Source organism: Candidatus Amarolinea dominans (genome assembly GCF_016704685.1).
Taxonomy (GTDB): domain Bacteria; phylum Chloroflexota; class Anaerolineae; order SSC4; family Amarolineaceae; genus Amarolinea; species Amarolinea dominans.
Map to the genome: position 1 here is coordinate 57,672 of NZ_JADIZS010000020.1, position 57,523 is coordinate 115,194.

Consider the following 57,523-nt stretch of genomic DNA (forward strand, 5'->3'; position numbering starts at 1 on the left):
TCGACCAGCACATCGGTCAAGTCAACCGCACCATCACATAGCACAGGCCCAGCAGTCCAGGAGTGCTTTTGTGTTCTCTGTGCTCTTTGTGGTTGAATGTGTGCTACATTTGGAACTGCTGCACAGGCCCACGCTTGATTGCGCAACGGCAAAGCTTGTGCTACAATGAGAAAGGCTGCATACAACGAGTTAGTTTACACGCCCAAGATGACAAAACAGATAAATAAGGGTTCGCAAAAGAATTAGTTCCTGTATTTTGCCGAGAAAACGCTGAGAAACACGGGAAGTCATATTTTTACGAACCCTAAGCGCGCAGTGTACGACCTGGATTTCTCCAGGTAGTGATGGCAACACCCGCGACCACCTCATGCGGAGGGTTGGATGAACCGCCTAGAACAATTACTCAGACGAACAGATCACCTGGTGCAGCGCGGACAGTTGCGCCGCGCCTCCGATATGCTGGAGGAGATGCTGGCCACCCATCCCCTCGGTGAAAAGGGGTGTGAGATCATCAGCGCCTACCTGGGCGACATCTACCTTTCCTTGTATGAATTAGATCGCGCTGAAGCTAACCTCAAACATGCCATCGAGCACAACAGCGCTGCGGCCGAGTATCACTACCTGCTCGGCATCATCTTCTCGGCCGGTATGCGCTGGCCGGAAGCCATTGACATGCTGTGGCATGCGCTGGAACTGTCACCGCAGGATGACGAATATCTACGGGCAGTGGGCTGGGCCGTTTTCAATTCGGGCGATGAGACACAGGGTCGCGTCCTCCTGCAAGAAGCTCACCAGGCCAATCGCTCCAACATGGTCACGCTGACCGATCTCGCCCTCGTTTACACGCGTGCCTTTCAGTTCCACGACGCGCTCCACTGCGCGCGGCGCGCGCTGGAGCTGGACCCGCAAAGTTCCCTCGCACAGGACGTGCTGCGCGTGGTACAGCGCTTCAAACTTGAGTACGAACGCCTGACGCGCCAGGGCAAGATCAAGGGTCAAGTCATCGAGGCCTGAGCGAAAGTCGTCAGCATACGATCAAGAAAATAAAAAATCGCCGCCAGCACATTGATTGCTGGCGGCGATTTTTGGTTCATAGCCCGATCTGTTTACTTGCCGTCGGCCGCGCGCCGGCGAATGAACGCCGGCACCTCCTCCAGCTTGTCGCGGCTGAAGGAGCGCGAGGGGAACGGAATGGCCTGGGTGGTGCTGCTGGGCGCCAACGGTTGCGCCTGGCGGGCATCAGCGCGCAGAGCCTGGGCCGTTGTGGCCGGCCGGCGCTGAGCGTGAGCCGCCTCGAAGCCGGTGGCGATGACGGTGATCCGAATCTCATCGGTCATCGTCGGGTCAATCACCGCGCCAAAGATGATGTTGGCCTCCGGATGCACCCCGGCACGCATGATCTCGGCCGCCTCATTGACCTCGAACAGGGTCAGGTCGGCCCCGCCCGTCACGTTGAACAGGATGCCCTGGGCGCCGTCAATGGAAACATCGAGCAACGCACTGTGAATGGCCTGCTCCGCCGCTTCCCTGGCCCGATTCTCGCCCTTAGCCCGGCCGATCGCCATCAACGCGGACCCGCCCTCGGACATGATCGCGCGCACATCGGCAAAATCCAGGTTGATCAGCCCTGGCACCGTGATCAACTCAGAAATGCCCTGGATACCCTGGCGTAGCACATCATCCGCGGTGCGGAACGCGGTTTCGATGGAGGCCTTCTTGTCCACAACCTGCAGCAGCCGGTCGTTGGGGATCACAATCAGGGTGTCCACGTGCTCCTTGAGTCGGGCGATGCCCTCATCGGCTGCGCGCATCCGGCGCGAGCCTTCGAACGAGAAGGGTTTGGTCACCACGCCGATCGTCAGCGAGCCCATCTCACGGGCCACGCGGGCGATGACCGGCGCGGCGCCGGTGCCGGTACCACCGCCGATGCCGGCCGTGATAAACACCATGTCCGCGCCCTTGACGAGGGCCTGAATTTCTTCGGACGACTCCTCGGCGGCCTTCATGCCGATTTCAGGGCTTCCGCCCGAACCGAGGCCCTTGGTGAGCTTGTCACCGATCCGCAGGCGCTGCGGCGCCTGCGACAACATGAGCGCCTGGGCATCTGTGTTGACAGCAATGAACTCAACCCCTTGAATCCCGGCGTCTATCATCCGATTGACGGCGTTGGAACCGCCACCACCAATGCCCAGAACTTTGATCTGGGCCATGTTCTCGACATACCCCTGTTGCTGCGTCTTACGTGCGACTGAAGCGGACATCGAATTGCCTCCTTGCTACGACCTGTAACTGCCTGATAGGCTGTTCTTGTCACGAATTTCACGAATTTTCACGAATTGAGCTCCTGCCTTCGTGTTCATTCGTGCAATTCGCAGCAGGAGAGCCCTTACTTTTTACGAAAACCGACAAGATTTTCGCCCGATTTGCCGGGAAAACCGTTAGGGTCTGCGTAGTTACGAAAAACGTAACTAAGAAGCCTAACCTGGTATCAAATTGCGCAACCAATGCATCACTCGTTCCAGCCAGGGCATCGCCGCGGTGCGCGGACGGCTGCCGCCATGCTGACCCGCGCCCCATAAGAGCAGCCCCACACTGGTGGCATACATCGGGTTGCGCAGTTCCTCGTTCAGGCCACTGATATTACTGCGCGGCGCGCCGATGCGCACCGGCAACTGCAAATACTGACGGCTGATCTCCGCCCAGCCGGGCAAGAGCGCCGTGCCTCCGGTCAGCACAATGCCGGCCGGCAACAACCCATCATAACCGCTGCGCTTCACCTCGCGCAGCAGTGACTCCAGAATCTCTTCGGCTCTCGCCTCCAGCACTTCGGCCAAAAAAGCGCGTGGCACGCTGGTTTGACCCTGGTCGCCGAAAGGACTGACCTGCACAATGTCGTCGGGCGCCAGCGAAGCCGGCAGAAGATGACCATAGCGCACCTTCAGTGCCTCGGCGATCTTGAACGGTGCATGCAGCATCACCGCCACATCCTGCGTCAGGTTGTTCCCGCCCACATCCACGACCACGGCATGATAGAGCGCATTCTCCAGAAAGAGCGCCACATCGGTTGTGCCACCGCCCATGTCGGCCACCACCACGCCCATGTCACGTTCAGCGGCCGTCAGCACCGCTTCACCGGCCGCCAGCGGCCCCAGCACCAGCTCGTCCACCTCGATATCGTGAGCGGTGACGCAGCTCACCAGGTTGGCAATGGCCGAGGCCGCGCCCGTGATCAGGTGCGCATCAACCTCCAGCCGAAAACCATGCATGCCGATCGGGTCACGGATGCCCTGTTGCTCATCCACCGTCCACGAGCGAGGCAGGGTGTGAATGATCTCCCGGTTGTGCGGAATAGGCACGGCGCGTGCTGCCTCCAGCGCCCGGCTAATGTCGTCCTGGCTAATGCCACGCTGCCCCCGGCTGACCGGCGCCACACCCCGACTGCTGAGCGACGCGATATGACTGCCGGCCACGCTGACGTACGCGCTGCCGATGGATTGCCCGGCGGCCGCCTCGGCCTGCTCCACCGCCTGACCGATGGCTGCCGTGGCTTCAGCGATGTTGACCACCACACCGCGCCGCAATCCGCGTGACGGCGCCTGACCCACAGCGATGATGTGGATCGTATCATCGCTGGTCAGTTCGCCGACCAACACATAGATTTTGGTGGTGCCGACATCAATGCCGGCAATCAGGTTGCTCAACACAACTCCTCAGCCGCCGCGCAGGCGGGCGATCTTCCGTTTGCGATGAGAATTTTTCAACTGTCCAGTTCCGAGCAAATTCTGAGCATACAGACAGCACCAAAGCAGACACCTATTTAATTCTCATTCCTTAGCGCACATAGGGTCGCTCAGCGACGCGCAGGTCAATTTGCGCCGGCGTGCGTCCCATCTTTTTCCATTCGGCCTGAATGGCCTGCAGCACAGCCACTTTACGATTCAGATCCCCCTTCGTGCCGAAGATGACGCTGGCGCCGTCCGCTGTCCGCAAATTCAGGCCGTTCTGCGCATCGAAATAAAAGGTTTGCGTACCCGGCAGCAGGGTAGCCAGCGTCAGCAGCGCCTGGACCACCTCCGTCTGCATGTGTACCACCGGTAGCCCGCCAGGGCCGATCACGGGGGGCTGCCCCGCCGGCTGCGGCACGATCGTCGCCTGCTGCAAGTCCACCAGTCGCAGCAGCGGCCGCGCCGGCGCCGTCGGCAACGGCGGCAGGGCAACTCCCTGCTCATCCACCCAGGCCTGTCCCTGGTTTGTCTCCCAGGCGATACGCGGACGGCGCTCCGTGATGACCAAATGCACCTGGTTGGGCAGTTGCAGCTGGGCATCAACGCCGATCACATAGGGCAGTTGACGCAGGATCCGGGTCGCCAGCGTCTGCTCATCGAGCCAAAAGACATTGTAGCCCTCGATCCCGGCCGCCTGGTAGATCTCGTCGGCGCTGAGCAGGCTCGTACCCCGGATGTCGGCGCGGTAAACATAGAAATTGTCAAAGGTCACCATCACATAGAGCAGGCCCGCCAAAGCGCCGATGAGCAGAAACGTCGGCCATTTGGTGATCTGCCAACCGCTGCCGCGCCACATCTCCCGCCGCAACTGCACAGCGCCCCCCACGACGCTGGAGCGAAAGCGCCGGCGCCGGCGAAAACGGCCCGCCGTTGCCACCGGCGTACGCTGCCGGGCGATCTTGTTGCCAGGCATAATCCCTCACCGCGTTGTGACGTTGCGCTGCCGATCGGCATGCCGCGCCAGGGCCAGCTCAAGCAAGCGCTCGATCAGCGCACCGTACGCCAGGCCGCTGGCTTCCCACAGCTTTGGGTACATGCTGATGCTGGTAAAACCGGGCATGGTGTTGATTTCGTTAATGAACAGGCGCTCACTGCCGCGATCGAGCAGCAGATCCACGCGGGCCAGGCCGGCCCCATCCAGCGCCAGGTACGCGGCGCGAGCCAGGGCCTGCGCCTCCTGGGTCAAGGCCGGGGTCAGCGGCGCGGGGATGAGCAGTTGTGAGTTGTCCAGCAGATACTTGGCGGCATAGTCATAGAATTCGTTGCCCGGCACCACCTCGCCCGGCAGGCTGACAAGCACATCGTCATCGTTGCCAAGCACGCTCAACTCGATCTCGCGGCCATCCACACCCTGCTCCACCACCAGTTTGCGGTCGTAACGCGCAGCCTCGTGCAAACCGGCCGCCAACTCAAGGCGGTTGTGAGCCTTGCTGATGCCCACACTGGAACCCATGTTGGCCGGCTTGACGAACATCGGGTAGGGCAACTGCGCCTCCAGTTCAGCGAGTACGGCGTCTGGCTCCGCTTCCCAGCGCCGGCGCAGCAGGCCCACATAAGGCACTTGTGGCAGCCGCTGCGCTGCGAAGGCCGCCTTGCATACCAGCTTGTCCATACCCAACGCGGAAGCCAGCACCCCGCAGCCCACATAGGGGATGTTGACCAGATCGAGCAGGCCCTGCACCGTGCCATCCTCGCCCATGGGGCCGTGCAGCACCGGAAAGATGATGTCAACCTGCGGCGCCATCGGTGACGACGCGCCGTTCACCAGTTGCACGGCCGTCTCCCCCGCGAGGAAGGCGAAATCAACGCGCGGGGGCGCCGCGTCCTGGGCCAACTGCGCAGCCGGCAGAGGGCTGGCATACTCGCCCGCAGTCAACTGCGCCATCGGGTCGCCGCCTCGCAGCCAATGCCCGTCGCGTTCGATGCCGACCGGCACCACCTCGTAGCGGGTCTTGTCAATGGCAGCCATCACCGAACGCGCTGAAACGAGCGAGACATCATGCTCGCTCGATTTGCCACCAAACAATACCCCGACACGTAGTTTGCGCCTACTCATGGCGACTCCTCATCTCCCCTTCACACACGTTGTCTGTCAATGGTTCGCGGCCTGGGGGTATCTTCTCAATTTGTAGGGGCGCACCCTTGCGGTCGCCCACGCGGGCAGGCGCAAGGCCATGCCCCTACCCCCCAACCAGCAAAATCTCCGGCTGCAGGCTGATGCCAAACTGCGCCTGCACACGGCTGCGGGCCAGGTCCATCGCGGCCACGACATCGCTCGCCCGTCCCGTCCCCAGGTTGACGATGAAATTGGCATGCAGCGGGCTGAACTGCACCCCGCCCACCTGCACCCCTTTCAGGCCGGCCGCTTCGATCAGGCGCCCGGCATAATCCCCCGGCGGGTTCTGAAACATAGAACCGGCGCTGGCCTCCACCGGCTGCGTCGCACGGCGGTGAGCCAGAAAACGCGCCGCTTGCTCAGCCAGGGCCGCGCGGTCCGCCTCCTGCAGATGAAAGGTGGCCGTCAGCACCACCGCGCCGCGGGTCTGTGCGTCCGCCGGGCGCTTGAGCCGGCTGAACCGATAGGCATAGGCAAAATCGGCCAACGCCCACAGCGTCAGGTTGCCCTGCCCATCCAGCACCTCGGCCGAGACCAGGTTGTCGGCCATGCAAGCGCCGTGTGCGCCGGCGTTACCAATCACCGCGCCGCCCACGGTTCCCGGCACACTGACCGCCCATTGCAGGCCGCTCAACCCCTGGCGAATGGTGCGGCGAGCCAGTCCGGCTAACGGCGCGCCGCTCTCAGCGGTCACCGTCGTGCCAGTCACGGCAATCTGGCGGCAGTGATTCACAATGACCAGGCCACGCACGCCTGCATCGCTGACAAGAATGTTGCTGCCGCCCCCCAGGACAAAGAAAGGGAGACCGGCGCCACGCGCCAGGTTGACCAATCGGATCAAATCGGTGATGCGTTCGGCAATCACCAGCAAATCGGCAGGTCCGCCGAGCTTGAATGTCGTATAGTCCGCAAGTGGGACATCAGGGGTCACCGTGAAACCAGTCTCCTGCGCCCGCGTGACGAATGCGTCACGTGATCCGGTTTCGTTTTTTGCGTGTAGCTCAAAAATCATTATACACCAAGTCCGCAAAAGGTCAATTTACCCATTTGTGGATAAGTCCTGAGAGCGGCGAACGTTCGTGCCGTTATGCTCTTTGACTATGCGCAATACCATCTCTCCCACCAGGTAGCCGTCCCCCGCGCCCAGGGTCAGGAGCAGATCACCGGGCTGCATCTCCTGCGCCAGGTAGTTGGCAGCCTCCTCCAGGTGAGCGATGTAGCGCACGGCCGGATGAACGATGGCCGCGGCCAGTGCGGCGCCGCTCACGCCCAGGTGATCGGTTTCACGCGCCGCGAAGATGTCGGTGACGAGCACCTGGTCGGCATCACCGAAGGCCCGGCAGAAGTCGCCCCACAGGGCCAGGGTGCGGCTGTAGGTATGCGGCTGAAAGAAGGCCCACACACGGCCCGCGCCCGCCAGGTGACGCGCCGCGGCCAGCGTCGCGCGAATCTCAGTGGGGTGATGGGCATAGTCATCGAACACCCGGATGCCATTGACCTCACCTTTGGTCTCGAAACGGCGGCCCGCGCCCCGATAGGCTGCTAACTGAGCCAACGCCACGGCCGGCGCCACCCCCAGACATTGACAGGCGGCCAACGCGGCCAGGGCGTTGCGCACATTGTGCATGCCAGGCACCTGGAGGCGCAGCGTGCCCATCAGCTCCGCTCCCTGCCACACCACGGCCCGACTACCGCCATCAGCCAGCAGATCAACCTCTGTTGCGTGTAGTAAAGACCCTGACGTGAGACCGTAATGCACCACCTGCCCGCCGTCAGTTGCGTACGCGGCCGCCAACTGCTGCGCGCCAGGGTCATCCGCGCAGGCCACCAGCCACCCGCCCGGCCGCACCTGGCGCACGAAGCGGTCGAACGCCTGGGCGAACAGAGCCGCCGTCGGGTAGCAATCAGGATGGTCCCATTCGGCATTGGTGATGATCGCCACCGTGGGATGCAAGCCCCAAAACATGTGGTCATACTCATCGGCCTCGATGGCAAAGACCTGCCCGGCGCCGGCGGCCGCATTGACGCCCAGGTTGCGCACCAGCCCGCCCACGATGAAGCCTGGCTGACGCCCCGCGCCGATCAGGATGGTCGCCACCATGCCGGTCGTTGTGGTCTTGCCATGCGTACCGGCCACGGCGATCAGCGTCTGCTCGTGGAGCAATGGCCCCAAGAAGTCCTGGCGCTTGACGACCGGGACGCCGGCCGCCTGCGCCGCGGTCACCTCAGGGTTATCCGGCGGCACCGCCGAGGAGATCAAGACCAGGTCAGCGCCCGCCACCTGCGCCGCGGCGTGCCCCACGAAAGCCGTGGCGCCCAGGCTGCGCAATTCGGCCAGGGTCGCGCTCTCTTGCCGATCCGAGCCGGACACACGAAACCCCCGTTGTAAAAGAACCCGGGCAATGGCCGCCAGGCCGCTGCCGCCAATGCCGATCAGATGGAGCCGGGGCGGGGTTTTGCCCGGCGGCTGTCCCAGCCAGGTGCGCCAGGCGCTGCGTTCGTTCGTTGGCATGGCCGCCCTACTTCCGCACCCGCAGGATGATCAGAAAAAGAAGCAGCGCCACCAGGGCCGTTACCGGCAACGTCGGGGGCAGATGTGCGGGCGCGGCCTTGGCAAAATCCGATAGCTTCGTGGCATCGAGTATGCTCTTGGGCAGTGGATACTTGTAGAGAGCCATGTAATGCCACAAGGTCCCGGCCACCAGGATGCCGTTGACAAGTCCGAACACGATATTGAAAAACAGTCCTGAGCTGCCGCGCCGCGGCTGGCCTCTGAAGATCAGGGTTTCGCCGGAGTAACCGGCGAAGACGATCAAAATGAAAACCGCCTGAAAAGTGACCATCAGGGCCAGGTTCTGGCTGTCGCCGCGAAAAACGGCCTTGACCGCGGTCGTCAGCGGGCCATCCAGCAGCTTCAGGGCCACCAGCGCCACCAGGATCAACACAGTCGAGCCAAGCTCCTTGTTGTAGCCGCGCACGATGCTGATCATCACGAAGAAGATCACCACGATGCCCCAGAGCGCTTCAATCGGTCCCATGAGTTATCACCCTCAACGCAGCTCGCCGACCGCCCAGTACATCAAAACCGCCACCAACAGGATGATCCCGAACAGAATGTTGTCGGCCGAGAATGTGACGCCAATGCTCGTCGCCACCTGCGCGAAGGTTTCAGTGGCCTGCCGCGTCAATTCCTTACCGTTCATGATGACCTGGGGAGCCGGCACGGCCCGCGGCAGGTCGGGCAACAGGACCAGTCCCAGGATGTACGCGTTGAACAACCCCATCAACGCGCCGCCCATTGACGGCGGGCTTCTTTTCGACGTCAAAACAATGTTGCCTGCCCGATAGGCAAGAAAGATGCCTGCCAGGAAAACAATGAAGATGAACGCTTCCTGCTGCTGGAGGGGAATCAGACGCCAGTCTTTCAGTGTATTCACCGCGGCCTTTGCATCGGGCATGCCAGGAATGAGCACCTGTAGTTGAAATCCAACCGCCTTGACCTGGCGCGCAATGGAATTCAAGGAATCTACAAGACTAACGCCCAGCGGGGTCGAAGGCAGCGAAGCAAAAAAGGCGAGAAGCACGGTAGTCGCCGCTTCCCGCAACGTGCCCCGACGATAACCGGAGGCCATGGCAATGGCGATCAAGAAAATGGTGACAAGGGCAATGCGTATGCCCTGGACATCGGTCTCAGCCATGCGATGCTCCCAATCTCAACAGTTCATCCACGATGGCCTCTGCAGCCTGCGGTCGCGCCAGGCTGGCGGCCTGCTGCGCCATCTGCCCCAAACGGGTGCGATCCTGCACCAGGTCGAGCAGCAGCGGCGCCAGGCGGGAGGCCAGTTCCTCATCGCGCAGCTTGACGGCCGCGCCGCGCTGCACCAGGTAATCGGCGTTGGCGTCCTGATGCTGCCCGGCATACGGGTAAGGCGCCAGGATGGCCGGCAGCCCCAACAGGGGAAATTCCCCCAGGGTGGAGGCGCCGGCGCGGGCCACCACCAGGTCGGCCGCGGCCAGGGCCAGGGCCATGTCATCGTGCAGGTAGGCGAAGCCGTGGTAGTGCGCCCGCACCGACTCTGGCAAGGCCGCTGCCTGCGCCTCGACCTGCGGCCAGTCGAGCGTGCCGCTGATGTGAACGACCTGCATCTGCCCGACCAACGCGGGCAGGGCGGCCAGCAACGCCTGATTGATGCTGCGGGCGCCGCGACTGCCCCCAAACACCAGCAAGACCGGCAAATCCGGCGCCAGGTTGAAATGAGCGCGGGCGCCGGGCCGGTCGGCGGCTGCCGCGTGCAGTTCTGGCCGCAACGGATAGCCGGTGACAACCGCCTTGCCGGGGAACCACGGCGCCACTTCAGGAAACGAGACCGCCACCCGCGCGGCCAGCAGGCTCAAGGCTCGAATCGCCAGGCCCGGCGTCAGGTCGGGCAAATAGATCAGAACAGGCACGCCCATGCGCTTGGCGGCCCACGCGACCGGGGTGCAGACGTAGCCGCCGGTCACAAAACAGACCTGCGGCTGAAACTCACGCAGGAGCGCGGCGCTCTGCCGCGCCCCGTGCGCCATGCGCAGCAGGTTGGCCGCGGCGGTCCAGGGCGCCCGTCCCCGCAGTTGACCGGTGGCAATGGCCCGGTAGGACAGCCCGGCACGCATCGCCAGGTCGCGCTCCACGCCGTCCTCACTGCCGACGTAAAGGGCGACGGCGGCCGAAGAGACGGGCGGCGGCGGCCAACTGGCGACGCGGCGCGGCGCGGCGTGGGGCGGCGCGTCCGCCGCTGACGGCGGCACTGCGCGGCGCGGCGCGGCCGCTGCTGATGACTGCGCCGCGCGGGGCTGGTCGCGGGATGTGGCGTCCGCCGGTGCGGCGTCGAGTCGTGCTTGCAGTGCCTGGAAGACGGCGAGGGCCGGATAGACGTGGCCGCCCGTACCCCCGCCAGAAATCAAAACGCGCATTGACCGCTGCCCCTTTCCAATTTTTGCCCTGCCCTGTGCCCTGGGCGATACTCATCAAAATGCCGATGGCTGACATGTTGATCACCAGCGACGACCCGCCATAGCTGACGAAGGGCAGCGTCACGCCGGTGAGCGGCCCCAACCCAGTGGCCGCGGCCACATGCACGATGGCCTGATAGACCAGCCAGATGGTAATGCCAAACGCCAACAGGAAACCAAAGCCGTCCCCGGCCTGCGAAGCGATGCGCAGCCCGCGAAAGGTCAATCCCAGGTAAAGCGCCACCACGAACAGAGTGCCCGGCAAGCCGAACTCCTCACCGATGACCGACACGATGCCGTCAGTCCAGGGTAGCGGCATGTTCGTCTTGAGATCGCCATTGCCCAGGCCGCGGCCCAACAGACCGCCGTTCTTGAAGGCGTCGCCAAACTGCTGCGCCTGCTCGTTCGTGCCCTGGCTGGGATCACCGCCCGCGCTGATCATCTGCGTAATGCGCTCGCGCGCATGGGGATAGCGCGTAAAGAGCAGGCCGCAGGTGAGTAAGAAGATCGCCACACACACGATCACCTGACGCAGCGTGGCGCCGGCGATGAAGAACATCGTCATCGCAGTGATGGTAATCAGCAGCGCGGTGCTGAGGTTCGGCTCCAGAATAATCAACCCGGCCACGATGCCCAAAACGACGCTAAAGGGCAGCAAGCCATAGGAGATCAGTTTGATCTTCTCCCCCTTACTGGTGAGCCAGGCCGAGGCGTAAATGATCATGATGAGCTTCGCGGCCTCGCCGGGCTGCACCGACCCACCGGCCAGGGTGCGCCTGGCGCCGTAGATATCCTCGCCAAAGAGCAGCACGGCCACGAGCAGGAGCAGGATCGTGCCCAACAGGGGAGTCGCGTAGCGTTCGAGCAGATGATAATTCACCAGAGCACAGGCCAACATCGCCACCGTACCGACCACAATCCATTGCAGTTGGCGCTGCGCAAAATAGGTGGGCGACAACTCGAAACGCATCACCGACTGCTGGTAGCTGGAGCTAAAAATCATGATGAAGCCAATACCAATCAGAGTTGCTGTCAGAACCAGCAACCCGTAATCGAGCAGAGCAACGTTTTTGGCTGTCTTCATGTTATAAAATCCCTCACAACCCGTCAACCAACGCCCGGAAGTGCTCGCCACGCGCGGCAAAATCGCGATAGGCATCGTAACTGGTGCCGCCCGGCGACAGGAGCACCACATCCGAGGGTTGGGCAAGGGTCGCGGCCAGGGCCACGGCCTGCGCCAGGCTGTCCGTATGCTGAACCGACGGCGCGGCGCCCGGCGCAGCAGGATGCGCGGCGGCAAAATCGGCCAGGGCACGTTCGATCAGGCCGGCCGCCTCGCCAAAGGTAATGACATGGCGCACCCGGCCGCGACCAGCCAGCGCCAGCAAATCCCACGGCAGATGCTTATCGCGCCCCCCGGCCAGCAGAATGATCGGCTCGTCGAAGGACTGCAGCGCGGCGATGGTCCGTTCGGGCGCAGTGGCAATCGAGTCGTTGTACCATGCCACCCCGGCATGCACCCGTACCAGTTCCAGCCGATGGGCCACGCCGCTGAATGTCGTTGCCACCGCGGTCATGGCCTCGACGCTGGCGCCGGCCGCCCCGCTCAGGCAGAAGGCCGCCAGCAGATTGGCGATGTTGTGCCTGCCGCGCAGGCGCACATCCGCGACGCGACACACCCGCTGCTCGGCCTGCCCTGGCAGGCGCAGGCGCAGCTCGTCGCCGCGCAGGGAGGCGCCGACTGGCGGCTCGGTCAGCAGACTGAAGCCCAACACCTGCACGCCAGCGCCTGGCAGGCCGCGCCCTGCAGCCGTCGCGTAAGCCGCATACCAGGCCGCGGTGATCTCGTTGTCCAGTCCAAGCACCGCGACATCGCCGGCGCGCTGATGCAGCAGCAGGTTACGCTTGGCCGCCGCGTACGCGTCCATCGAAGGGTGGCGGTCCAAATGATTGGGCGTCACATTGAGCATGCCGGCCACACGGGTGCTGACCGGCTCGCCCAGGCATAGGGCGGGATCGAACAGCTCCAGTTGAAAACTCGACAACTCCAGCACGATGCGGTCATTCGCGGCGATGGCGTCCAGTTGATCAATCAACGGGGTGCCGATATTGCCGCCGACCCAGGTCGTCAGTCCGCTGGCCTTGAGCATCGCGCCGGTCAAGGTCGTCGTCGTGGTCTTGCCGCTGGAGCCGGTGATGCCCACGCTGAAGGCCGCGGTCTGCTGCAAGGTCAACAGCGAGTCGTTGCTGAGCGGGATGCCGGCCGCCCGCGCCGCCTGCACGATCGGCAGATCAGGCGAGACGCCGCCGCTGAGGCACAGCAGGTCGGTATCGTCCAACAGCGCCAGCGGATGGCCGCCCAGGGCCAGCGTCAGCGGCAGGTCAGCCACCGCGGCCTGGGCTGCGGCCAGAGACGCGGCGCCGGCCGGCTGCAGGTCACTGATGGTGACATGCGCGCCCCGGCCAACCAGGAAGCGCGCCAGGGCCGTGCCTTGCCGGGCCAGGCCCAAAATGACGATGCGCTTGCCTCTGAACCAGGACGAATTCATCATCTCACCCATATGTCAACGGCGCCCAGACGCTGGCCTGCCAATAACCGTTGGGGGCCACGCGCTGGCTCCAAGTCGCGTCCGTGCCGGTGCTCAGGCGCTGAGCGACGCGATCGGCCAGGCGGCGCCCTTCCAACGGGCTGACGCGCCAGGCGCGATGTTCGATCCAGACCTCCAGCGCTTCTTGCAGCGTGCCATCGGCCAGGCAGGTCAACGGGCTGGCGGCAATCTCGATGGCCAGCAGGTGCAGGCACGCGTCCAAAGGCCCGGCAGCGGGCGTCGTCAACTGCGCGCTTGCGGCCGCCAGCGTGACCGTGGCCAGGCTCAAGGCTCGCTCAGTCTGCGCCTGTTCCAGGGCCAGGTGGATTTCCTGGCTGACCGGGCGCAGCGCGAGGGCAATGGCTTGACCGGCCGTGGCCGGCAGCGACTGCGGGCTGTTGATATGAAGTGCAATGTGTGCCATAGCCACCTACTCAGAGTAACGCCAGGGCAATGCCCAGCATGCCGCACAGAATGCCCACCAGCCAAAACCGCTGCGTGACCTGCGTCTCTGACCAGCCCGTCAGTTCAAAATGATGATGCAGCGGGGCCATTTTGAACAGGCGCCGCGGCTGGCCGTAGAGGCGCCGCGAGAGCTTGAACCAGAGCACCTGCAACGTCACGGAAACCGTTTCTGCGGTGTAGACGGCGGCCACCACCGGCAGCAGCAGCCATTGGCCGGTCATCAAGGCCACCACGGCCAGGGTCGCGCCCAGCGCCAGGGAGCCGGTGTCCCCCATGAACAGCTCAGCGGGGTGCGCATTGAACCACAGAAAGGCCATGATGGCGCCCACCAGCGTGAAACAGAAGGCCACCAGCCACACCTGCTGCTGCAAGAATGCGATGACGCCATAGCAGGTGAAGGCGCTGGCCGCCAGGCTGCCGGCCAGCGCGTCCAGCCCGTCGGTCAGGTTGACGGCGTTGGAAAAGGCCACCACGATGAACACCGCCGCCGGAATGTACCACAGGCCAATCTCAATCTTCTCCCGAATGCCTGGCACGGCCACGCTGCGCAGGTCCAGGACAAAATGCAAAAAAAGCACGACCAGGGTCGCCAGGATGATCTGCGCCAGCGCCTTCCAACGGCCCAGGATGCCCTCGCCTTTGCTGCGACGGCCGCGCACCCCTTCCAGATCGTCAACCGCGCCCAGCAGGCCAAACAGCAAGAGGACCGTCATGGGCACCAATACGGAACGGCCGATGATGTTCCAGCCGAGCAGATTGGCGATGTTGAGGGCACTGGTAATGACGATAACCGGGATCAGGATCATCAGGCCGCCCATGGTGGGTGTGCCGGTCTTGACCTGGTGTGTCGTTGGTCCCTCGATGCGAATCTGCTTGCCGATGCGGTTGCGGACCAGCAGGTTGATCAGCGGCCGGCCCCAAATGACGGCCAGAAAAAAGGCGATGGCGCCCAGCGTCAACGAATAGGCCATTTTCCTACACGTCCTCGCTTTCCGGCCGGCTGAGAGCGGCCACAATTTCCTCTAAATGCAGGGCACGCGAGCCTTTGACCAGGATCAAGTCGCCGCTTTGCACCATGCTGCGCAAGACGGCCACGGCGCCGGCGTTGTCATTCACCTGGGCCACATTGCCCGGCGCCATGCCGGCGCTGAGCGCCTCAGCCGCAATCAGGCGAGCCAGCGGCCCCACGGCGACCAGTTTCCCCGCGACATCGGCCGCACGCTGGCCCACCTTGCGATGCCCAATCTCCGTCTGATCGCCCAGTTCGCGCATGTCACCCAGAACGGCGATGCGGCGAGCGCCAGATGGCACCGCCAGGTCGGCCAACAGGTTGAGCGCGGCCAGGGTGGCGGCCGGGCTGGCGCTGTAGGTGTCATCAATCACCATGCTGCCACGCAGGCCGGGCGCCACCACCAGGCGTAGCTGCGCCTGCACATCCTGCAAGCCTTCGATGATTTCCTGCCAGTTCAGTCCCTCCACCAGGCCCACGGCCGCGGCACGCAGCGCCGTGTGTACGCTGTGGCGCCCCAGCATGGGCACCTTGACATGCAGATGGTCGCCCTCGTAGTGCAGGGCAAAACGGATGCCCTCTTGCCCTTCGCTGCTGATCTCATCAGCCCAGAGATCGGCGCGGCTGTCGAGGCCGTAGGTGAAGACCCGCGCCGCGCTGCGCGGTGCCAGGGCCATCACCAGGGGGTCATCCTGGTTGAGAATGGCCACGCCAGAGGCCGGCAGGGCTTCGATCAGTTCGCCTTTGGCTTGGGCAATGCGCTCCAGGCTGCCAGCGCGCTCCAAATGCACTGGCCCCACATTGGTAATGACGCCCACCTGGGGCTGAGCCAGGCGCGCCAGCAGGGCAATGTCGCCCAAGTAGTACATGCCCATCTCCAGCACCGCGCGCCGGTCGGCCGGCGTCAGGCGCAGCAGGGTCAGGGGCACGCCAATTTCATTGTTCTGGTTGCCCACACTCTTGAGCGTGGGAAAGCGCCGCGCCAGCACGGAGGCTACCGATTCTTTGGTGCTCGTCTTGCCCACGCTGCCGGTGATGCCGATCACCCGCAGGCCGCTGACCGCGCCTACGTCCGCGCGCCAGGCCGCGGCCCAGGCTTGCAGCGCCTGCAGCGAGTTTTCCACGCGCAGCAGCAGCGGCCGGCCCGTCGGGGGTGGGCTGAAAGATGAGGCTGAGTGCTGGAGCACGAATGCTCGGGTATCCACGATCCAACACTCAGCATCTGGAACCACGTCCTGCTCCACGATAGCCGCCACGGCCCCCCGGTGCAAGGCGTCGGTCACAAAGGAATGGCCATTGGTGCGTTCCCCAGCCAGGGCCACGAATACCGCGCCCGGCTGCACCTGCCGCGAATCAACTACGACGGTCGAGATCGGAGACCGGAGATCGGAGACCGGAGACCGGAGACCGGAGACCGGAGACCGGAGATCGGAGATCGGAGACCGGAGATCGGAGACCGTCGCGGGGGAAGGGGTGTTCAGGCTGATTGCTGCCGGGTTGGCCAACACGGCGAGCAGGTGTGACAAGGTCAGTTGCATGAGCGATTCATCCGTCACTGGGCGGAATGTTGAGAAGGGCAAACAGGCGTCGCGCCAGCCGTTGGAAGGTGGGAGCACTGGTGTGCCCTGCCCAAACCGACAGCCGCGTCTTGTCCAGCTTGACCAGCACCACGAAACGAGGGTCGGCGGCCGGTGCATAGCCGACATAGGTCGAAATCGTCAGGTCAGAGTCGTAGGCTGTACGCCCCGGAATCTCAGCCGTGCCGGTCTTGCCGGCGATATGATAGCCAGGCACGGCGGCTTGATTGGTGCCGCCGTTCTCCACCACGCTGACCAGGATATCGGTCATCAGGCGGGCGGTCTGGGGTGAGATGGCAATGCGCACCGGCGACGGTTCGATCTCGAACCAGCGCCCGTGATCCACGATGGCCTTGACCACATGGGGGCGCATCATGACGCCGTTATTGGCGACCGCCGACACCGCGCAAATCATCTGCATGGGTGTCACGCTGATGCCCTGGCCGAAGGCATTGGTAGCCAGATCGGACGGGCTCCACTGCGCGCTGGACTTGGGCCTCTTGACGATGCCGCGCACCTCACCGGACAGATCAACGCCGGTGACATTACCGAAACCAAAGCGCTCGACATAGGAATAGAATGTGTCGGCGCCCATGGCCAGGGCCACCTGCGCCGAACCGATGTTCAAGGAACGCTGCAGGATCGTGGGAATGGCGACCTCGCCATGCGCCTGGCGGTCCGAGTTGCGAATCTCGCGTTCGCCTACTTCCAGGACGCCCACATCCTTGAACTTCTGATCGAGTGTCACCTTGCCCGAATCCAGGCCCGCGGCCATGGTGACGATCTTGAACACTGACCCTGGCTCATACAGCAGCCCGGTGGCGGGATCGCTGAATGGGTCATGCTGGTCGGGCGCGGCCTGCACCTCATAAAACGTATTGGGCGAGTAGCCGGGTGCAGACGCCATGGCCAAAATCTCGCCCGTCTTTGGATCCATCACAATGATGGTGCCGCCGGTTGCGCCGTAGTAATCAACGGCGAACTTCAGTTCATCCTCCACGATGGCCTGAATGCGGCGGTCAATGGTCAGCACGAGATCGCGGCCCACGGGCGACGGAATATCCAGGCTAAAATCAGGAGATAAAGCACGCAGGTGATTCTCCAGATTGGTGACGGCCATGTCGCCATTCTCGCGCAGGAAGGCGTCGTACTTGGCTTCGACGCCGTAGCGGCCAATCTGGTCGGCGGTGGCCAGGCCGAGCACGAAGGCGGCGTCGGTATTCTCTGGGTAGAAGCGGCGTGCGAGTCGCTCCACGCGCAGGTAATCCGTGTTCCAACGCTCGATCTCTGCGGCAGCCGCCTGACGGGCATAGAACTTGAGCACCGTCACGCCCTGGCCATGGTTGCGCAGGCGCCTTTCCAACTCGGCCGGGGGCATTTCCAGCCAGGGCGCCAAACGTTGCGTCAGCGACATGATGGTCGTTTCAGTAATGGCGCCGGCGATCGCCACCTGGTAGCGCACGCCATCGGTGGCCAACAGGTTGCCGGCACGATCCACCATGTTGCCGCGGTGGGGCGGCAGCAGGCTGCCGTATTGGTTGTGACCTTCTGCCACCGGTGCAGCCGCCGCCTTGATCACCTGCAGGCGCACGAGCTGCAGACCAATCACCGTGAGCACCACAACGATGATGGCAAAAACGGCTCTCACCCGTGGCAGGGAGCGTTGCATCAGGGAATCCATGATAATTGGCCCCTTCTACTACTGGCCTGTTGGGCCAAATGCCGTTGGCAGGCCGGACACAACAACATAGATGCGACGGTCAGCCGGGACAAAGCCAGCCGCCCGCGCCCGCGCCTCCAGCGCGTCCATATTGGCATACTGACTGATCTCGACGCGCAGCTCGGCGTTGGTGATGAGCAATTGCTGGTAGCGCGCTTGGGCCGTATAAATCTCATGCTGAGCCGCCGCCATCTCACCGTTGGGCAAGAGCAGGGCGAAGAAAGCCAGGCATACCACGAAGAGCACGGCCAGATAGAGCGCCGTTTGCTCGCCGGTCGTCAGACGGCGACGGCGGTTGAAGATGGTCTGCGGTCGCCACAACGTTCTTGGCGTCGGATATAACATAGGGGTCTCCTCTTGTTTTTCTACTCTGATCTCAGGCGATTTTTTCTGCCACTCGCAGATGCGCGCTGCGGCTGCGCGGGTTGCGGCTCACCTCAGCCTCCGTGGCCGCAATCGGTTTCTTCACGCTCAAGCGCAGACGGGCACGATGCCCACACACACAGACCGGCAAACGGGGCGGGCAAATACAGTCGCTGGCTTCGCGCTGCATGAACTGCTTGACAAGGCGATCTTCCAACGAATGAAAGCTAATGACAACCAGGCGCCCAGCGATTTGCAGCAGGTCAAGGGCCTGGGGCAATACCCTCTCCAACGCGCCCAACTCATCGTTGACCGCGATGCGCAGCGCCTGAAACGTGCGCGTCGCGGGATGAATGCGTTCATGACGACCACCCGTCGCCCGGGCAATCACCGCGGCCACCACCCTGGCCTCAGACAGCGGGCGAGCCGTCACCAGGGCACGCGCAATCCGACGCGAGAAGCGCTCCTCGCCATAGCGGAAGATCAGGTCGGCCAGTTCAACTTCGTCCAACGTATTGACCAGGTCGGCTGCCGAACGGCCCGCGGCCGGGTTGAAGCGCATGTCAAGAGGGCCTGCGCTCAAGAAACTAAAGCCGCGGTCGTCACCGGCCAATTGATACGATGACAGTCCCAAGTCGAGCAGGATCGCCGCCGGCGCCAGCCGGTACGCGCCGGCCACGATGCGCATCTGATCGAAATTGGCCTGCGCCAGAATGGCACGCTCGCCAAAGGGCGCCAGGCGCATACGCGCACGGGCCACTGCGGCCGGGTCGGCATCCAAACCCAGGAGGCGACCGTTGGGGGCTATCGCCTGCAAGATCGCTTCGGCGTGACCGGCGCCGCCTAATGTCCCATCAATCACATCGGCGCCCGGGGTCAGGGCCAGCGCAGCCAGGGTTTCGTTGAGCAGGACCGGGACATGACCCTCGTCAGCCGGCGGGTACGCGGCCACCCCTAAATGCTCAGCGCCCGAAAGAGCGACGTCATCTCGTTGTCCTGCATCAGGTGCGCACGGCGATCCTGCCACAAGGTAGGCGCCCACAGTTCCAGGTGCGTACCGACACCGGCCACCGTCACACTATCGGTGATGCTGGCAAACGCGCGCAGGTCGGGTGGAAGAATGAAACGGCCCTGGGTATCCAGTTCCACATCGGCCGCCTCCGCATACAACCAGCGGCGCAGCTCCCCAATAGCCAGATCGGTCAGCATGGGCTTATCCTGCAGGCGCTCGGCCAGGCCCTGCCATTCGCTCAACGGCAGGACGATCAGATAGTCACCCATGCCGCGGGTCACCATCCCGCCAGGCGCCAACGCGGTGCGGTATCGGGACGGAATGGTCAGGCGACCTTTGCTATCGAGCACATGTTCGGTGCGACCGACGAACACTTGTTCTTATTCCCCACTTTAGTCGATTTTTGGCCTAATTTTTAGGGATTTTTCCCCACTCTTCCCCACTTAGCCTTATTATACAGGGAATTTTCAATTTGTCTAGTCCCCTGAGGGGTGACTTTGGTCATGTTCGTGAAATTGGGCAACAGCGGGCATGGCCTTGCGCCTGCCCGCGTGGGCGACCGCAGGGGTGCGCTACGACGCCGGGACACAAAGATACGGAAGTGGCGGTTTACGTCCCGGTATGAGCCATGGAGATGGGAAAAAGAAGGGGCCTTCATGCTGATGCATGAAGGCCCCGCCTGGTAGCGCATAGGGGATTCGAACCCCTGTCACCGCCTTGAGAGGGCGGCGTCCTAGGCCCCTAGACGAATGCGCCGTGGACAGTGACATTATAACGAGGACGGGAATGCTGTCAAGTTTTAGTTTCAGGCCAGAAAATTGCATCTATCCCCTGGCAATGGTACACTAAGGGCTTGTCAAAGAATAGGCTCCCGCATCTTCCTGACCGAAATGCGGACAAGAATAGGTGGTCTTCTATGCCATACAGTCCAAACAACCCGCTCATCGTCCAGAGCGACCGCAGCGTGCTGCTGGAGGTGCAAAATGATCGCTATGAGGCGGCGCGCGATGCGCTGGCACGCTTTGCCGAGCTGCAAAAAAGCCCGGAGTTCATCCACACCTACAGAATCACCCCACTGAGCCTGTGGAACGCGGCCGCAGCCGGCCTCAGCGCCGATCAAATCCTGGCAGATCTGAGCGAGTATGCCAAATTCGACGTACCGGAAAACGTCATCTTTGATATTCGCGAGTCCATCGGACGTTATGGCCGCGTGCGCCTGGAGAAAAACGAGGACGGCCTGCTCATCCTCACCTCCGCCGACGTGGCCCTGCTCACCGAGCTGACGCGGCGCAAGGAACTGAAGCCCTATCTGCTGGGCCAACTCGATGCCAACACGCTGCTGGTGGATCCCGCGCGGCGCGGGCACATCAAGCAAGCCCTGGTGCATGTCGGCTATCCGGCCGAGGACGTGGCCGGCTACGTGGAAGGCGCACCGCTGGAGATCAGCCTGCTGCCGGCCAGCCGCGCCAGCGGGGACGCCTTCGCCCTGCGCCATTATCAGCAGGATGCGGTAGATACCTTCTATGCCGGCGGCTCGGCGCGGGGCGGCAGCGGTGTCATCGTGCTGCCCTGCGGCGCCGGCAAGACCCTCGTCGGCATGGCCGCCATCCAGAAATTGCAGTGCAACACCCTGATCCTCACCCCGAGCACCGTGGCGGCGCGCCAGTGGATTCGCGAGTTGCTGGACAAAACCACCATCACCGAGGACATGGTGGGCGAATATACCGGACTCACCAAGGAGATCAAGCCGATCACCGTGACCACCTATCAGATCATGACCTGGCGGCCGCGGCGCAAGCATGGCGAAGAGTTCGTCCCTGAAAACGAATACCCGCACTTCGGCCTGTTCGACCAGCGCGACTGGGGCCTGATCATCTATGACGAGGTACACCTGCTGCCGGCGCCGGTCTTTCGCATCACCGCGGAGATCCAGGCACGCCGCCGCCTGGGGTTGACGGCGACCCTGGTGCGTGAGGACAATCGCGAAGAGGATGTCTTCTCCCTGGTTGGCCCCAAGAAGTATGACGTGCCCTGGAAGGACCTGGAGGCACAGGGCTGGATCGCCACGGCCGAATGTCATGAGATTCGCATTTCCCTGCCGGACGATGAGCGCATGGCGTACGCGCTGGCCGAAGATCGGGACAAGTACCGCATGGCCGCCACGTCTATGTCTAAGATCGCCCCGCTGGTGCAATTGCTCTCTAAGCATCGCAATGATCAGGTGCTCGTCATCGGCCAGTACATCGAGCAGTTGGAGCGTGTGGCCGAAGTGGTCGAAGCGCCGCTCATCACCGGCAGCACACCGGTGCGCGAGCGTGAGCGCCTCTTCCAACTGATGCGTGACGGCGAGCTCAGCCGGCTGGTGGTGTCGAAGGTCGCCAACTTCGCCGTTGACCTGCCGGAAGTCAATGTGGCGATCCAACTCAGCGGCAGCTACGGCAGCCGCCAGGAGGAAGCACAGCGCCTGGGGCGCATCCTGCGCCCCAAGAAGAATGGCATGTTGGCGCACTTCTACACGCTGGTCACCAAAGACACCAACGACCAGGAGTTTGCGGCCAACCGTCAGTTGTTCCTGACCGAGCAGGGCTATCGCTACGAAATTCTATACGCCCATGAAGTCCCGGACTACCAGCCCAACCTTGTAGCCACGCCCGGCGATCACGCGGGCAGCCGGCGTTATGAGCGACCCCATGCCTGACGCCGGCGGCACTGTGGCTGGCAACCCGTTCAGCGCCGCGCTGCTGGCCCGCTTTTCAGAATCGGCCCTGGCGCAGGCGAAAAACTATCTGATCATCGGGGGAGTGTTCGATGGCGAGTTGACCGTGACGCCCGACGCGCAGTTCTTGCAGGCGAACGTGCGGCGCAGCACCGCGCGTCACTATCACGTGACCATTCAGGCCACCGCGGGGGGCGAGGTCAACTGGCTGTGTACGTGCCCGTTTGCTGCGCAGAACTGCGAACACACGGCGGCGGTCTTGCGGGTATGGCTGCAAGAGCCGCAGCGCTTCACGATCTCGCACGATGACGCGCCCATCTACCTGCCGGCTGCCGCGCCAATGGCTGTCACGGTGACGCCGCCAGCCGCGCCGGTTGCCGCGCCGGCGTCCGTGCCTGCGGGCGCGGCGCTGCGTGTCACGCCAGACTTGCTGCTCTATGTGCGCCGCGACAAAGCTGCACCTGCGCTCAGCAAACTGGTGGAAACGCTGGCAGAACTGCGCAGCACGAACGGTGAGCACAGCATCTACCAAATCACCGGCCAGGGCTTGCAGGCGGCGTTGCAGGACGGGCGTACGATCGCGGAGATTCTAGCCAGCCTGACTGACGCCAGTGATGAGGCGCTGCCTGAGGCTGCCCGGTCACGTCTGCAAGGTTGGGCGGATGCGCAGGATACCTTTCACCTGTATGACAATCTGCCCGTGGTCGAGTTTGCCGACGATTTCGCCTTGCAGGAACTCCTGCGGGCAGGCGGTATTCGGCGGTATCTGCTGCACATCTTTTCCCCGCGCCTGGTGGCCATCCATCCCCGTCATGTCAATGACCTGGTGGCTGAGATGGAACGGCGCGGCCTGATGCCCAAAGTCGAGTCGTAGAGAACGCGCCGCGAGAGTGTAAGAATTACCATGCTTCTCAGCCTGACCGAAGCCTTGAGCAACTACAAACTGCACGTCTTGACGCGCATGGCGCGCACGGCCGAGATCGAAGTGCCCGACCGGCGCAAAGAGACCCTGGTGAACGCCCTGGTGCAGCGTCTGTACACGCCGACCGCGATCAACCGTGCTATGGCGCACATGAACAGCCGCGAGATTGCCTGCCTGCAACGGCTGCAAGCTGTGGATGGAGAGGTGCGCAGCACGGGGTTGAAACTCGCCATGGTGCGTGCCCGATTGGTGGAAGAATCTCCCAACCACGCGGCGTACAGCCGCTACAATCCACCGCCGGCCGATTCCTTCGAAACCGTCATCACCACCCTGCTGGAACGCGGCCTGGTCCTCACCCGCGGGCCGCTCGGAGGCGGCACCCTGTTGGATCTGGAGCCGGGCGCCGTACTGTGGATTCCTATCGAGGCACGACGCCATCTACCGCCCTTGCCTGAGAGCAAAGCGCACACGGTGGAGATACACAGCACGCGCGAAGGCTCGGCGCGCACGTTTCAGCGCGACCTCTACCTTTACTGGAGCCATCTGCGGGAGAAACCGCTGACGCCAACCCAGGCCCTGTGGCTGCGCAAGTCCGATCTGCGCGCCGTCAATGAGAAGTTGCTGGTCAAGAGCAGCCTGGGAACCGGCAGCGGCGAAAAAGACGCCCGTCGCCTGTTCTTCCTGCGACGCCTCTTACAGGAACTGGACATGCTGAGCCACAAGCGCAACCAGGTGGTGGCCAATGAAAAAGCCCCCTTCCTGGCCCTGGAGCCTGCCGAGCGGGTCAAACGTTGCTTCGAGTTGTGGAGCAAGGGCCGTTTTTGGAATGAGATTTTTGGCGTGACCGATGTGAACTTGCGCACGAACGACACCGCGATTGCTTTGGCGCACAGTGGCATCGTTACGGCCCGCGAAACAGTGCTGCGACAGCTCGCACGGCTACCGCACGAGGGGTGGGTGTTGACCGACACCCTCGTGAATCGCCTGCGTGACCAGGAATACGAATTCCTGATCCCCCGTAACCGCAACCGCAACCGTCTGGCGCCGCTCCAGAACTACAGCTTTGGCGTTCCCAGCAATCCCTACACCAATAACCCGTATGGCTGGCTGTTCGACCGCATCTACGGCGAGGAGTCCGGCTGGTACCGCATCGAAGCGGAGTTCGCGCGCAGCGTGGTGCGTGAAGGACTCTACTGGCTCGGCCTGGTGGACCTGGGCTATGAGCCGGAGACGCTCAGCAATGACAAGTTGGGCGAACCACCCCCCGCCTTTACCGCCTATCGCTTGACCGACATGGGGCGCTGGCTGCTCGGCAGCGGGCCGATGCCACAGGTCAACACCGACAGCGGTCGGGTCATTGTGCAGCCCAACTTCGACGTTTTTGCCCTCGACCCCGTGACGGACATGGTGCTGGCCGATCTCGATCAATTTTGCGATCGCCTGAGCGCCGAACGCGCCGTGCATTACCAGATCACACGCCAGTCGGTCTATCGCGGCAGCCGTCGTGGTTGGGATGTGCCGCGCATCATCGAATTCCTGAATAGTGTCAGCAAGTCGCAATTGCCACAAAACGTGGAACGCGACCTGCGTGAATGGGCCATCGCGATGCAGCGCGTGGTGGTGCATGCGCACGTTTCTCTGCTGCAAACAACCAGCCCTGCCTTGTTGGATGGGGTTCTGCACGATCACCGCGTGGCCGGCGCGCTGCAAAGTCGGCCCAGTCCGGATGTCGCCTTGCTCGTGTGCAGCCCTACCCATGTTGACCAGGTTTTCAACGCGCTGCTGGCGGCCGGGCACTTGCCGGCCCGCACCCGCACCGATCTGGCAACGCCTGTCCCATCGCTAACCGTGACACCCGCTGGCACGGTCAGTTTTCAACGCCGCCTGCCCAGTATCTATCTCATCGCGCAGGTCGAACCGTTTTGTGAGCAGACTGACAGTGAAACCTGGCAGATCACCGCCCCGGCGGTGCATAACGCCATTGACAACGGCTGGACCGCCGCCTCGATCCTGGATACCCTGCGGACGCTGAACATCGGCCCGTTGCCCCCGCGTTTCGATCTCAAGATCAAAGCCTGGGCAGGGCACTTTGGCGAGGCCCGCCTGCAAACGCTGACCCTTCTCCAGCTCGGCGCCAACAAAATCCTGGACGAACTACTGACCGATGCGGACGTTGGCCCGTTGTTGACGCGTTTTGTCACCGCCGATCCCTCGCGCGCGCTGGCGGTGGTTGATGCGGATAACGTCGAGCGCCTGTGCGAGCTGTTGACAGAGCGCGGCGTGGTCTTCAAAGGAAAAATCGTCTGACCGCAACTCCTGCCCCCCTCGTGCGTACTGTATACTGTGCTTGATCTGCATTGGTGACATGCAGCGGGTCAAACACACAACGCCTGAGCCGGATGGCTTCAAGAAGGAGTGTAACCTATGGGTTGCGGACGTGCATTGCTGTGTATTCTCTTACCGCCCCTCGCGGTCCTCGATAAAGGGTGCGGTACGGTTCTGTTGGTGACGCTGCTGACGATCGTGGGCTGGGTTCCCGGTGTGATCGGCGCCCTGGTGGTCAATTCGCAGTCGTAAGCAAGTAGAGTTGGCAACTCTGGCAGAGTTGGCGGCTCTGGCACAAGCTGAGTGAGTAGAGTTGCCAGCTCTGGCAGAGCTGGCAACTCTCTTATTTTCCGGAGATTATATTTATGTCAACCTCACAGCAACTTCATTTCGATGCCATTGTCTGCGACGGTCATTGTGACACGCTCGGCGATGTGCTGGCCGGCACGCGGCGCCTGCACGACCATGCCAACAGCGGGCATGTGGATCTGCCGCGCCTGCGGGCGGGCGGCGTGACCGCACAGGTGTTTGCCTGTTTCGTGCCGGTCAGTGAATATCACACCGGCGCCACCCGCCATGCGCTGCAGCGCCTGGATGCCTTTCACGAAACGCTGGCCGCGGACGATCGCGATCTGCTGTTGGCAACGGGCGCGGCCGACATTCGCCAGGCCAAAACCAGCGGCAAAATTGCCGGCCTGCTCGGTCTGGAGGGCGCCGAAGCCCTGGCCGGCAGCCTGGAGGTGCTGCGCTGCTTTCATCGGCTGGGCGTGCGGGTCCTGGGGCTGACCTGGAACTTTCGCAACGAGGTGGCAGACGGCGTGCATGATTCGGGCACGACCGGGCTGACCCCTTTCGGGGTGCGCGTCATCGAAGAGAGCAACCGCATCGGCATGGTGATTGATGTCTCGCATCTGTCGCCGGCCGGCCTGACCCACGTCCTGGCGGTCAGCCAACAGCCGGTCATCGCCTCGCACAGCAATGCGCGCGCCCTGTGCGATCACATCCGCAACCTGACCGATGCGCAGATCGAGGCTATCGCGGCCAAAGGCGGCTTGATCGGCGCGACCTTTGTGCCCATTTTTCTAACCTCACCGGAGGAGAACGCCACCCTGGGCCATGTTCTCGATCATCTCGATTACCTGATCCGGGTAGCCGGCCCTGACCATGTCATGATCGGCTCCGATTTCGACGGCATTCGCTTTGCGCCGCCGGGCATCGAGGACGCCAGTCACTACCCCGCCCTCACCGCCGGCATGTTGGCACGCGGACATGACGAAGCCACCGTCCGCAAGGTGCTGGGCCTGAACTTCCTGCGCGTGCTGGAAACCGTGAGCGGGCGCTAAGCGCGAGGAACCATGAATGATCTGCCACAAACCGTGCCGATGCCCAGGGTGTTCGTCGTCTTCAACCCGGTCGCCGGCCATCACCACGCAGCCACAACGCAGCGAGCGATCGAAGACCATTTCAGGGCGTTGGCCTGGCCGCTGGAAATCTACCAGACCACCGGCCAGGAGGTAGTGGCCGCGAGGGTGCGCGAGGCGTTGCAGCGCGGCTGCAACCTGGTTGCGGCGGCCGGCGGCGACGGCACCGTGTCGGCCGTGGCCGATGGCCTGATTGGGACCGGGGTGCCGCTGGCTATCCTGCCCTTGGGCACCGGCAATGTGCTGGCGCGGGAGCTGGGCGTGCCGCTCAACCTCGCCAGCGCACTGCAACTCCTCGACGGGCCGCAGCGCCTGCGCCAACTGGACGCCATGCGCGCCTGGGATCGGCTCCACCTGCTCAATATCAGCACCGGCATCAGTGCCCTGGCCATGGGGGATATGCACGCGGGGGAGAAACGCCGCTTTGGCCGGCTGGCTTATGTCTGGAGGGGTCTGCGACGCATCCTCGGCGCCCAGCCGTATCGGTTCACCCTCAGCATTGACGATCATACCTTCCACGTGCGCGCCTCGGAAGTGGCTATCCCCAACGCCAGCACCATCGGCCTGGCCCAACTGAGTTGGGGCGACCACATCAAAGTGGACGACGGCCATGTAGATGTCTGCATCCTGCGCACCCGCCATCCCGTGGACTATGCACGGCTGGCCTGGCACGCCCTGCTCCGGCAGCAGCGGCGCGACCCGGCCTTTCGTTCGATTCCCGCGCGGCGCAGCATTGTGATCGAAGCCAATCGTCCACTGCCGGTGCAGGGCGACGGCGAAGTGATCGGTCAGACCCCAGTGCGCATCGAGGTTCTGCCGTCGGCCATTCCCGTGATCGTGCCAGCAGCGGTGCGCGGCGGTTGGGGCATTCCGCTGTGGCCGCGGCTCTGAACGCAGGGCCTGTCCACGCGCAGATTGCCGTTTCTGGCCTATCTGTGAAATCTATTGCAAAGAGGATTGTCAACGCGGGCAATCAGGAGTATAATGGAGACAGGCAGGAGAGCAGCGCAGATGCATATCCTGCCCCTACCCCGTCTGATAAAAGAGGAACCGTACCATGCGAAACATAATTTGTCTACTCCTGGGCCATCGCTGGCACCTGGAACGGCGCGAACAACATTACGGCATTGTAGAAACGATCACCGTGTGCGATCGCTGCGGTGATCACTGTCTCGGCACCTTCGACGCGGAAACCGGGCAGCGCAACCTACACTTCGGCACACCTCCGGCCCGCCCTTAACCCTATCGGCACAACAACCAGCTTTACGAGCGGCAGCAGGCAACCAGCAATGGTTACCCACTGCCGCTCGACGCGTGTGGGGGGCAATTCGATCCCGCCTCTCTCAGGCAGGCGCCGCCCCCGACAACGCCATCACCGGCGTCGCGGGGGGAATCTGTTCTATCTGTTCCATCTGGTCCTCGCGGCGGAACTGGCTCATATAGAGATCGTAATAGACGCCCCCCTGCGCCAGTAGTTCATCATGCTTGCCCCGTTCGACGATTTCGCCCGCGTTGAGCACGAGCACCTGGTCGGCATTACGAATCGTGCTTAGGCGATGGGCGATGACGAAACTGGTGCGTCCGGCCAGCAGCTTGTTCAGAGCCAGTTGAATCTGGCGCTCGGTACGCGTGTCCACGCTGGAGGTGGCCTCATCCAGAACCAGGATGCGCGGATCGCTCAGCGCGGCGCGCGCAATGGCGAGAAGCTGGCGCTGGCCCTGGCTGAGACCGCTGCCGCGCTCGCCCAACAGCGTCTGATAGCCATCGGGCAGGCGCTCGATGAACTGATCCGCCTGCACGAGGCTGGCCGCAGCCATCACTTCCTCATCGCTGGCGTCCGGTTTGCCATAGCGAATGTTGTTCATGACGGTGTCGCTGAACAGGAACGTGTCCTGCAGCACGATGCCGATCTGTTGGCGCAGGCTGGCGGCCGTCACATCACGCACATCCACGCCATCGATGCGCACCGCGCCGGCGGTGACATCGTAGAAGCGCGGCAGCAGGTTGATGATGGTGGTCTTACCCGCACCAGTGGGGCCGACAATGGCGATGGTCTGGCCCGGTTCGGCCAGCAGGCTCACCTCTCGCAGCACGGGGACGCCCTTCTTGTAGGCTGCATGCACCCGATCGAACTCCACGCGGCCCTGAATGACCGCCAGCGGCTGGGCGTCGGGCTTGTCAACAACCTCCAGCGCCTGGTCGAGCAGGCCAAAGATGCGCTCGCCGCCGGCGATGGCGCTCTGAATGTTGGTCCACAGCACCGACACCTGCTGAATGGGCTGGTTGAAGCGCTGCACATAGTTGAGGAAGGTGATGATCAGGCCCAGGGTCACGGTGGTGCCCAGCAGATCGTTGCCGCGCAGCAGAGCAAGACCGCCCACGCCGGTGACGATGGCAATGGCAACATAGCCCAGCGCTTCCAACGTCGGCGCCAGTGCGCTGGTGAAAGCCACCGCGCGAATGTTGGCGTCCCGGTTGGCCGCGTTGGTCACCCGGAACTGGTCAATGTTCTCCTGTTCGCGGTTGAAGGCTTGCACCTCGCGCACGTTGGCAATCGTCTCTTGCAGATCGGCGTTGACGTTGCCGATCTCCTTACGGCTGCGACGAAAAGCCTTGCGCGCCTGGCCGGAGAACCAGAGCGTAGCCACGATCATGAAGGGCAGTACGGCCAATGAGAGCAGTGCATAGGCCCAGCTCAGGCTCAACATCTTATACATGATCCAGAAGATCAGGAGGATACCGCTGGTGACATTGACCAGGGCAAAGCTCATCACCTGTTGGATCGTGTCGGTATCGTTGGTGAGGCGGCTCATGATCGCGCCGGCCTCATGCTCGGCATAGTAGTTGAGCGACAGGCGGTGAATCTGGCGAAAGAGGTCATCGCGCAGTTTGCGCAGCACATGATTGCCGACCCACGACATGGCGTAGAACTGCAGGCCGCCGGTGATCGAACCGCCGATGTACAGGCCCACCACCAACAGGATCACGCGCCCCAAACCGGCCACCGTGTCTGCGCTGCTGCGCGTGGCGGCCGGGGTCGTGTCGAACCAGCAGGTGCTCTCAGCGGCCGTGACCTGCTGGGCCGGAAAGCCGCCGGCCCCCTGTGCGGCGCCGGTCAGGCGTGCGCTGGCGGCCGGAGTCAGATAGCAATCCACGGCCTGACCGATCAACTCTGGCGCAGTCACCTGCGCCCAGGTGCCGGCCACAACCAAAACGACCACCAGCAGCAGAACAGGCCAGAAGGCCTTGAAATAAACGCCGAAGCGACGCAGTGTCGCACCGACGCGTTGTGGTTTGAGCGTCTCTTGCTCCAGGATGGCACGCGGCCCCCCAGGTCCTCCCATCATGATAATGTCTCCTTATTCCTCGGTCAGGGCTACGTCGCTGACGAGTTGCGAATGATAGATGTCGGCGTAGATGGGGCTGTTATCCATCAGGTCTTCGTGCTTGCCACGGGCCACGATGCGCCCCTTTTCCATGACCAAAATTTGATCGGCGTTGACCACGGTGCTGATGCGCTGGGCGATGACAAAGCTGGTGCGGCCGTGCATCAACCGGGTGAGCGCCTGTTGAATCTGGAACTCGGTCTGCAGGTCAACCGAACTGGTGGAGTCATCCAGGATCAAGATCCGTGGATTGAGCAGAAGGGCGCGGGCGATGGCGATGCGCTGCTTCTGACCGCCGCTCAAGGTGGAGCCACGTTCGCCCACCGGCGTTTCATAGTCCGCGGAGAAGCTCATGATGAAGTCATGCGCCGAAGCCGCTTTGGCCGCCGCCGTCACCTCGGCCAGGGAAGCCTCCGGGCGACCAAACGCGATATTTTCGCGGATCGTGCCGCTGAAGAGATTGGTCTCCTGCAGCACAATACCGATCTGCGAGCGCAATGAGTCGAGCGTTACCTCGCGCACGTCGTGCCCATCAATGCGCACATGCCCGCTGCTAATGTCGTAAAAGCGCGGCAGCAGGTTGATGATCGTTGTTTTGCCGCTGCCGGTGGCGCCAAGCAGCGCGATCGTCTCGCCGGGTTTGGCGTCGAAGCTGACCTGGGAGAGAACCGGCTCGCCGCTATCGAAGTAGCGGAAGGTCACATCTTCGAACGTGACATGGCCCTGCACCGGGGGCAGCGCCGTCGCACCCGGCTTGTCAGCCACATCGTTCCTGGCGTCGAAAATCTCGAAGATGCGGCTGGAGGAAGCGCTGGCCTGCGACATCTGGCTGATGATGAAACCCAATTGACCGATGGGGAAGAAGACGTAGACCAGGTAAAGGCTGAACTTCTGCCATTCGCCGAAGGTGAGGGTGCCATCAATGATCTGTTTGCCGCCATAGTAAAGCACCGCGGCCTGGCCCAGGTTGGCAATCAAAAAGACGACCGGGAAGAGAAACGCGAAGGTACGGGAAACCTTGATATTCTGTTCCATCAGGCTGGCAGCCGCGACGTCGAACTTGCGCTCCTCATGCGGCTCGCGGGCAAAGGCCTTGACCACCTTGATACCGGTCAGGTTCTCTTGCAGAATGGTGTTGAGGCGCGAGAGGCGCTTCTGCACCTCGCTAAACAACGGCTGACTGATGGCGCCGAACACCATGAAGAGGAGGAGCGCCACCGGCAGCACCGGCAGGATGATCAACGTCAGCTTCAGGTTGGTGACCACCAGAATCGTGAGGGTGGCGGTCAGCAGCACGAACGCCTGCATCGCCAGCAGCAGACCTTGCCCGATGAAGAGGCGCACTTTCTCCACGTCGTCGGTGGCGCGAATCATCAACTGACCGGTCTGGTTACGGTCGTGATAGCTGAACGACAGGCGCTGAATCTTGGCGTAGAGGTCGTTGCGGAAATCAAAGGCAATGCTCTGCGACACCCGTTCTGACGTGTAGGCCTGCGCAAAGGCGAACATGCCGCGCATGATAGCAAAGGCGACAATGAGCACGATGGCGTTGACGAGCACCTGTTCGCCGCTGTTGCGGTAGGTATCCAACTGCTCAGGCGTCCAGCCCAGGCGCTGCAGGGCGGTGCTCAGAAAAGCCGCGGGCGTCTGCGCCAGTTGCTTGGCGATGACGCCATTGGTCACAGCATCAATGATATTCTGCACTAACTGCGGCACAGCCAATTGCGCCGCAGTCGAAATGAACAGGAACAGGTACGCCGCCGCGGTCAGGCGCTTGTAATGCCCCAGGTATTTGATGGCGCGGCCCAATCCTCCTTTGGCCGGCATATCCACCCGTTGTTTGTGCCGTTTGGCAAGTCGTGTTTGCACTCGAAACTCCTTTTTATTCTTCTTTGCGCTCAGGCGCCGCGCCCGGCCCGTTCGTGGCAAAATCCGGGGCCAGCCTGGCTAAGCAGCGATTGGCGCAGACGCGCCAGCAGTTCCAGGAGCGTGGTGGTATCGGCCGCGCTCAGGTCGCCGCACAATTGATTGAGAAACGCCACGTGGCTGGGCGCCTGCTCACGAATGCGGCTGCGTCCCAGGTCGGTCAGGCGAATGGTGAACGAGCGCCGGTCGTGCGCGTCCAGGCGGCGCTCGATCAGGCCCTGGTCTTCCAGCCCGCGCAGGAGCGAGCTGACGGTGTTCTTGCTCACGGCCTGATGATAGCTCAAAACCGAGGGGGAAAGGCCTTCCTGGTTGCCGCGCATTTCCTCCGCGTACAGGCGCATCAGCAGCCCCCAGCGCGGCCCGGAAAGCTGGCTGTCGCGCAGCCGCTCCGAAAAAATGGCATCGTACAGGTTGTTGACAATGCGCACCGAGCGCAACAGCTCCACACCGCTGATCGTCTCGATGCCGTGCTGCTGCATCAACTCCCGAAAGTCGCGATCATGAAAATGAATGTCCGCTGGTTGATTCATGGCTCCTTCTCGTGTCGTGTTCCAATCGAACAGCATTTAGTAACAGATAGAACTATTCGACGGCGAACTATTTTCTTCCCGAACGAGCACAAACGATGTGACGCTTCTTCCAATCTGTGGTATCATTTTCGCGTCCCGCTGAGGGGTTTTCACACAGGGACACAGGGGGTTCAGAGAGGACTTTTTGGTGTCCCTGTGTCCCTGTGTCCCTGTGTCCCTGTGTGAGTCGTTTTGTGTGAAGCAGGAAAGGAAATGGGATGGTAACAGCAATCATTCTGATCAATGTCGAGCATGGCCGCGTCAATGATGTGGCGGCGCAGGTGTTGGCGCTGCCGGGTGTCACCGAGGTCTACTCAGTGGGCGGCCGCTTCGACCTGGTGGCGGTGGCGCGGGTCAAGGACAACGATGCCATCGCCGGTCTGGTGACGGAGCATATGATCAAGCTGACCGGCATCCACAGCACGGAGACGCTGATTGCGTTCCGCGCCTACTCGCAGTATGACCTGGAGCGGATGTTTGCCATTGGCCTGTGAAGCCGCCGGCGCGCTTGCTCAGGCCAGTTCGATCAGTCTCACGAAGCCGGTGCTGACGCTCTCGAATGTGCCGCGCACATAGGCTTGACTGCCCCAGGCCAGGATGATCTCGCCGGCGCTCGCCAACGCGGCGGCGCGGCGTGCTCGTTCCCGCGTGGGGTTCGCATGGCCGGCCGTCGCCAGCGGGCCGACCGCCAACCCCACCGCGGCGCCCTGCCGGCTGGCGATTTGTGCGCCGCGGACAGCGCGCTCCACACAGGCGGAGAGGTGTTCACCGGTCTGTGACGCGACCGCGCACACCGTATCCGCGCCCACCGGCCAGCAGGTTGCGCCGGTCAGCGTTTGCGCCAGGGCCGCGGCGACCTCTGGCGCCGGCCCGCCCAGCCAGAGCATCACGCCATCGTTCATTTTCCGTATTTTCTCAATTCAATTTTGAACTCTTTGCTCTGGTTGGAGGTGTTTTGGCGGATGCCGTCGCCGAGGGAGACGCGGCTGTTCTTCAGCTCGATGACACCCACGGCGATGCCGTTGACGTAGAGCACCAGGTCGGGCCGCCGCGCGTAGTTGCCCCGCAGCGTGACTTCTTCCGCAATGGCGAATTCGTTCTGCTCCGGCTGCTCCCAGTTGATCAGCTTGACCGTCTCTGTGACCTGGCCGGCCTCGATCTTGGCCGGCACGCCGTAGCGCAGCAGGCTGTAGATCGCCTTGTTGTTGTCGTAGAGGCTGCGGTTGGGGTTGTCCGCCTCGGTGCGCAGCTTGTAGAGCGCCACGTTGATCTGCGCCGGCGCGTAGCCGCGCCTGCGCAGGTGAGCGGTGAGCAGCCCTTCCTCGATGTTGCTGTTATCGTCGCGGTCGGTCCAGTCGCCGAGGTAGCGGTAGCCGAGCTCGTCGCGGAACAAGGCGATCACCCGGTTCTGGGTGGCGCGTTCGGGTTGGCCGATGGTGCTCATTTCAAGACCTCCCAATGACCTGCTTTGGTTGGCCCAACATGACGAATGATCCCAGCGGACTTCATTCTTTTCAGGCGTCCTTGATGCCGTCTACGCTGACACCAAGCCCGGCAGCCAACTCTCTGACTTGAGATCAGGTTGGGCTTTCAGAACCTGAGGATTTTTCTTGGGTAGTTTCTTGGGTAGTTTCTTGGGTAGTTTCTTGGGTAGTTTTCTGGGTAGTTTTCTGGGTAGTCTCTACCCCGACCTTTTCTCCCAATATCCGCCTCGCCAGCTCTTCGCCGAGGGCCGCAATGAGGTGTTGTGGATTGGCATAGAAGGTTAGCATCAGCCCCGACATGTGATAGTCGAAGATAGGCAACGCGATGCCATGTTCTCGGCACTCACGGTTGATCTTGGCAATGCCGCGTCCCCAGGCTTCGATGTAGCCGGCGCGAAAAAACGCGTTGGCGATGAGCGGATTGTAAGGATTAGAGGGATGTTTCTCCTGCAAATGATCAAGCGTCCAGTTCTCCGGCAGTTGTCCGTAATTCCAAAAGACGATCCGATCCTCATAGACGCTGATCTGGATGGGTGCGCCGCCGCTGTAGTCCTTGTGGACGATGGCATTGAGCAACGCCTCGCGCAAAGCCTGCGGGGGAAACAAGAACGTCTCTACCCGATAGATGCCCTCATAGCTGATATAGGCTTTCAGGTATTTGGCAAAGAGGAGTTCCAGCGTCCTCTCGACCTGCTCGAACAGGTTGCCGTGGATCTCATCCTGATAGCGTAAATCATCATCCGTGACGAAAAAACCGATTTTGACATAGGCGCCGGTGGCAAATTTCTCGGGGTTGTCGTAGAAGAGCAGCGTCGCCGCCCGCTTGAGGTAGTGATCTTCGGTAAGCTGCAAATTCTCCAGCAGTAAATCAGCACTATCCTCCAGCACGGCTTCGGTCATGCGCTCGCTCTTGGCTGCTTTTTTCCTGAAAAGCTGGAGGGCGGCCTGGCTGCATTCACCGGCATGGAACCCTGGCACCGGCACACCATCCCAGCGTTTGCCCTGTTTGCGCAGCAGAAACTTGTCCAGCGCCGCGCCCTTTAGTTCCTGCTTGGTGCTGCCGCTGCGGTAATGGTATTCGCCCTTGTAGCTCACGGGATAGGGGTAGGGTTCGACCACGATCTCCAGATATTCCCGCTGATTTTCCGCGTGCAAATTCACATCCACGATGATGCCCAGGATGTCGCGCACCTTGTTGGGAATATCAACGAGCAATTTCTGCGCATCGGGAACCCCCACGGTCTCGCCGCGGTCGTTCTTGCCGATCACCAGCGTGCCCCCGTCGGCATTGGCAAAACCGCAGAGCCATTTCAGATACTCATCGCGCCAGATCTGCTTCCATTCGACGTTTTGCTCTTCTTTCATACCAGTCGCACCCTCCCGGTGAGCAATTCCTGCATCATGCCCTGCTTGACCTGCCGCGCCTTGACCAGCTTTCCCTCCAGCGCGGCGATCTCCGCGTCCATGTCGGAGAGGATGGTGGCGATGGCAGTTTGTTCGAGGACTGGTGGCAATAGCAACTCGTAGTTTTTCACTACGTTCCAGTCGGAGCGCGGCATGTGCGTCCCGTATGAGGAGCTTGCGACTTCAATAAACTTGTCGGTTTGAACCATCTGAAACAGGTAAGCGGTGGAAATAAGATTCTCATTTGGCGCGAATACCCAGATCTCAGTCGAGCAGACGCCGGCACAATCAGCCCACCAGTATTTCCTCAAATAGGCGCGGAGTTTTCCAAACAAAACATCGCCTGCACGAAAAACTGACTTCAGCGAAGACTGTCCTCCAGTACTCGAACTGCCCAAAAGTGCACCAGTTGCAGAACCGATATGTTCCAACTCGACGCAGAACTCCTGAACCCCAGTTCTTTTTGGATCAATCCGGTCGTGTCGAGGAGCGACAACATCCCCAAACCGCTTCACCTCCCACTCCCCACTGAACCCCGGCAGCCGCCTCTTGCCGGTGAGCAATTCCTGCATCGCGCCTTGTTTGATGCCGCGCTTCTTGGTGATGAGTTGCTCCAGCGATTCGATGAGGGCATCCGCATCGCTCAACGCCTCGGCGATGGCGCGTTGTTCGGCGAGGTAGGGGGGACGGGGACAACGAGATTCAGCAGTTTTGAGACAGATAATCCCGGCTGTGCAGATGACTCAGAGTACTGGTTGAGTCGCATTTCCCCCATAACAAAGGTAAGCCAGTGAATATCTGTTCGAGCGGAAGCCGTCACAACGATTGCATGCTCTGACGCAAAGAACCTTCCCTTTACCCCTAGAACATTTCCACACAGCGCCCCCTGACGCCCAATCAGTGAATAGCAGCCATCGTGGGTAAACCGCGTTGTAAAACCCCGCAGCCCATTGCCGCCATAGCAGGGGTATTCGGAGAACTGGTCGATACCCGCGCTCGTTATTCCCTCACCGCTCTTCATGGAACAGACCGCATCGAGTCCTTCAACCGTCCAATCCTCCGGAATCACCCCGACCTCGGTCTGCTTGTAGCCTGGCTTCAGTTCCCCGCTCATGGCTGCGCCTCGGTTGCGGAATCCCATAGGTCGCGATAGGCATAGACGTAGTCAACCGTTGCGATCGGATCAATGTCGAAGTAGTAGCGGCAGAGTCGCTTGTAGAGCAAAAGGGCGGGTTCGTAACTGCAAAAATCAAGAAGGCCGCTCAATGCCTGCTCGATCGGCCGGACATCGCGGCTGCCCGACCGTAGGATAGATTCGACGACCGGCGTGTATTGTCGCACCGCAAGCGCTTGGAGCTCGAGGATAAATTCCGCCAATTGCTGAAGAGAGCCAAGCAGTGCAGCGTAATCGTTCACAGGACTTTCGGCTTGGGAAGGCTCTGCCATCAACGCGATCAGCCTCCTAGTTCACGCTCATAGTCGTCATGATCGCCAATGAAGTACCAGTAAATCACATTGCCATCCAGTAGACCCAGGGCACGATGGGAAAGTCCAATGCGGATGGAATAAATTGGCTCTTGTTCACTCACCCGCTTGAAGCGTAGACTACCGGCGAAAGGATTCATCCGCCAAAGATGGTAGGCTCGATAAGCACGCCGTTGAACGTCTGGGGAAAGCCTGGCGAACTGTTGCCAAAAACTTGGCATAGCATGGGACTTCATTCGGGGAGGATTCTCCCATCTTTGGTGAAGACCATGGGTTTCGCCTGGCCGGCACGGATCTGCCCGCGCACGCGCTTCGCCATCTTGGTCAACTGCACCTGCGTCGCCGCAAATTGCGCCTCCCATACCGCTTCATCCGCAGCCACGCTTGCCGGGTCCGCTTCTTCGAGCAGCGCAAATTCATCCAGCGTTTGGGTCTGCACAAAGCGCGCATAGTCCACAATCTGGCGGATACGCTCGGCGGGCAACGTGTGAATAATACTCACCAATGCCTGTTCATACGTTGCCGTCTCTAATATAGTTTGTAGCGTCATGGTTTAACCTCCCAATTGTCCGTCGCCATATGCCAACATTGTACCATATCCAACCAGGCGCCGCGTTTATCGCGGGTGCGGTTCAGGTCTTTGCGTGCGACGCACCTTCCAAGCGTTCTGAGCCTGGCAACGTGTGTGGCCGGCGCGGCGCACGCATCCTCTGCTCTTCAAATTCGCCATCGTGTTTTTGCAGGCACGCGGCGCTGTTTCAGCGCGCAAATCCCATCTTCGCCAGATGCGCGTTCACCCTGGCTTCCAACTCGGCCACGCGATTGACTTGCTGGGGCATGGGGGTCTCGTAGCGTTCGGCCAACTCCCGCACGCGCTGCGTCAGCGCCTGGCTGATGCGATCCATCTCGCCGTGGATGGCGGCGGCCAGCGCGGCCAGCCATTTGTCGTCCACCACCAGGGTCTTGATCTCGGCCCCGGTCAGTTTGGGGTAGCGGGCGTAGGCTTTGGCGTCCAGCTCGGCCTCGGCGTCCCGCAACTGCTTCTTCAGCTCGGCCTCGCGGTTGCTCAAGGCCAGCCACTTGTCCAGCACATCGGCTTCCGCGCCGGCCTCGTCATTCGTGTTGTAGATCGCCCGGGCCTCGCGCAGCCGCGCGCTGACGTTAGCCCGGTTCACCTTCTCCAGCTCGGCGAAGATGCCCTCCTCGCCGCCCTCCTCCTCTTCCAGCTCGGCCAATTCCGCGGCGGCGCTTTCCAGTTCAGCCGCCAGCCGGTCCAGGGCCGCCTGCCCGTAGAGCGTGACCCTGGCGCTGGCGGCGTCGCCCACCTTCAGCAGCAGCGAACCAGAGCCGCAAGTGGGGTCATAGACGGTCGTCGCGTTGCTCGTGCTGGCGTCGCGGATGCCGATGATCTGCGCCATGATGCGGCTGACTTCGGCGGGGGTGTAGAACTGGCCTTTGCTCTTGCCGCTCTCGGTGGCGAAGTGGCGCATCAGGTATTCGTAGGCATCGCCCAGAATGTCGTCGCCATCCGCGCGGTTCTTCGAGAAGTCGAGCGCCGGGTTCTCGAAGATGGCGATGAGGTTGGTCAGCCGGTCCACCATCTCCTTGCCGCTGCCGAGCTTGGTCGCGTCATTGAAGTCCGGCATATCGGACAATCTAAACCTGATTTCTCAGCCTGGTGAGGGGCAGTGTGTGCGGGTCAGGATGATGTTAAGTCATTTTTGGTAACTGCTCACCCTGCAGGTTGATTTGGACAGGATGAACAGGATGAACAGGATTCTTGCTCTGTGGTGTGCAAAACTACCGCCACGAGAGTTCGAATATCCTGTCAATCCTGTGAATCCTGTCTGAATTCCAGGCAGGCTGAGCAGTTACCATTTCTGTCTGAAACTACTGCCCGCTGAGGTCCCCACCCGTGGTGGGGAGACCGAGTGACGGTAAGATCTTGATACGCGCAGGCAGCGATTCGCCCAGCAGGTTGCCGCTGGCATCATTGACAACCGCCCGGAAGTCGTAGTCGCCCGGTGGCAGGTCCGCCGGCACGCTGAACTGCCAGGCGCCATCCGGGCCGGCCGTCGCGGCGCCCAGCGCCTTGTCGCCGGCGTAGAGGGTCACGGTGCTGTTGGGCGGTGCGGTCCCCGTCAGGCGTTCGCCGGCCGGAAGCTGACCGCCCGGCGGCAGGTTGATCGTGGGGGGCGCCAGCGGTTGGGCGTCGGCCGCAATCGTGAACGGCAACGGATCGGCGAAGACCTCGCTGCCGTCGGTGTCCACGGCCGCCAGACGCAGGACATGATCACCGGCTGCCAGCGCGACCGGCGGCACGAAGCTCCAGTTGCCCGCCGCGTCAGCCGTCACTTCAGCGAGCAATGTCGCGCCATCGTAGATGCGCACCCTGGCGCCAGGTTCGGTCGTGCCACGGAAAAGGGGCCGACTGGTGTGCAGCGGTGAGACCAGCGCACTGGTCAAGACCGGCGCCTTGACGCGACCAGCGATCGGTGTCGGTGTTACCGCCGGCGTTGTCGTCGTTCCTGGTGTCGCGCCTGGCGTACCGCCGCTGCCTGGTGTGACGCCTGGACGCCCGGCGTGCTTCCGCTGCCTGGTGTGACGCCTGGCGTACCGCCGCTGCCTGGTGTGACGCCCGGCGTTGTCGTCGTTCCTGGTGTCGCGGCATTCACGATGCTGATGTTGAGCGGCTGCGAGGTGGCCTGCACATTGCCGTTGGCGTCCACAACGCGGGCGGTGATGGCATGGGCGCCGCTGGTCAGGGCCGGGAAGGGGAAGCGCCAGGCGCCGTCCGGACCGATAGTGACCTGGCCGATCTCCTTGTCGCCATCATGGATGCGCAGGGTGTCGCCGGCGCGGCCGCTGCCGGCCAGGTCGCCCAGGTTGCCGGCGGTCAACTGCGCGCCCGGCGCCGGCGCGGTAATGATGGGCGCCATGACGGCGGGAGTCGGCGTCGCGGCATCCACGATGCTGATGTTGAGCGGCTGCGAGGTGGCCTGCACATTGCCGTTGGCGTCCACAACGCGGGCGGTGATGGCATGGGCGCCGCTGGTCAGGGCCGGGAAGGGGAAGCGCCAGGCGCCGTCCGGACCAACCGTGGCCTGACCGATCTCCTTGTCGCCATCGTGGATGCGCAGGGTGTCGCCGGCGCGGCCGCTGCCGGCCAGGTCGCCCAGGTTGCCGGCGGTCAACTGCGCGCCCGGCGCCGGCGCGGTAATGATGGGCGCCATGACGGCGGGAGTCGGTGTCGCGGCAGGCGCCACGGTGATGTTGCGCGGCTGCGAGGAGGCCAGCACCTTGCCGTTGGCGTCCACGATCCTGGCCAGCAGCGTATGCTGACCGGGCGTCAGGTTGGTCAGCGGCAGGCGCCATTGACCGCCGGCATCAGCTTTGGCGTCACCGAGCGCCGTGTCACCGACGAACAGGCGCACCGTGTCATTGGCGCGGGCGGTACCGGCCGCGTCACCCAGCGCAGCGGCTGTCAGTTGGGCATTGGCGGCCGGCTCAGTGAAGACGGGGGCCGGCGGTGTGCGATCGAACCGTATCGTCAGCAAAACGAAAAGCGCCGCCAGCAGCAGCGCAGCCAGCACTTGCCAACGATCGAAGAGCGGTGTCCAGAACCATCCACGTTGGCGAAACATCGCTTAGACCTCCCCCAGCCTGGCTTTGGCCTGGCGAATCCAGCCGGCATAGTCGGGGCGACGCCAGGCGGGCGCCGGGCAAAGGGCTTCCAACTGTGCCTCTGTGGCATCGGCCAGCGCGCGCAAGGTGCAGATGCCGCCATCGTACAGGCGCCCTTCGAAGACGGCGCCGATGCCCTCCATGGACTCGAAATCGTCCGGTTGGGAGCCGTCCCAGCCACGACCGACCGTATTGCTGTCCTCAGCCAGGCGACGGGCGTCTGCCTTGATGGTGCCCAGGTCAATCTTCTGAAAGTCTTTGATACCGAAGATGCGGCGCAGCGTGTCATCGTCTGCAGTCGCCAATTGCCAGAAGCTGCCGATGCCTGCCGCATAGAGTTTTGTTTCATAGACCTGGCCGATGCCCATGACTTTGGAGAGGTCCTGCGGGCAGGACGCCGCGCGTGCTCCTGCTGACTCGCCCTGATCGCCCAACTGAGCAAGCGCGCCCCCGAAGGCAATGCCACCGGCGACCAGCCCAGCCTCCACGCCGGGGGGCCCGCCGCCCGCTGTCACATCGGCGTCTGGGAGATCGCTGAGCGATCCTGCCGCGCCAGACGCAAAACCTGGGCCGCGGCTCCCGGTCAGGTCGGCGTCATACTCACCAACGTCGGCCGCCTCTGCCCCGGAAGCAAAGCCGGCGCCCTCGCCGGCCACCAGGCCAGCTCCGGCGCCTGGCAGATCGAAACCGGGCGTCTCCCGTGCAAACGACACCCCGCGGCTGCCGCCGACATCCAGGGATGCCTGTAAGTTGGAAATTTTATCCCCGGCCGCGGCCAGTTCATGCTGCAGGGAGGTGCGCCGGGCTTCGTTGTCAGCGAGCTGGCTGCGCAGACTTTCTGATTCCGACATGGCGCTGTCCAACGTGTTGTTGCGCGCCTGGAAATTGGCGCGCAGGTCGGCCAGTTGATCCCGCAGCGCCACTTCATGCGCGCGCGATTCAGCCTGGGCGGCTTCCAGGGCGCGATAGGCGGCGTCACGCGCTTTCAGCGCGGCGTCCAGCGAATCACGGCGGGCGCTGGTCTGGCTGAGCTGCTGCCGTAGGCTCTCGTTTGCGCCTTGCGCGCTACCTAGCAGGGCCTCGCGGGTCTGCATATCGCCGCGCAGGCGTTCCAGGTCGTCCCGCAAGGTGACTTCGTTGACACGTGAGGCGGCCAGGGCGGCCTCCAACGATTTGTAGGCTGCCGCGCGCGCTTGCAGTGCAGCATCCAGCGAATCACGGCGAGCGACCGCGCTGCCAACCTGGCCGCGCAGGGCCTCGATTTCGCCAAGCGCGGAGGTCAGGCGGGCATCAAGGTCCTGGCGCCCGGCCTGCAGGCCGCTCACCTGGGTCGTGCTGTCACCCAGCGTGGCCTGTAATCCCGCGGCCCGCTGCTGCGTGGCCTGCAATTCTCCTTGCAGTGTGGTGGTGCGCGCTTGGGCCGTGCTGAGGTCGCCGCGTAACGCGTCTGCCTGTGTGCGCAGGGTCAACACGTCGCGGTTGCGTTCCTGTAGGTCGGTCTCGGCCCGGGCCAGACGTTCCTCGCATCCGCGGCGCTGGCGCCTGAAATAGAGCAACTCCAACAGCCACTCGATGAGAAAACCGAGCAAGATGCCGAGGACGAAGGCGGCCAACGGACTGAAATTGAACGATAAAGACATAGCTCCCTCCCTTTATTTCCCCCATTTTTGTGCGTTTCTGTCTGTGCCTGGGCCGATGCGCCGTGAGGGGACAGACGGCTGGCCCCGGTTGCCAGGCGGACGCTGGACACCAGTATTATAACACTGCACAACAAAAAAGATACATTGCGGAAACCTGCGCTGCGCTCCGTGGGCCGGTCGGTTTGGCAGTAGGCCGCCATGTAACTGGCGTGAGTGGTGGCACGTTCAATGGGATGAAGGTTGAACTGATGAACGATCATAAAATTCACCCGCGCAGGACGATCCTGTCCATTCGCTTCATTCTGGCCCTGGGCGTTGTGTGCGCACTTCTGTTGTTGGCGACCGGCCTGTGGCGCTATGGGGGGCCAACGGGCTTATGGCGGCGCGCCCAGGCAACGTTCGGCGAGCCACTCCCGCACCCCCAGTGGGTGCCAACGCCACTGCCCATCACGCCCGCAGGGGTCGCCACGCGCCCGCCGCCGGCGCAGATCACAACCGCGCCGCCACAGCCCACAGCCACGGCCACACGCTCTGCCATCACCGCGCCGCCCCTGGCCCTGGACCACGGATGCCACTGTGCCGCGCGTCGCGCCAACCCGGCCGCCGTCGTTTCAGGCGGTTGCGCCGCAGGTTGCGCTGCGCGGGCTGCGGCACGAATGGCAGACCTGGAACAACTGCGGCCCTGCCACGCTGGCGTTTTATCTCAGCTACTTCGGCAGCCCGCTGCGCCAGGAGGATCTGCGCCGGACGCTGCGCCCCAACCCAGAGGACAAGAACGTCAACCTGGGCGAAATGGCCGCCTTTGCCCAGTCTCAGGGCTTGCAGACGCTGGTGCGCACCCACGGCGACGCGGACCGCCTGCGCCTGTTTCTGAGCAACGGCCTGCCGGTGCTGATCGAAACCTGGCTGGAACTGCACCCCAACGATGGCATGGGGCACTACCGCTTGCTGACCGGCTATGACGATGCCGAGCAGATGTGGATCGTTTACGATTCGTACGTCAGCCAGGGGCTTAAGAAAGGCGACCCGTACCAGGGCATTCGCTTGCCCTACGCGGAGGTGGAAGCGCGATGGCGCGTCTTCGATGACACCTATCTGCTGGTCTACCGGGACGAGCAGGCGCCGCTGGTGGCGGCCATCCTGGGCGCGGACGCCGACGAGGCGCTTGCCCGCCAACGGGGCCTGGCCCTGGCGCAGGCCGCGGTGGACGCGCAGCCGCAGGACGCGTTCGCCTGGTTCAACCTGGGGAGCGACCTCACGGCCCTCGGTCAGTTTGCCGCGGCCGCGGCCGCATACGATCAGGCGCGGCAACTGGGTCTGCCCTGGCGCATGCTGTGGTATCAGTTTGGGCCGTTTGCCGCCTATTCTGAGGTTGGGCGCCACGCGGAAGTCCTGGCGCTGGCCGATGCCACCCTCAGGACCACCACCGATGTGGAGGAACTGCACTACTGGCGCGGGCGCGCGCTGGCCGCGCTGGGCGATCCGGAAGGCGCGCGCCAGGCGTTTGCACGGGCCGTGGCGCTGAATCCGGGTTACGCGGCCGCCGTAGCCGCGCTCAAGCCCTGAGTCGGGCAGGGGACGGGCGACTGCAAGTCACGGCCACCGTCGCGAAGTCAATCTGCAAGGCGCGGCCGAGGCTGCGCGGCCAGGCCAGATGGAGTCTTACGAATCATGTCCAGCAGAAAAACCGCCTCCCCTTTTGCATCCATTGCCCGCAACACCCTGATCGTGGCGGCCGCCTTTGGCCTGGCCGCGGCCGCCGGGCTGCTGCGCAACATCATCCTCGGGCGCCAATTCGGCATCGGCGCCGACCTGGATGCCTATTACGCGGCGTTCAAGCTGCCCGATCTGCTCTTCAGCATCGTGGCCGGGGGCGCGTTGGCTACTGCGTTCATTCCGGTGTTTGCCGATTTCCTGGCTGCCGACGACCGCGCGGGCGCCTGGCGCCTCGCCAGCGCCGTGACCAACCTGGTGGTGCTGGTGGTGACCGCGTTGGCGGTCGTGGCCGGCCTGGCGGCTCCGTGGTTAGTCGGCAGGGTGATTGCCCCCGGCTTTGCGCCCGCGGCGCAGGCTGAAACCGCCGCGGTGATGCGCATCCTGCTCGTCTCCACCGTCATCTTTGGTGTCAGTGCGGTGCAGGGCAGTGTCTTGCACAGCTTCAAGCATTTCCTGCTGCCGGCCCTGGCGCCGGTCGTCTATCCGCTGGGCATCGTGGCCGGCGCGTTGTGGCTCGGCCCGCTGTGGGGCACGCGCGGGCTGGCGGTGGGCGCGGTGATCGGCGCCTTGCTGCACCTGGCGATCAAATTTCCTGCGCTGCTGCACTATGGCTTCCACTGGCGCCCCGTGCTCGATCTGCGCACGCCGGCCATGCGCCACGTCCTCTGGCTGCTGGGGCCGCGCCTGCTTGACTTGGGCGTGTTTCACGTGACGCTCATCATGATGACCAACCTGGCCTCGCGCCTGGGGACGGGCAGCGTCAGCGCGCTGGAGTGGGGCTGGGACGCCATGCAATTGCCGGAGACGCTCATCGGCACGGCGTTTGGGCTGGTGGCCTTTCCCACCCTGGCCGAACTGGCCGCCCGGGGCGATCTGGCCGGACTGCGGCGCACGCTGAGTCAATCTCTGCGCGTCGTCGTGGCGCTGACCGTGCCCGCGGCGGTCGGGTTGATCGTGTTGGGGCGCCCGCTGCTGCAACTGCTCTACCAGCGCGGCGCGTTCGATGCCAGCAGCACGGAGGCCGTTTACGTGGCGCTGCGCTTCTACGCGCTGGGGCTGGTGGGTCACGCCAGCCTGGAGTTGGTCGCACGTGCGTTTTTCGCCCGCCAGGACACCCTCACACCCCTGCTGCTGGCAACAGCCTCCGCGCTGGTCAACATCGTGCTGGGCCTGCTGCTGATGGGGCCGCTGGGCTTTGGCGGTCTGGCCCTGGCCAACTCCATCGCGGTGACGGCCGAGGTGCTGGCCCTATCTTTTGTGCTGCGCAGGCGGCTGACCTCCGCCCTCTGACCCTGCTCTTTTTGGCCTTTACCGGTTATGGGCTATAATCAGGAAAGGTTGCCCGGCGCACTTTGTGCAGGAGACAACGATGGGTTGGGTTGATAGGATTGTGTGACGCTCACGGCTGGTCTTGCCGGATGAGCATCTGTGATTGGCAATACTGGAAGGAATCCTCCGTTCATGGCATCAAGTAATGGTCGCCGCTCGCACCTCAAGTGGCTCGTTCCCGGAATGCACGTCAAGCGCTGGCTGCTATTGCTCATGCTCGGTAGTATTGTGCTCAGCCTGGGCTTCGCTATTCTCATCCGCAGTGCCGCAGACAGTCATACGTTTTCACCGATCGTCTATTTTGGCATGTTGCAGTTCGCAGACCGCCCGCTGCGCGCGCTGGTCTTCTCCGGCATGGGGCTTGGGCTGATCGGCCTGGCCCTCTACAAGTTGAGTCAGGCCCTGGTCGAGCCGTTCTTGCGCCCTGGGCAGGGCCATGTGGCCGACATTGTCTATCAACACCGCCGGCGCCGGGGTGGGCCTAAAGTGGTGGCCTTTGGCGGCGGCACCGGGTTGTCCACACTGCTGCGAGGACTCAAGAAGTACACCGATAACATCACCGCGATCGTCACCGTGGCCGATGATGGCGGCTCCTCTGGCCGTCTGCGCCAGGAACTGGGTTTGCCGCCGCCTGGCGACTTTCGAGCCTGTATTGCGGCGCTCTCCGACGCCGAAACCCTCACCACCCGCCTCTTCGAATACCGGTTTAGTGAAGGCATGGGGCTGAACGGCCATTCCTTTGGCAACCTGTTCATCGCCGCGATGACCAACATCACCGGCAGCTTCGAGAGCGGCCTGGCCGAGGCCAGCCGGGTCCTGGCGGTGCGCGGGCAGGTGATCCCTTCGACGCTGCAGGATGTGACGCTGTGCGCCGATCTGCGTGAGGAGTTGGAGGATGGCGCCGAGGGCTGGCGTCGTGTGCAAGGCGAATCGGCCATTCCTGGCTTAGGTCAGCGCATCGAACGCGTATTCCTGCAACCCGAGGATGCGCGCGCGTACCCCGCGGCCGTCAAGGCGATCCTCGATGCCGATGTGATCGTGGCGGGGCCGGGCAGCCTGTTCACCAGTGTGCTCCCCAACCTGCTGGTGGATGGTATCGCGCGCGCGGTGAAGGCCGCACAGGCGCCGCGCATCTACATCTGCAATGTGGCAACTCAGCCCGGCGAAACAGCCGGTTTTGGGGTGGGTGAGCATGTCGAGTCGCTCAATCGGCATGTGGGTGAGGGCGTTTTCATGCATGTTCTGGCCAACAATAACACGCGCATGCCAATTCCAGCGCCGACCGCCCATTTCGAATGGGTCACTCCCCCAACGGATGACCTGCCCGGCGTTTCAGTCTACCTGGCAGACCTGGTTGATCGGCAGCGCCCGTGGCGGCATGACAGCGAGCTATTGGCCAGCGCGATCATGCAGATCTACGCGCAGCTCACCAATTCGCAAGCTCGTGCGGAAAAAACTGCCCTAAATCATAGCGTGCCAGCGCCCACTGTGGTACAATTACGCTGAAGTGGCAATCAGCGGCCATGTAGCCAGGTCACACCCTGGCTATTCTTGTGTTCAGTATTGATTATTTGCAGCCGGCAACGGCAACAGACTTTGCAGGGAGGAATCTGCATGAAGACTCGTATCGGCATCAATGGTTTTGGTCGTATCGGACGCCAGGTGTTCAAGGCACTGCGCGACACTTACGGCGAAACGCTCGAAGTTGTGGCGATCAACGACCTGTTCGACGCCAAGACAAACGCGCACTTGCTGAAGTATGACTCGAACTACGGCAAGTTCGATGGCACCGTGGAAGTGGGCGACAATGCCCTCATCGTGGATGGCAGGCCGGTGACGGTGTTTGCCATGAAGGACCCCGCCCAGTTGCCGTGGAAGGACCTGGGCGTCGAAATCGTCGTTGAATCTACCGGCGTCTTCACCAAGGGTGAACAGGCGGCCGTCCATCGCAACAACGGCGGCGCCAAGAAGGTCATCATCAGCGCGCCGGCCACCGGTCCGGATATCACGATCGTCCTGGGCGTCAACCAGGACAAGTACGATCCGGCCGTCCACCACATCATCTCGAACGCTTCCTGCACCACAAACTGCCTGGCCCCGGCGGCCAAGGTGGTGTTCGACAACTTCGGCATCGTCAGAGGGCTGATGAATACGATTCACTCGTACACCAACGATCAACGCATCCTGGACCTGCCGCACAAAGACCTGCGCCGCGCTCGCGCCGCCGCGCTGAACATCATCCCCACATCCACCGGCGCGGCCCGCGCCCTGTCGCTCGTGATCCCTGAGCTGAAGGGCAAGTTCGATGGCATGTCGCTGCGGGTGCCCACGCCCACGGTGTCGGTTGTGGACTTCGTCTGCCTCCTGGAGAAGGAAACCACCACGGCCGATCTGATCGCCGCGTTCAAGGCGGCCGAAGCTGGCTCGCTCAAGGGTATCCTGGGCGTCAGTGAGGATTCACCGGTTTCCATGGACTTCAAGGGCGATGCACGCTCCAGTATCGTGGACGCCGAGTTCTGCCAGGTGCTCGGCGGCAACCTGGCCAAGGTCCTGGCCTGGTATGACAACGAGTGGGCCTATTCCATGCGTGTGGCGGACCTGTGCAACATGCTGATGCAGAAGGGCCTCTGATCTAAGCGGGGCGTGATAGGTCGCGGAGGGCGTTGTCACGCCGCAGGCGTGACTTACGGCCGGACGACGTTGCGCTTGAGTTTGTATTCCCGGCGGGTCCCCGAACCCGCCGGGTGTTTATCGAGGACAGACCATGGACAAAAAGACGATTCGTGATATCGAGGTGAGCGGCAAACGCGTGCTGGTGCGGGTTGATTTCAACGTGCCCATCAAAGATGGCGCGGTCAATGATGATACCCGCATGCGGGCCGCGTTACCCACGCTGACTTACCTGCTCGACCACGGCGCAGCGCTGGTGCTCATGTCGCACCTGGGGCGCCCCAAGGGCGGCCCTGATCCCAAGTACACCATGCAGCCGCTGGTTGGACACTTGAGCGAACTGTTGGGCCGGCCGGTGCAGTTTGCCGATGATTGCGTCGGCCCCACCGCAGAGGCCGCCGCGTTTGCACTCAAGCCGGGCGCGGTGCTCCTGCTCGAAAACACCCGTTTCCATCCGACCGAAGAGAAGAACGATTTGGAACTGGCCCGGCAGATGGCCCGGCTGGGCGACATCTTCGTCAACGATGCCTTTGGCTCGGCCCATCGCGCCCATTCATCCACCGAAGGGGTGGCGCGTTTCTTGCCCGCGGTGGCCGGTTTTCTGATGGAAAAGGAACTGGCTTTCCTGGGCAAGGCGTTGGACAAGCCGCAGCGGCCGTTCGTGGCCATCCTGGGCGGGGCCAAGATCTCGGATAAAATCGGCGTCATCGAGGCGCTGCTGACCAAAGTGGACGCGCTGCTGATCGGCGGCGGTATGGCCAACACCTTCCTCAAGGCGCAGGGCTTCGATCTGGCCGATTCCCTGGTGGAAGAGGGCAGCGTGGAAATGGCGCGCGGCCTGATCGCACGCGCCGGCAGCAAGCTGCTGCTGCCTGTGGATGTCGTCATCGGCGACAAGTTCGATCCCGCCGCTGCCAGCCAGACTATGCCCGTCGCCAACATTCCGGCCGGCTGGCGTGTGCTGGACATCGGCCCGGCCAGCGTGGCGCTTTTCAAGAACGCCCTGCTGCCGGCCAAGACGGTGGTGTGGAACGGCCCCATGGGCGTTTTCGAGTTTCCACGCTTTGCGGTTGGCACCTTTGCCATCGCCGAGGTGCTGGCCGGCCTGAGCGCAATCACGATCATCGGCGGCGGCGATTCGGCCGCGGCGGTCGAGCAGGCGGGGCTGGCCGACAAGATGACCCACATCTCCACTGGCGGCGGCGCCAGCCTGGAATTCCTGGAAGGCAAGCAACTGCCCGGCGTGGAAGCGCTGTTGGACCTTTAGCCGTTGCGCAGTTCGTTTTTCGTTGAGGTGAAAAAGTATGCGTAAACCGATTGTTGCGGGCAATTGGAAGATGAACAAGACGGTGGCGGAGGCGGTGGCCTTAGTCAACAGCCTGCGCCCCCTGCTCGATGAGATCCCGGCCGTCACCAGCGTGGTCTGCCCGCCCTTCACGGCGCTGGCGTCGGTCAAACAGGCGCTGAACGGCTCACGGGTGGGCCTGGGCGCACAGAATCTTTACTGGGAAGAGAAGGGCGCGTTCACCGGTGAGGTGGCGCCCAACATGGTGGCCGAACTGTGCCAGTATGTCATCCTGGGACATTCGGAGCGGCGCCAGTACTTTGATGAAACGGACGCCAGCGTCAACCGCAAGATCAAGGCAGCGCTGGCGCACGGCCTGATTCCGATCGTCTGCGTGGGCGAGAACCTGGAGCAGTACGAGGCCGGCGCTACCGACGCCGTGGTGCGCGGCCAGGTCAACGGCGCGCTGGCCGGGCTGAGCGCTGAGCAGGTGGCCGGCCTGGTCATTGCCTACGAACCGATCTGGGCCATTGGCACCGGCAAGGCTGCCACCGGCGCCGCGGCCAATCAGATCATCAGCATCAGCGTGCGCGGCCCGGTGGCCGATCTGTTTGGTGAGACGGTGGCGCAGGCGCTGCGCGTGCAGTATGGCGGCAGCACCAATGCTAAGAACATGGCGGAGTACATGCAGCAGCCCGATATTGACGGCGCGCTGGTGGGCGGCGCCAGCCTCAAGGCGGAGGATTTCATCGAAATGATCCGCATCACCGCCAACGTGCGCGGCTAAGCGCTCTGGCCGAAACCGGGTTCTTATGAAAAGAACCCGGTTTTTCTTTGCCTGCTCACCTGTTTGCACGTGCGCCTGATCCTGGCTACAATGGCGCACACAACAAGACCGGGGAGGGGTGACGCGTGAACGACTGGATTCCACTGCTCTGGACAATTGGCTCACTGGCGGCCCTGTGGATCGTGGCCCGCTGGATCAGCAGCCACATTCAGGCCCTCGGCTGGTTGATCGCCGGTAACGCCGACGGCGCGGTGGTCGCGCTGTGGGCAATCCTCTTTCCTGGCATTCTCGTCCACGAGTTGAGCCACTGGCTGGTGGCGAAACTGCTCGGCCTCAAAGTCAAGCCGCCGGACCTCTACCCCAGGCGCCGCGGTAAACACATCCGCCTGGGTTCGGTGACGGTCACTTCAGGTGGTCATCTGCCTGACAGCGTGGTGGGTATGGCCCCTTTTCTCTTGGGCAGCCTCGGCGTGCTCGTGCTCGGCACCCGTGTCTTTGACCTGACCGGCATGGTGCAAGGCATCACCCAGGAAGGCTGGAGCGGTGCGTGGCAAGGGCTGATCGCCGTACTCGGTGTGTCTGATGCCTGGCTGTGGCTTTACCTGACGTTTGCCATCAGCAACGCGATGTTCCCCAGCCCCAGTGACACCGAACCGGTGCGCCCGGTGCTGATGTTTGGCGGTCTGCTCATCTGCCTGGCGCTGATTGCCGGCTGGACGCCGCAATTGGCGCCTGATTGGCTGGCCGCGATCAACGCCGTGCTGCTGGTGCTGGCGGAGGCGTTCACGTTTACGCTGGTGGTGGACATCGGCTGCGGGATGTTGATCATTGCGCTGGAGTTCGTGCTGAGCACGTTGCGCGGTCAGCGCGTGGTGTTCGAATCATCAAGAAATTCAAGCCGGCGCCGGGGGCGTTGAGCGGCTCGGCGCGGGAGATACCGGATAAATTCGGCGCTACGGAGATGCGGGAGGCATGGCGCTGGCTGGGGCGGCTCAGAATTCCGGTTGCAGGAGACCCACCCGGCGCAGCCGCGCAAAAACGGACGCATCGTGCGGCGCTTTGCGCAGCGAACGGGTGAGATCAAGACCGGCGTAGTGCAGGTTTCTGTGCATGCCGTCGCGCCAGAGGGTCGAGTGGGTTACATCATAGACCACTCCGTCGTAGGCGATGTACGCTGGCCGTCCTGCTTGCCCGTCGAAGCGACGCAATTCCATCGCGCTGAACTGCAGTTCGCTCTCATGCCCGGCGTTCAGGGTCATGTCGCCGGTGCGAGCGCGGTGATGAACGAGAGCCGCGCCGGGCCGTCGTTGGTCACCGCGTGCAAAATCCCGGCCGGCGCCAGGATCAACTCGCCTGGGCCGCAGACGACCGTCCTCTCGCCGATGGTGAACGCGCCCTGGCCTTCGAGCACCAGGTAAAACTTATCCTGATGCACATGCTCGTGCAGGCCCTGGCGCTGGCCGGCATCGAGGCAGTTCAGGCCAACCAGCAGGCGCGGGCTTTGGAAAAACGTGTGCTTGAACGGTTTCTCTGCCCGGCTGGCAGCGTGACCTAATGGTTTGATGAAGTTTGACATGGTTGTGTACCAGAGACAAGATGCGCTAACCTACTCGCTTGACCATCTTTTCCGGCATCTGCAAGATCACCCAGGCCGGTCGCGTCGAATCCAGCGGCTGCGGATCCAGCGCGTTGCGCGCCGCGGCCAGGAACAGACGTATTTTCTGCTCCGAGGCCGGCAAGATCAGGCCGGGCGAGTCAATCTCGTGATGCGTGCTGAGGGCGCGATTGGTCATGGTGTGAATGCGGAAGTAGACCGGAATGTTGGGCGATGCATTGGGGATACGCAACGTAAAATGGTCGGATAACGCGGTGGTGGCGGCCAACACTTCGCCTTCCCAGGCCACCACTTCCACGCTACACTCTGCGACAGGCTGTCCCTGTCGGTCAATAAAATAGCCTTCGATCTCTTGCACAATGGGTCTCCTTCTGGTGAATTCGTCCCTGCAGTCTGGCTTTCAATCAGGGCTGACTGGTTGGCTCAGCACAAGCGCGGCCGTCTCGCACAGTAAGGCCACACCCACGGGCAATGCCCGTTCGTCAAAGTCGAAACCCGCATTGTGATGCGGATGCGGGTGGGGGCCGGCGCCCAACAGGGCAAAGCAGCCCGGCACGCGCTGCAGAAACTCACTCATGTCTTCGGCAATCATCAGGGGCTTGATCGGCGTGACCTGGGTTGCGTCTGCCAGCGCCTGCGCGGCTTGCCGCATGGTTGCGGTTGCGCGGGGATCGTTGACCGTTGCCGGCGCGGCGCAGCCCGCCTGCTGCAGCGCAAAGGTGGCGCCATAGGCCTGGCAAATGCCATGCACGAGCGTTTCGATGCCCTGCCACACCTGCTGCCGAATGTTGGCATCGAAGGTTCTGACGGTGCCGGTCATCGTGACGTCACCGGCCAGCACGTTGAATGCCTGGCCGCCGTGAATGGTGCCGATGGTCAGCACCGCGGTCTCCGTGGGATCAACCAGGCGGCTGACGATGGTCTGCAGGGCCATCACCACCTGCGCCGCCACCACGACGGCATCAATGCCCTCGTGAGGCATCGCGCCATGACTGCCGCGGCCGATGATCGTCAGGCTGAATTCGTCAGCCGCGGCCAGCAGAGGGCCGGCCTGAATCGCAACCTGTCCAAAGGCCAACTGGTTCCACAGATGCAGGCCGAACGCATAGTCTGGCGCCGGCTGCTGCAAGACCCCGTCCTGGATCATGGCCATGGCGCCGCCCAGGCCTTCTTCGGCCGGCTGAAAAATCAGCTTGACACGGCCAAACAGGCGCTGGCGTTGCCGGCTGAGCAGCGTCGCCACGCCCAGGCCGATGGCAGTGTGGCCGTCATGCCCGCACGCATGCATGACACCCGCGTGCTGCGAGCGATAGGGCGCGTCGCTGATCTCCTGAATCGGCAAGGCATCCATGTCAAAACGCAGCAGCACCGTCGGTCCGTCGCCTGCGCCATCTACGATGCCGACCACGCCGGTGCGCCCGACGCCCTGCTGTACTTCGATGCCCAGGTCGTTTAGATGGCCGGCCACAATGCTGCTGGTGCGCGTTTCTTGGAAGCCAAGCTCGGGGTGCTGATGAAAGTCGCGTCGCCAGGCGATCAACTGGGCAAGCATCGCGTCGGCTTGCGTGCAAAAGTCAGACATCCGGCCCTCTCCAGGTAGCAGATATCCTCATTGTAGCATGGCGCGGGCGCAAGATCAAAATCCAATAATCTCACGGCTTGACGAGCTGGTAAACCGTGCCTCTGCCCAAGTCCGCCACATACAGTTCACCGGTTTCGTCTTCGCCAAACGAGCTGATGTTGAGATCGGTGGCAAAGACACTGACCGGAGGCTGCATGCGATCGCTGGCGCCGACAAGCGCCCAGACGCTGCCGCTGCAATAATCACCGTAGAAGTAGACGGCGTCCAGGGCAGGGATGGCAGCCCCTCGATAGACGTAACCGCCGGTGATGGAGCAGTTGCCGGCGCTGTGGTCATGCTCGGCGACCGGCAGCACCAATCCTTGCCGGTTGCACCCCGATCCCGATTCGAAACAATGGCAGGCCTTCCATCAGCGGCCAGCCAAAGTTCAGCCCGCCGTTGGGATAGCCCTTCTGCTCGGCCGCAACCCGATCAATCTCCTCGTAAGCGTCCTGACCCACATCGCCGATCCACAGGTCTCCCGTGGCCCGGTCAAAGCTGAAGCGCCAGGGATTGCGCAGGCCCAGCGCCCAGATCTCGGGCGCCACGCGCTGACCGTTCCAGGTTTGGCTGACCCACGGATTGTCGGCCGGCGTCACATAGGGCTTACTCAGATCGCTCATCACATCCAGGCGCAGCATTTTGCCCAGCAGCGCGCGGGGGTTTTGTCCGTTCTTGAAAACATCATTGGCCCCGCCGCCGTCGCCGGCGCCGATCCACAGGTTGCCATCAGGCCCAAACGCAACCATGCCGCCGTTGTGATTGGGCGCCGGCTGATCAATGCGCAGAATGCGAAATGCGCTGGCCGGGTCGGCGCGGTTGGGGTCATCGGTGACGCCATAGCGTTCGACGATCGTGTCGCCCTGACGGTTGGTGTAGTTGACGAAGATGAGGCGGCTGCTGGCAAAATCGGGCGCGAAGGCCAGGCCCAGCAGGCCCTGCTCACTGGAATTGCTCCCCACACGGCTCACAATGTCAAGGAAAGGCGGTTCCAGCAGTTGGTTTCCCTGCCAGATGCGAATGACGCCGCGCTTCTCCACGATGAACAGACGGCCGCTGCCATCCCCGGCGTGCGTGATGAAGACCGGCTCGTCCAGCCCTGTGATCAGCGTTTGCAGGCCCAGCGTCAGGTCGTTGAGGCGCCCCGCAATCATGGGTAGGGGATTGGTTGTCGCGGTAGCAGCCGGCGGCGCAGCAGGGGTGGCCGGCGGCAGCGGCGTCGCAACGTCGGCTGTGGCAACGACAGTGGGCGCAACCGTGGCTGCAACCATGACCGTCGCGGTCGGGAGTAGCTGTGCCGTTGCCACAGGTGCGGGCGTATCTGTGGGCGCAGGCGTCTGAGCGCCGCCGCAGGCCGTCAACGTCAGGCTGATGCCAAAAACCAACAAGGGCAGGACCACGAGGCGCGACGTGAAGCGCTGCTGTCGCCGGGTCAGGGGGTGGATAGCATCGTAAATTGGGTAGAACATCATGATCTCCAGTCATTGCTTGAAGCACGGTGCGTGCCGGCCAGGCTCACGGCATGAGACGGCCAGGCAACACCAGCGCTAAGATTCCCAAAACACGGGGATGATACCGGACGCCAGCCATTTTGACAAAGCTACGCGGCCTGCTACAATTTCAACCCCCACGCGGTCGGTTTGACCGCCGATTTCCCTGCCCGGTTGCACGCCGGTCACCATGGGAGGAACCGATGTCCAAAACGTATCATATCCACACATTCGGCTGTCAGATGAATGTGGCCGATAGCGGTCACGTGGCCGCCGAGCTTGACCGCCTGGGCTACGTGCCTACGGACCAGGAGGAGAGCGCCGATGTGCTCGTCATCAACACCTGTGTCGTGCGCAACAGCGCCGAGGAGAAGGCAGTCGGCAAGCTGTGGGCCTGGAAGCCGCTGAAGAAGAAGCGCCCGGATACCACCATCGCCCTAATGGGGTGCCTGGTCGGCGTCAAGCCCGCGCCCGAACTGCTCAAACGTTTTCCCCATGTGGATGTCCTGCTGTCGCCCTCTGATCCACAGCCGTTGGTGGATCATCTGCGCAATCAATGGCTGGCCGAGGAGCTGGCCGCCATCGAAGCCGGGCAACTGGCCCGCCGCTACCACGTGCAGGATGAAGATGGGACCACAGCCGTGGCGACCACGCATTGGCAGAGTGTCAAGCACATTTCTGCGCACGGCCAGGCGCCCATTGCGGCCCATGTCCCCATCGTCTACGGCTGCTCGCACGCCTGCACCTTCTGCATCATCCCCTTCCGCCGCGGGATCGAGCGCAGCCGTCCCATTCACGAAATCGTGGACGAGGTACGCGGCCTGGTCGCCCAGGGTGTGCGTGAAGTCACGCTGCTCGGTCAGATTGTGGACCGCTACGGCTACGACAACCGTCCGCTCTCCACACCCTCTCCCGACCTGGCCGATCTGCTCTATGCGGTACACGAGGTCGAGGGCTTGCAGCGCATCCGTTTTCTCACCAGCCATCCGAATTACATGAGCGACCGTATTCTCGAAGCGGTACGCGATCTGCCGAAGGTCATGGAGCACATCGAGGTGCCGTGTCAAGCCGGCAATGATGAGGTGTTGGCGAGCATGAAGCGCGGCTATGCGGTGGCTGACTATCGGGCGTTGATCCAGCGTATCCGGGAGCGCATCCCGCATGTGGCGATTCACACCGATGTCATCGTGGGCTTTGCAGGCGAGAGCGAGGCGCAGTTCCAGGACACTTACGACCTGCTGGCGGAGTTGGAACTGGACAAGGCGCACCTGGCGCGCTATTCTCCGCGTCCCGGCACCGTTAGCGCGCGGCGCATGGTGGATGATGTGCCTGACGAGGAAAAACATCGGCGCCTGCACGCGTTGGAAGACCTGCAGGAGCGCATCCAGGGCGAGAAGAACCGGCGACTGCTCGGTGAAACGGTGGAGGTGCTGGTGGAGGATCAGCACAAGGGCAAATGGCGCGGGCGCTCACGCCAGAACAAACTGGTCTTCTTCGAGGATGCCGGCGACTGGCGCGGCAAACTGGCGACGGTGCGCATCACCTGGGCCAGCGCCTACTCGATGCAGGGCGCCCTGGCCGCGGCCGACTCCTGGGCGCCGATCATCCTGGCGCCTGTGCCCTTGTTCGCCTGAACTCCGTTGTTTGTGCTACAACTTGTGGTACAATAGGCACCCAAGGCATGAGCCAAACGCCGAAGACGAGAGTTGCCAACCCTGCAAAGTTGGCAACTCTCAGGTACGCTCCCAGCCCCTGTTGCGCGTGAGGTGATGACTATGACGATCAGACAACGTATCCCGCTGGCGATGGCCGCGGATGTGACAGTCTACCCAGAAAGTGATGGCAAACCGATGGCCGAATCTGACCTGCACCGCGAGATTATGTTCTGGATCATTCATCTGCTGCAGCGTTTCTTCGCGGGCAGCGGGTTTACGTCAGCGGCAACTTGCTCATCTATTACGAGCAGTGGAATCCGCGCAAATCGGTCGCGCCGGACTGCTTCGTGGTGTGGGGGGTGGAAGCGCGGCTGCGGCCCATCTACAAGTTGTGGGAAGAAGGCCAGGCGCCGCAGGTGGTTTTCGAGGTGACGTCCAAGTCCACGCGGCGCGAGGACATGAAGGACAAGATGCGTCTGTACGCGCAGTTGGGGGTGGAGGAGTATTATCTCTACGATCCAACGAGCGACTATCTGAAACCACCGCTGGTTGCATTTCAACGCGTGGGCGACAGTTTCGCGCCGATGCAGCCGGACAACGGCGAGATGCACCTGGGCGACCTGATCTTTCTGCCCGGCGAGGGCGAGTCGCCGGAGTACGTCAGCCCCCTCTTGGGGCTGCGCCTGGCGCTGGATGAGGAAAATCGTTTGCAGTTCTATTCGGTGGAAAGCGGCGAGCGGCTGCTGAGCGATTTCGAGATCGGTCA

At 62.8% G+C, this 57,523-nt stretch carries 55 protein-coding genes, 1 tRNA gene and 1 pseudogene (1 of these 57 running past the window's edge); 18 read left to right on the plus strand and 39 right to left on the minus strand.

All coding sequences use genetic code 11. The features are described from left to right. Positions 1-381: 381 nt before the first annotated feature. Entirely contained in the window at positions 382-1,014 is a 633-nt protein-coding gene (locus IPF85_RS14315; RefSeq protein WP_343408757.1) for a tetratricopeptide repeat protein, read from the plus strand. 92 nt (positions 1,015-1,106) lie between these two features. On the opposite strand, the gene ftsZ is transcribed toward IPF85_RS14315, so the two are convergent. The 19 genes from ftsZ to IPF85_RS14410 all read right to left on the minus strand — a co-directional run bounded on the left by ftsZ (position 1,107) and on the right by IPF85_RS14410 (position 20,383). After that, positions 1,107-2,261 carry a cell division protein FtsZ gene (gene ftsZ / locus IPF85_RS14320; protein WP_343408758.1) on the minus strand — a complete coding sequence of 385 codons (1,155 nt, stop codon included), beginning with the start codon at positions 2,259-2,261 and terminating at the stop codon, positions 1,107-1,109. A gap of 216 nt (positions 2,262-2,477) precedes the next feature. Beyond that, entirely contained in the window at positions 2,478-3,701 is a 1,224-nt protein-coding gene (gene ftsA / locus IPF85_RS14325; RefSeq protein WP_343408759.1) for a cell division protein FtsA, read from the minus strand. Between the two features lie 130 nt (positions 3,702-3,831). Further along, positions 3,832-4,698: an FtsQ-type POTRA domain-containing protein gene (locus IPF85_RS14330; RefSeq protein ID WP_343408760.1), complete on the minus strand. Its 867-nt coding sequence runs from the start codon at positions 4,696-4,698 to the stop codon at positions 3,832-3,834. Between the two features lie 6 nt (positions 4,699-4,704). Next, on the minus strand, positions 4,705-5,841 hold the full coding sequence (locus IPF85_RS14335; protein WP_343408761.1) for a D-alanine--D-alanine ligase family protein: 1,137 nt from the start codon (positions 5,839-5,841) through the stop codon (positions 4,705-4,707). Between the two features lie 124 nt (positions 5,842-5,965). Next, complete coding sequence (murB, locus tag IPF85_RS14340) at positions 5,966-6,913, minus strand: UDP-N-acetylmuramate dehydrogenase (RefSeq protein WP_343408762.1); 948 nt, start codon at positions 6,911-6,913, stop codon at positions 5,966-5,968. A 27-nt stretch (positions 6,914-6,940) separates the two neighbouring features. Further along, positions 6,941-8,413 (minus strand): UDP-N-acetylmuramate--L-alanine ligase, encoded by a 1,473-nt coding sequence (gene murC / locus IPF85_RS14345; RefSeq protein ID WP_343408763.1) that lies wholly within the window; start codon positions 8,411-8,413, stop codon positions 6,941-6,943. A 7-nt stretch (positions 8,414-8,420) separates the two neighbouring features. Continuing rightward, entirely contained in the window at positions 8,421-8,939 is a 519-nt protein-coding gene (locus IPF85_RS14350) for a CvpA family protein (RefSeq protein WP_343408764.1), read from the minus strand. 12 nt (positions 8,940-8,951) lie between these two features. After that, positions 8,952-9,548 (minus strand): hypothetical protein, encoded by a 597-nt coding sequence (locus tag IPF85_RS14355; RefSeq protein WP_343408765.1) that lies wholly within the window; start codon positions 9,546-9,548, stop codon positions 8,952-8,954. 43 nt (positions 9,549-9,591) lie between these two features. Next, entirely contained in the window at positions 9,592-10,689 is a 1,098-nt protein-coding gene (locus IPF85_RS14360) for a glycosyltransferase (protein WP_343408766.1), read from the minus strand. Beyond that, a complete protein-coding gene (locus IPF85_RS14365; protein ID WP_343408767.1) occupies positions 10,580-11,977 on the minus strand; it encodes an FtsW/RodA/SpoVE family cell cycle protein in 1,398 nt (465 codons plus the stop codon). Before IPF85_RS14365 ends, IPF85_RS14360 begins: the two co-directional genes overlap by 110 nt. Before the next feature lie 13 nt (positions 11,978-11,990). Further along, positions 11,991-13,445 (minus strand): UDP-N-acetylmuramoyl-L-alanine--D-glutamate ligase, encoded by a 1,455-nt coding sequence (murD, locus tag IPF85_RS14370; RefSeq protein WP_343408768.1) that lies wholly within the window; start codon positions 13,443-13,445, stop codon positions 11,991-11,993. Between the two features lies 1 nt (position 13,446). Next, a complete protein-coding gene (locus IPF85_RS14375) occupies positions 13,447-13,905 on the minus strand; it encodes a hypothetical protein (protein ID WP_343408769.1) in 459 nt (152 codons plus the stop codon). 10 nt (positions 13,906-13,915) lie between these two features. Beyond that, positions 13,916-14,917: a phospho-N-acetylmuramoyl-pentapeptide-transferase gene (mraY, locus tag IPF85_RS14380; protein WP_343408770.1), complete on the minus strand. Its 1,002-nt coding sequence runs from the start codon at positions 14,915-14,917 to the stop codon at positions 13,916-13,918. 4 nt (positions 14,918-14,921) lie between these two features. After that, positions 14,922-16,493, minus strand: coding sequence for a UDP-N-acetylmuramoyl-tripeptide--D-alanyl-D-alanine ligase (gene murF / locus IPF85_RS14385; protein WP_343408771.1), 1,572 nt, complete (start codon positions 16,491-16,493; stop codon positions 14,922-14,924). A 7-nt stretch (positions 16,494-16,500) separates the two neighbouring features. Next, positions 16,501-18,201, minus strand: a complete 1,701-nt coding sequence (locus tag IPF85_RS14390; RefSeq protein WP_343408772.1) for a penicillin-binding protein 2 — start codon at positions 18,199-18,201, stop codon at positions 16,501-16,503. 30 nt (positions 18,202-18,231) lie between these two features. Next, positions 18,232-18,597: a hypothetical protein gene (locus tag IPF85_RS14395; protein WP_343408773.1), complete on the minus strand. Its 366-nt coding sequence runs from the start codon at positions 18,595-18,597 to the stop codon at positions 18,232-18,234. Positions 18,598-18,628: 31 nt separating this feature from the next. After that, positions 18,629-19,567 carry a 16S rRNA (cytosine(1402)-N(4))-methyltransferase RsmH gene (rsmH, locus tag IPF85_RS14400; protein WP_343408774.1) on the minus strand — a complete coding sequence of 313 codons (939 nt, stop codon included), beginning with the start codon at positions 19,565-19,567 and terminating at the stop codon, positions 18,629-18,631. Between the two features lie 2 nt (positions 19,568-19,569). Continuing rightward, positions 19,570-20,001, minus strand: coding sequence for a division/cell wall cluster transcriptional repressor MraZ (locus IPF85_RS14405; RefSeq protein ID WP_343408775.1), 432 nt, complete (start codon positions 19,999-20,001; stop codon positions 19,570-19,572). Between the two features lie 306 nt (positions 20,002-20,307). Further along, positions 20,308-20,383 (minus strand) — tRNA-Glu (locus IPF85_RS14410). Positions 20,384-20,543: 160 nt separating this feature from the next. On the opposite strand from IPF85_RS14410, the gene IPF85_RS14415 reads away from it, so the two are divergent. From IPF85_RS14415 to IPF85_RS14445, 7 genes are all read left to right on the plus strand, one after another. Beyond that, positions 20,544-22,325: a DNA repair helicase XPB gene (locus IPF85_RS14415; protein WP_343408776.1), complete on the plus strand. Its 1,782-nt coding sequence runs from the start codon at positions 20,544-20,546 to the stop codon at positions 22,323-22,325. Continuing rightward, complete coding sequence (locus tag IPF85_RS14420) at positions 22,318-23,217, plus strand: helicase-associated domain-containing protein (protein ID WP_343408777.1); 900 nt, start codon at positions 22,318-22,320, stop codon at positions 23,215-23,217. Before IPF85_RS14415 ends, IPF85_RS14420 begins: the two co-directional genes overlap by 8 nt. 30 nt (positions 23,218-23,247) lie before the next feature. Further along, a complete protein-coding gene (locus IPF85_RS14425; protein ID WP_343408778.1) occupies positions 23,248-25,572 on the plus strand; it encodes a helicase-associated domain-containing protein in 2,325 nt (774 codons plus the stop codon). 117 nt (positions 25,573-25,689) lie between these two features. Next, entirely contained in the window at positions 25,690-25,842 is a 153-nt protein-coding gene (locus IPF85_RS14430; protein ID WP_343408779.1) for a YqaE/Pmp3 family membrane protein, read from the plus strand. A gap of 113 nt (positions 25,843-25,955) precedes the next feature. After that, positions 25,956-26,933 carry a dipeptidase gene (locus IPF85_RS14435; protein ID WP_343408780.1) on the plus strand — a complete coding sequence of 326 codons (978 nt, stop codon included), beginning with the start codon at positions 25,956-25,958 and terminating at the stop codon, positions 26,931-26,933. Positions 26,934-26,945: 12 nt separating this feature from the next. Continuing rightward, positions 26,946-27,902, plus strand: coding sequence for a diacylglycerol kinase family protein (locus IPF85_RS14440; RefSeq protein ID WP_343408781.1), 957 nt, complete (start codon positions 26,946-26,948; stop codon positions 27,900-27,902). Between the two features lie 166 nt (positions 27,903-28,068). Next, on the plus strand, positions 28,069-28,251 hold the full coding sequence (locus IPF85_RS14445) for a hypothetical protein (protein WP_343408782.1): 183 nt from the start codon (positions 28,069-28,071) through the stop codon (positions 28,249-28,251). 103 nt (positions 28,252-28,354) lie between these two features. On the opposite strand, the gene IPF85_RS14450 is transcribed toward IPF85_RS14445, so the two are convergent. From IPF85_RS14450 to IPF85_RS14460, 3 genes are read right to left on the minus strand one after another with little or no spacing between them, the layout of a single operon-like run. Beyond that, positions 28,355-30,358: an ABC transporter ATP-binding protein gene (locus tag IPF85_RS14450; RefSeq protein WP_343408783.1), complete on the minus strand. Its 2,004-nt coding sequence runs from the start codon at positions 30,356-30,358 to the stop codon at positions 28,355-28,357. Positions 30,359-30,370: 12 nt separating this feature from the next. Further along, on the minus strand, positions 30,371-32,266 hold the full coding sequence (locus tag IPF85_RS14455; RefSeq protein ID WP_343408784.1) for an ABC transporter ATP-binding protein: 1,896 nt from the start codon (positions 32,264-32,266) through the stop codon (positions 30,371-30,373). A gap of 29 nt (positions 32,267-32,295) precedes the next feature. Beyond that, a complete protein-coding gene (locus IPF85_RS14460; RefSeq protein WP_343408785.1) occupies positions 32,296-32,853 on the minus strand; it encodes a MarR family transcriptional regulator in 558 nt (185 codons plus the stop codon). A 257-nt stretch (positions 32,854-33,110) separates the two neighbouring features. Between IPF85_RS14460 and IPF85_RS14465 the strand changes: the two genes are divergently transcribed. Then, complete coding sequence (locus IPF85_RS14465) at positions 33,111-33,386, plus strand: Lrp/AsnC ligand binding domain-containing protein (RefSeq protein WP_343408786.1); 276 nt, start codon at positions 33,111-33,113, stop codon at positions 33,384-33,386. Between the two features lie 18 nt (positions 33,387-33,404). On the opposite strand, the gene IPF85_RS14470 is transcribed toward IPF85_RS14465, so the two are convergent. The 11 genes and pseudogenes from IPF85_RS14470 to IPF85_RS14520 form a co-directional block, all read right to left on the minus strand. Then, a complete protein-coding gene (locus IPF85_RS14470) occupies positions 33,405-33,794 on the minus strand; it encodes a hypothetical protein (RefSeq protein ID WP_343408787.1) in 390 nt (129 codons plus the stop codon). After that, positions 33,791-34,336, minus strand: coding sequence for a type I restriction endonuclease (locus IPF85_RS14475; protein ID WP_343408788.1), 546 nt, complete (start codon positions 34,334-34,336; stop codon positions 33,791-33,793). Before IPF85_RS14475 ends, IPF85_RS14470 begins: the two co-directional genes overlap by 4 nt. Before the next feature lie 133 nt (positions 34,337-34,469). Beyond that, positions 34,470-35,741, minus strand: coding sequence for an ATP-binding protein (locus IPF85_RS14480; RefSeq protein ID WP_343408789.1), 1,272 nt, complete (start codon positions 35,739-35,741; stop codon positions 34,470-34,472). Further along, positions 35,738-36,427 carry a restriction endonuclease subunit S gene (locus IPF85_RS14485; RefSeq protein ID WP_343408790.1) on the minus strand — a complete coding sequence of 230 codons (690 nt, stop codon included), beginning with the start codon at positions 36,425-36,427 and terminating at the stop codon, positions 35,738-35,740. The genes IPF85_RS14480 and IPF85_RS14485 overlap by 4 nt, the downstream gene beginning before the upstream one ends. Next, a complete protein-coding gene (locus IPF85_RS14490; RefSeq protein ID WP_343408791.1) occupies positions 36,424-36,894 on the minus strand; it encodes a restriction endonuclease subunit S in 471 nt (156 codons plus the stop codon). Before IPF85_RS14490 ends, IPF85_RS14485 begins: the two co-directional genes overlap by 4 nt. Continuing rightward, the gene (locus IPF85_RS14495; RefSeq protein WP_343408792.1) at positions 36,891-37,229 is read right to left on the minus strand and encodes a hypothetical protein; all 339 of its coding nucleotides are present in this window, start codon (positions 37,227-37,229) and stop codon (positions 36,891-36,893) included. Before IPF85_RS14495 ends, IPF85_RS14490 begins: the two co-directional genes overlap by 4 nt. 268 nt (positions 37,230-37,497) lie before the next feature. After that, on the minus strand, positions 37,498-37,815 hold the full coding sequence (locus IPF85_RS14500; RefSeq protein ID WP_343408793.1) for a hypothetical protein: 318 nt from the start codon (positions 37,813-37,815) through the stop codon (positions 37,498-37,500). Positions 37,816-38,023: 208 nt separating this feature from the next. Then, a pseudogene (locus IPF85_RS14505) lies at positions 38,024-38,923 on the minus strand (N-6 DNA methylase); the annotation flags it as partial. A 232-nt stretch (positions 38,924-39,155) separates the two neighbouring features. Further along, positions 39,156-39,731 (minus strand): Ig-like domain-containing protein, encoded by a 576-nt coding sequence (locus IPF85_RS14510; RefSeq protein ID WP_343408794.1) that lies wholly within the window; start codon positions 39,729-39,731, stop codon positions 39,156-39,158. Between the two features lie 38 nt (positions 39,732-39,769). Next, the gene (locus IPF85_RS14515; RefSeq protein WP_343408795.1) at positions 39,770-40,909 is read right to left on the minus strand and encodes an Ig-like domain-containing protein; all 1,140 of its coding nucleotides are present in this window, start codon (positions 40,907-40,909) and stop codon (positions 39,770-39,772) included. Positions 40,910-40,912: 3 nt separating this feature from the next. Continuing rightward, a complete protein-coding gene (locus tag IPF85_RS14520; RefSeq protein ID WP_343408796.1) occupies positions 40,913-42,589 on the minus strand; it encodes a helix-hairpin-helix domain-containing protein in 1,677 nt (558 codons plus the stop codon). A gap of 576 nt (positions 42,590-43,165) precedes the next feature. Here IPF85_RS14520 and IPF85_RS14525 point away from each other — a divergent pair. The 7 genes from IPF85_RS14525 to IPF85_RS14555 all read left to right on the plus strand — a co-directional run bounded on the left by IPF85_RS14525 (position 43,166) and on the right by IPF85_RS14555 (position 51,293). Beyond that, positions 43,166-44,155, plus strand: a complete 990-nt coding sequence (locus IPF85_RS14525) for a tetratricopeptide repeat protein (protein ID WP_343408797.1) — start codon at positions 43,166-43,168, stop codon at positions 44,153-44,155. A 105-nt stretch (positions 44,156-44,260) separates the two neighbouring features. Next, on the plus strand, positions 44,261-45,595 hold the full coding sequence (murJ, locus tag IPF85_RS14530; RefSeq protein ID WP_343408798.1) for a murein biosynthesis integral membrane protein MurJ: 1,335 nt from the start codon (positions 44,261-44,263) through the stop codon (positions 45,593-45,595). A gap of 171 nt (positions 45,596-45,766) precedes the next feature. Beyond that, entirely contained in the window at positions 45,767-47,140 is a 1,374-nt protein-coding gene (locus IPF85_RS14535) for a gluconeogenesis factor YvcK family protein (protein ID WP_343408799.1), read from the plus strand. 108 nt (positions 47,141-47,248) lie between these two features. Beyond that, positions 47,249-48,265, plus strand: a complete 1,017-nt coding sequence (gap, locus tag IPF85_RS14540; protein WP_343408800.1) for a type I glyceraldehyde-3-phosphate dehydrogenase — start codon at positions 47,249-47,251, stop codon at positions 48,263-48,265. 133 nt (positions 48,266-48,398) lie between these two features. Then, a complete protein-coding gene (locus IPF85_RS14545) occupies positions 48,399-49,571 on the plus strand; it encodes a phosphoglycerate kinase (RefSeq protein ID WP_343408801.1) in 1,173 nt (390 codons plus the stop codon). Positions 49,572-49,608: 37 nt separating this feature from the next. After that, complete coding sequence (tpiA, locus tag IPF85_RS14550) at positions 49,609-50,376, plus strand: triose-phosphate isomerase (protein WP_343408802.1); 768 nt, start codon at positions 49,609-49,611, stop codon at positions 50,374-50,376. 125 nt (positions 50,377-50,501) lie between these two features. Continuing rightward, positions 50,502-51,293: a hypothetical protein gene (locus tag IPF85_RS14555; RefSeq protein ID WP_343408803.1), complete on the plus strand. Its 792-nt coding sequence runs from the start codon at positions 50,502-50,504 to the stop codon at positions 51,291-51,293. 75 nt (positions 51,294-51,368) lie between these two features. On the opposite strand, the gene IPF85_RS14560 is transcribed toward IPF85_RS14555, so the two are convergent. From IPF85_RS14560 to IPF85_RS14585, 6 genes are all read right to left on the minus strand, one after another. Next, positions 51,369-51,635, minus strand: coding sequence for a cytochrome b5 domain-containing protein (locus IPF85_RS14560; RefSeq protein ID WP_343408804.1), 267 nt, complete (start codon positions 51,633-51,635; stop codon positions 51,369-51,371). Then, entirely contained in the window at positions 51,632-51,952 is a 321-nt protein-coding gene (locus IPF85_RS14565; RefSeq protein ID WP_343408805.1) for a cupin domain-containing protein, read from the minus strand. The genes IPF85_RS14560 and IPF85_RS14565 overlap by 4 nt, the downstream gene beginning before the upstream one ends. A gap of 25 nt (positions 51,953-51,977) precedes the next feature. Continuing rightward, positions 51,978-52,349 carry a hypothetical protein gene (locus tag IPF85_RS14570; protein WP_343408806.1) on the minus strand — a complete coding sequence of 124 codons (372 nt, stop codon included), beginning with the start codon at positions 52,347-52,349 and terminating at the stop codon, positions 51,978-51,980. Between the two features lie 42 nt (positions 52,350-52,391). Then, positions 52,392-53,573, minus strand: coding sequence for an amidohydrolase (locus IPF85_RS14575; RefSeq protein ID WP_343408807.1), 1,182 nt, complete (start codon positions 53,571-53,573; stop codon positions 52,392-52,394). 70 nt (positions 53,574-53,643) lie between these two features. Continuing rightward, a complete protein-coding gene (locus IPF85_RS14580; protein ID WP_343408808.1) occupies positions 53,644-53,928 on the minus strand; it encodes a hypothetical protein in 285 nt (94 codons plus the stop codon). Next, a complete protein-coding gene (locus IPF85_RS14585; RefSeq protein ID WP_343408809.1) occupies positions 53,906-55,081 on the minus strand; it encodes a PQQ-dependent sugar dehydrogenase in 1,176 nt (391 codons plus the stop codon). Before IPF85_RS14585 ends, IPF85_RS14580 begins: the two co-directional genes overlap by 23 nt. 224 nt (positions 55,082-55,305) lie before the next feature. Between IPF85_RS14585 and miaB the strand changes: the two genes are divergently transcribed. Both miaB and IPF85_RS14595 read left to right on the plus strand, forming a co-directional pair. Then, positions 55,306-56,736 carry a tRNA (N6-isopentenyl adenosine(37)-C2)-methylthiotransferase MiaB gene (gene miaB, locus IPF85_RS14590; RefSeq protein WP_343408810.1) on the plus strand — a complete coding sequence of 477 codons (1,431 nt, stop codon included), beginning with the start codon at positions 55,306-55,308 and terminating at the stop codon, positions 56,734-56,736. Between the two features lie 311 nt (positions 56,737-57,047). After that, on the plus strand, positions 57,048-57,523 hold the 5' portion of the coding sequence (locus tag IPF85_RS14595) for a Uma2 family endonuclease (RefSeq protein WP_343408811.1). The gene runs 115 nt beyond the window's last position; 476 of the gene's 591 nt are visible here — the first part of the coding sequence; its start codon is at positions 57,048-57,050; its stop codon lies beyond the right edge, outside the window.

Bases quoted from the DNA above. Each gene is read 5' to 3' on its own strand.
- IPF85_RS14315 (WP_343408757.1), top strand. From the start codon at position 382: ATGAACCGCCTAGAACAATTACTCAGACGAACAGATCACCTGGTGCAG.
- ftsZ (WP_343408758.1), bottom strand. From the start codon at position 2,261: ATGTCCGCTTCAGTCGCACGTAAGACGCAGCAACAGGGGTATGTCGAG.
- IPF85_RS14330 (WP_343408760.1), bottom strand. From the start codon at position 4,698: ATGCCTGGCAACAAGATCGCCCGGCAGCGTACGCCGGTGGCAACGGCG.
- IPF85_RS14335 (WP_343408761.1), bottom strand. From the start codon at position 5,841: ATGAGTAGGCGCAAACTACGTGTCGGGGTATTGTTTGGTGGCAAATCG.
- murB (WP_343408762.1), bottom strand. From the start codon at position 6,913: ATGATTTTTGAGCTACACGCAAAAAACGAAACCGGATCACGTGACGCA.
- murC (WP_343408763.1), bottom strand. From the start codon at position 8,413: ATGCCAACGAACGAACGCAGCGCCTGGCGCACCTGGCTGGGACAGCCG.
- IPF85_RS14350 (WP_343408764.1), bottom strand. From the start codon at position 8,939: ATGGGACCGATTGAAGCGCTCTGGGGCATCGTGGTGATCTTCTTCGTG.
- IPF85_RS14365 (WP_343408767.1), bottom strand. From the start codon at position 11,977: ATGAAGACAGCCAAAAACGTTGCTCTGCTCGATTACGGGTTGCTGGTT.
- murD (WP_343408768.1), bottom strand. From the start codon at position 13,445: ATGATGAATTCGTCCTGGTTCAGAGGCAAGCGCATCGTCATTTTGGGC.
- IPF85_RS14375 (WP_343408769.1), bottom strand. From the start codon at position 13,905: ATGGCACACATTGCACTTCATATCAACAGCCCGCAGTCGCTGCCGGCC.
- mraY (WP_343408770.1), bottom strand. From the start codon at position 14,917: ATGGCCTATTCGTTGACGCTGGGCGCCATCGCCTTTTTTCTGGCCGTC.
- murF (WP_343408771.1), bottom strand. From the start codon at position 16,493: ATGCAACTGACCTTGTCACACCTGCTCGCCGTGTTGGCCAACCCGGCA.
- IPF85_RS14390 (WP_343408772.1), bottom strand. From the start codon at position 18,201: ATGCAACGCTCCCTGCCACGGGTGAGAGCCGTTTTTGCCATCATCGTT.
- IPF85_RS14395 (WP_343408773.1), bottom strand. From the start codon at position 18,597: ATGTTATATCCGACGCCAAGAACGTTGTGGCGACCGCAGACCATCTTC.
- IPF85_RS14415 (WP_343408776.1), top strand. From the start codon at position 20,544: ATGCCATACAGTCCAAACAACCCGCTCATCGTCCAGAGCGACCGCAGC.
- IPF85_RS14420 (WP_343408777.1), top strand. From the start codon at position 22,318: ATGCCTGACGCCGGCGGCACTGTGGCTGGCAACCCGTTCAGCGCCGCG.
- IPF85_RS14425 (WP_343408778.1), top strand. From the start codon at position 23,248: ATGCTTCTCAGCCTGACCGAAGCCTTGAGCAACTACAAACTGCACGTC.
- IPF85_RS14430 (WP_343408779.1), top strand. From the start codon at position 25,690: ATGGGTTGCGGACGTGCATTGCTGTGTATTCTCTTACCGCCCCTCGCG.
- IPF85_RS14435 (WP_343408780.1), top strand. From the start codon at position 25,956: ATGTCAACCTCACAGCAACTTCATTTCGATGCCATTGTCTGCGACGGT.
- IPF85_RS14440 (WP_343408781.1), top strand. From the start codon at position 26,946: ATGAATGATCTGCCACAAACCGTGCCGATGCCCAGGGTGTTCGTCGTC.
- IPF85_RS14445 (WP_343408782.1), top strand. From the start codon at position 28,069: ATGCGAAACATAATTTGTCTACTCCTGGGCCATCGCTGGCACCTGGAA.
- IPF85_RS14450 (WP_343408783.1), bottom strand. From the start codon at position 30,358: ATGATGGGAGGACCTGGGGGGCCGCGTGCCATCCTGGAGCAAGAGACG.
- IPF85_RS14460 (WP_343408785.1), bottom strand. From the start codon at position 32,853: ATGAATCAACCAGCGGACATTCATTTTCATGATCGCGACTTTCGGGAG.
- IPF85_RS14465 (WP_343408786.1), top strand. From the start codon at position 33,111: ATGGTAACAGCAATCATTCTGATCAATGTCGAGCATGGCCGCGTCAAT.
- IPF85_RS14470 (WP_343408787.1), bottom strand. From the start codon at position 33,794: ATGAACGATGGCGTGATGCTCTGGCTGGGCGGGCCGGCGCCAGAGGTC.
- IPF85_RS14475 (WP_343408788.1), bottom strand. From the start codon at position 34,336: ATGAGCACCATCGGCCAACCCGAACGCGCCACCCAGAACCGGGTGATC.
- IPF85_RS14480 (WP_343408789.1), bottom strand. From the start codon at position 35,741: ATGAAAGAAGAGCAAAACGTCGAATGGAAGCAGATCTGGCGCGATGAG.
- IPF85_RS14490 (WP_343408791.1), bottom strand. From the start codon at position 36,894: ATGAGCGGGGAACTGAAGCCAGGCTACAAGCAGACCGAGGTCGGGGTG.
- IPF85_RS14500 (WP_343408793.1), bottom strand. From the start codon at position 37,815: ATGACGCTACAAACTATATTAGAGACGGCAACGTATGAACAGGCATTG.
- IPF85_RS14515 (WP_343408795.1), bottom strand. From the start codon at position 40,909: ATGTTTCGCCAACGTGGATGGTTCTGGACACCGCTCTTCGATCGTTGG.
- IPF85_RS14520 (WP_343408796.1), bottom strand. From the start codon at position 42,589: ATGTCTTTATCGTTCAATTTCAGTCCGTTGGCCGCCTTCGTCCTCGGC.
- murJ (WP_343408798.1), top strand. From the start codon at position 44,261: ATGTCCAGCAGAAAAACCGCCTCCCCTTTTGCATCCATTGCCCGCAAC.
- IPF85_RS14535 (WP_343408799.1), top strand. From the start codon at position 45,767: ATGGCATCAAGTAATGGTCGCCGCTCGCACCTCAAGTGGCTCGTTCCC.
- gap (WP_343408800.1), top strand. From the start codon at position 47,249: ATGAAGACTCGTATCGGCATCAATGGTTTTGGTCGTATCGGACGCCAG.
- IPF85_RS14545 (WP_343408801.1), top strand. From the start codon at position 48,399: ATGGACAAAAAGACGATTCGTGATATCGAGGTGAGCGGCAAACGCGTG.
- tpiA (WP_343408802.1), top strand. From the start codon at position 49,609: ATGCGTAAACCGATTGTTGCGGGCAATTGGAAGATGAACAAGACGGTG.
- IPF85_RS14560 (WP_343408804.1), bottom strand. From the start codon at position 51,635: ATGACCCTGAACGCCGGGCATGAGAGCGAACTGCAGTTCAGCGCGATG.
- IPF85_RS14565 (WP_343408805.1), bottom strand. From the start codon at position 51,952: ATGTCAAACTTCATCAAACCATTAGGTCACGCTGCCAGCCGGGCAGAG.
- IPF85_RS14575 (WP_343408807.1), bottom strand. From the start codon at position 53,573: ATGTCTGACTTTTGCACGCAAGCCGACGCGATGCTTGCCCAGTTGATC.
- IPF85_RS14585 (WP_343408809.1), bottom strand. From the start codon at position 55,081: ATGTTCTACCCAATTTACGATGCTATCCACCCCCTGACCCGGCGACAG.
- miaB (WP_343408810.1), top strand. From the start codon at position 55,306: ATGTCCAAAACGTATCATATCCACACATTCGGCTGTCAGATGAATGTG.